Source organism: Streptomyces sp. NPDC003247 (assembly GCF_042888135.1).
GTDB lineage: Bacteria > Actinomycetota > Actinomycetes > Streptomycetales > Streptomycetaceae > Streptomyces.
Genome location: NZ_JBIAPF010000006.1, coordinates 442266 through 499453, shown reverse-complemented (window position 1 = coordinate 499453; position 57188 = coordinate 442266). Strand labels below are relative to the sequence as shown.

Here is a 57188-nt window from a genome sequence, read left to right as displayed (position 1 = left end):
GAACACGTCGTGCGCCAGCGTGCCCGCGCAGGCCAGGATCATCCCGGCGACGGAGGCGAGCAGCGTCAGGAACAGCGCCGTCGTCACGCCGGTGAGGAGCAGGGCCTCCACCAGCGTGCCGCCCTGGCCCAGCGCCGCACGGGCGGCCAGCAGATAGGCGGTGTCGCCCTGGGGATCGGCGGCCCGGATCGCCGGGCCGCCCACGAGCGCCGCGGCGCCGAACGCGAACACCACGATGATCAGGACCGACAGGGCGACCAGGGAGACCGCCCACGCCATGGACCGGCGGACCTGGCGCGCGCTGCGGGCGCCGTACAGCCGCATGGTGATGTGGGGCAGGCAGGCCGAGCCGAGCGCGAGCGTCACGGTGGTCGCGACCATGTCCAGGCGGGGGTGGGTCCCCGTGGCGAACTGGAGCCCGGGCCGCAGGTACGCCTCCGGGGCGACGGAACGCCTCGCCGCGGCGTCCAGCAGGGCGCCGGCGTCGTAGTCGAAGCGGCGCAGCAGCAGCACGCTCACGACCAGACCGGAGCCGATCAGCGTGACCATCTTGAGGACCTGCACGAAGGCGGTGCCCTGCATGCCCCCGATGGCCGCGTAGCTGATCATCAGCAGACCGAGGGCGACGATGCACCCGGTGCCGGCCACGGACCCCTCTAACCCGAGCAGGAAGGCCACCAGATCTCCGCAGGCGGCCAACTGGACCAGCATCAGGGGCATGAGGGCGACGACGGTGACGACGGCCGTCGTGACGCGCGGGGAACGGCCCGGCATGCGGCGGGTGAGGGCGTCCCCCATCGTGAAGCGTCCGCTGCCGCGCAGGGGTTCGGCCAGGACGGCCATCAGCAGGGCGAGGGAGACCGAGGTGGCCAGGGCCAGGACGATGCCGTCGTACCCGGCGAGGGCGATGACGCCCCCCGTGCCGAGGACCGTGGCCGCCGAGATGTAGTCACCGGCGATCGCCAGGCCGTTGCGCAGGGGGGAGAACCGTCCGTAACCGGTGTAGAACTCCTCCAGGCTCTCGCTGTCCGGGCCGGAGATCACGCACAGCATGAGCGTGACGGTGACGATCGCGGTGAACGCCATCAGCGCGAGGCTCTGGAGGGAGGTTCCGCCGCTGTTCACCGCGGTTCACCGCCGCGGACCGCGTCGTCCGCCGGCGCCGGCGGGGCATCGCCCCCGCGACGGGCGGCGCGCTCGAACCACCACAGGACGCCCGCCATGAAGGGCAGTTGCGCCAGCCCCGCCGGCACGCCCACGGGCGGCCCGTCACCGGTGACGGGCCGGGACATCGGACCGGGCGCCCAGGCCGACAGCAGCAGGAACGCGAGGAACGTCCCGCCCGTCAGCACGGCCGCCGTACGACGGGGTCCGCGCAAGGCGGCGTACGGCGGTCCCGCGGGACGCCGGCCGGCATCCGTGGACCGTCCGGTGGGGCTGCTCTCCAGACCATGCTCGACTCTCTCGTGGCGTCGTTCGGGAGTGTCCGGCCCGCGCGGAAAGCCTGGGCAGGGGAAGCCGCGCTCCCTCGGGCGTCCTGGCCGACGACAGCGTCACCGGACGGTGACCGCTGGTGAGTCTGGGGCACGGGGGAGGGCGACGGCGCCCCGAACACGGCACCACGTGCCCCGGGAACAGTCCCGCGTGGGCAGATCTGTGCCCTCGCACAACGGCATCCCACCGGGCGGGGCGGGGGACCGGGCATCCCACCGGGCGGGGCGGGGGACCGGGCGGGCCGCCGCACTGCGCCATCCGTGTACAGCAATCACCTCAGTGGCGGTGTGTCGCTGCCGTGCGACGTCACCTCCGGCTGCGGGCAGCCAGGATGGCGGCGGACGCACGCACGGCGCGGACGAGCCGCGATCACGGGAGAAGCACGCTTTGAGCATCGTCAACGAACCTCAGGGTGCCGCGGCACCAGGGTCCCACTACGAGGACGAGCTGCCGGTCCGGCGCCAACGCCGCGGCGAGGTCGTCATCAAGTGGCTCAGCACCACGGACCACAAGACGATCGGCACGCTGTACCTCTCGACGTCGTTCGTGTTCTTCCTCATCGGCGGCGTGATGGCGCTGGTCATCCGCGCCGAACTGGCCCGGCCGGGCATCCAGATCGTCTCCAACGAGCAGTACAACCAGGCGTTCACGATGCACGGCACCGTGATGCTGCTGATGTTCGCCACCCCGCTGTTCGCCGGATTCACCAACTGGATCATGCCGTTGCAGATCGGCGCGCCCGACGTGGCGTTCCCGCGGCTGAACATCTTCGCCTACTGGCTCTACCTGTTCGGCTCGCTGGTCGCCGTCGCCGGCTTCCTCACCCCGTCGGGCGCGGCCGACTTCGGCTGGTTCGCCTACTCCCCGCTGTCGGACGCGGTCCGCACCCCCAACGTCGGCGCCGATCTGTGGATCATGGGCCTGGCCTTCTCCGGCTTCGGCACGATCCTCGGCGCGGTCAACTTCATCACCACGATCATCTGCATGCGCGCCCCCGGCATGACCATGTTCCGCATGCCGATCTTCGTGTGGAACGTCCTGCTGACCAGTGTCCTGGTCCTGCTGGCCTTCCCGGTCCTCGCGGCCGCGCTGTTCGCCCTGGAGGCGGACCGCAAGTTCGGCGCCCACGTCTTCGACGCGGCCAACGGCGGCCCGCTGCTGTGGCAGCACCTCTTCTGGTTCTTCGGACACCCGGAGGTGTACATCATCGCCCTGCCGTTCTTCGGCATCATCACGGAAGTCATCCCGGTCTTCGCCCGCAAGCCGATCTTCGGCTACATGGGCCTGGTCGCCGCGACGATCGCGATCGCCGGCCTCTCCGTGACGGTGTGGGCGCACCACATGTACGTCACCGGCGGTGTGCTGCTGCCGTTCTTCGCCTTCATGACGTTCCTCATCGCCGTCCCGACCGGGGTGAAGTTCTTCAACTGGATCGGCACGATGTGGAAGGGCTCGCTGTCCTTCGAGACCCCGATGCTGTGGGCCGCGGGCTTCCTGGTGACGTTCCTCTTCGGCGGTCTGACCGGGGTGATCCTGGCGTCGCCGCCGATGGACTTCCACGTCTCCGACTCGTACTTCGTGGTGGCGCACTTCCACTACGTCGTCTTCGGCACCGTCGTCTTCGCGATGTTCTCCGGCTTCCACTTCTGGTGGCCGAAGTTCACCGGCAAGCTCCTCGACGAGCGCCTCGGCAAGATCACCTTCTGGACGCTGTTCGTCGGCTTCCACGGCACCTTCCTGGTCCAGCACTGGCTGGGTGCCGAGGGCATGCCCCGCCGGTACGCCGACTACCTGGCCGCCGACGGCTTCACCGCCCTGAACACGATCTCCTCGATCGGCTCCTTCCTGCTCGGCCTGTCGATGCTCCCGTTCCTCTACAACGTCTGGAAGACGGCCAAGTACGGCAAGCCGGTCGGCGTCGACGACCCGTGGGGCTACGGCCGCTCCCTGGAGTGGGCGACCTCCTGCCCGCCGCCGCGGCACAACTTCCACGCCCTGCCGCGCATCCGCAGCGAATCCCCGGCGTTCGACCTGCACCACCCCGACATGGCGCTGGCCGAGGCCGAGGCCCAGCAGGTCCACTGACGAACGACGAGGGGACGCAGGTGAGCGAGCCGTCGTACCGGCAGGCCGGGAGCACCGGTCTCGGCGAAGAGGTCGAGGGGTATCTCCTGTGGCAGGCCACGATCGCGGAGGCGGAACGACGAGCGCGCGAGTTCGTCCGCCCCCTGGAGTGGACCACCACCGCACAGCGCATCGAGATCGAGCAGCACTACGTCACCGACCGGCTCGACCGCGCCCGCGAGGACCTGGAGAGGATCGCGAACCGGTGCGTGTCCCTGCGCGGTGAGTACGAGCGGCGCTACCGGACGCTGCGGCTGCGCTGCGTGGGCTGGACGGTCGCCGCGAGCGCCTGCTGCGCCGCCACCGGCGCCCTGTCCCTGCTGTGGCCCCACTGACGCGTGCGCGGGCCGCCGCCGGGCCCTCGGCGCCCGGCGTACAGCGGAGCCGCGTCGACGCCGACGCCGACGCGTACGCAGGGACGGTGAGTTGACCGGTCCTCGCTCGACCGCCGCCGCGGGAAGCGTCGTCGGTGGGGCCTGCCAGGATGTGCCGCATGCCGAACCGCCAGGAGTTCGTGGAAGCAGCGCGCGCCCGTGACGTCCCGCGGGAGGCCGTCGACGAGATCCTGCGGTGCCTGCGGCCGTGCGTCATCGTGAACAGGGACGGGAAGGGCGAGCCCGTGGGCGGGTGGCACGGGAAGGACGAGACGGCGATCGTCCTCGACTGCACCGCTCTGCCGACCTGTGCCTGCAACTCGGCGGATCACTGCTCCGTATGCCGCAGGACCCCCCGGAACTCGCCCTGATCGACCTCGACGACGACTGGAACTGGGAGTTCACCGAAGAGGTGCGGCGGAAGGCGTCCGTCTGGAAGCTCTTCGCCCAGCTGCGCCTGCCCTGCGTGCTGTAGCGGGCGGTTCCGGCCTTCCGGTACTGGAGCTTGACCGTCTGCCCGGCGAACCCGTGGTACTTCAGGTCCTCCCAGTCGGCTCGCGACAGCTTGCCGGTGACCGTGAGCTTCGCGCCCTTGGCGACCGGCTCGGGGGTCGCGTCCGTGGTGAGCTTCGAGGCTCGCTCGACCCTGTACAGGGCGAGTGAGCCGGAGATCCGGTAGTCGCCGTCGTGCGCCTTGACGGTGGCGTTCACGGTCCAGACACCGGCGACCTTGTTCGTGTCGATGTCGTCACCGGCCGCGATCCAGGCCGGGTCGGCCGACATGGTCGCCGTACACACCGACGTGGTCGAGGACTTCTTCCGGCACGTGGTGCCGGTCCAGCTGTGAGCCGACCGGCGGGCTGGTGGGCGCGCCGAATCGGTGAGTCGATCGGTGAGTCGGTCGGTGACCCGAACAGCCGGGTCGATCAACGCTCGCCGAGGCTGCACACGAGAGCGCACGGGACGCCCCTGATATGCGCCGCGAGCGCCCCGAGACGCACGGCCGGGCAGGGGCCGCCCTCGCCGGGTCCCCGAGGGTGGTCCTGCAACCGTGTCATGCCTCGAAGCGACAGCACCCGACCGCGCCCCGCGTGGTCGTTCAGCGAGTACGAGCCCGTCGGCACCGACCTGGGCAGTCCCGCCGCGGTCGCCGCCTACGACCGCGACCAGGGCACCGACGCGGACGCCGACGACGCGCTGCTCGACCGTCTCGGCGTCACCGCGGGCACCCGCCTGGTCGACCTGGCCTGCGGCACCGGCTCCCTGGTCGTCCAGGCCGCCCGCCGCGGCGCGGACGCCCACGGTGTGCGCGCCCACCGCTGCAACGGCACCAGGTGCCGGGCGGTCAGCGTCCGGTGGAAGTCCTGGCGGACGCGGTCCCCCGCCCCGTCCGGCAGGTCGAAGTCGGGGCGGGGGAGGGGGCCGGGCGCCCAGTAGGTGTCGGGGCCCGTGTCGCGGCCCTGCACGAACAGCAGTGGCAGGTGCACCACCAGGTCGTATCCGCGGCGTTCCCGGAACTCGGCGAGCATCTCCCAGGTCCAGAACAGGGACGTCTCGCATGCGAGGGAGTCCTCGAAGAAGTGGTTGCCGACCGTGCGGAGGAGGTCCTGGTTCTCCGGTCCGATCTGCTCGCGCTCGATGTACTCGGTCACCGGGTGCCCCTGTCGTCGGCGGCCTCGGAGTGCCGGACGGCGTCCGGCGGGCATCGCACCGCGAGCGCGCCCGGGGCTTCGGGACTGGTGGTTCACGCGGTCCCCGGCGCCCGGTGGCCGAGCAGACTCCGACGACCGTTGTCATCCATCCCCCCCGGAGGTGCCGATGTCCGGCCCCGTCAGAAGAAAAGCGGCCCCATGCCGCCGCACATGGTCGTCGATCCGACGGTCGGTGGTGCGGTCGGTGGTCGTCGCGGGCGTTCTGCTGCTGTCAGCCGCCGGCCTGGCCGTCACACCGGCCGCGGCCGCCGACGCGCCCGTCGTCACGACCCGGTACGGGCAGGTGCAGGGGGAGGCGGACGCGACCGCCACCTCCTACCTCGGCATCCCGTACGCCGCTCCACCGGTCGGCCCCCTGCGCTGGAAGCCGCCCGCCCCTCCCGCGCGCTGGTGGGGAGTCCGGGACGCCACCACCCCGGGCGACCCCTGCGTGCAGCGCATCCAGTCCAGCCCCTGGGGCAACCTCGCGGGACCCGGCACACCCAGTGAGGACTGCCTGTACCTGAACGTCCACACCCCCACCCAGCGGTCCCTCCACGAGCGACCGGTGATGGTGTGGATCCACGGGGGCGGCTTCACCGTCGGCTCCGGCACGTTCTACGACGGCGGCAACCTGGCCGCCCGGGGCGACGTGGTCGTCGTCACCCTCAACTACCGGCTGGGCGCCTTCGGCTACTTGGCCCACCCGGACCTGGCCCAGGAGTCACCGCAGGGAACGTCCGGCAACTACGGACTGCTCGACCAGCAGGCCGCCCTGCGCTGGGTGCGGGACAACATCGCGGCGTTCGGCGGCGACCCCGGCAACGTGACGATCTTCGGCGAGTCCGCGGGAGGCGGCAGCGTCTGCCACCACCTGGTCTCGCCCCGCACGACCGGCCTGTTCGACCGGGCCATCGCCCAGTCCGGCTGCGGTTTCCCCCTGCCCACCCAGGAGTCGCAGCAGAACAACGGCCAGGCCTGGGCGGACTCCCTGGGCTGCGCGGACGCCGCCTGCCTGCGCGCCAAGAGCGCGGACGAACTGCTCACCGCCTCGGCCGCGCCCACCGCCCGCTGGGTGCCCAACGTCGACGGCACGGTTCTTCCCCTCCAGGTGCCGGACGCCCTGGAGAGCGGACGCTTCCACCACGTTCCCGTCCTCCAGGGCACCACCGCCGACGAGGGCCGGCTCACGGTGGCGACCACCTACGACCTGGCCGGCCGGCAGCTCACCGCCGCGGGCTACCCGGTCGCGGTCCGCGCCCTCCACGGCGAACGAGCCGACGAGATCCTGGCCCGCTATCCGCTGTCGGACCACGGCACGCCCGCCGAGGCCCTGGGCGCGGTCCTCACGGACTCCCAGTTCGCCTGTCTCCAGTCCCGCACCGCACGCCTGATGGCCGATCACACCCGTTCCTACCAGTACGAGTTCGCCGACCGCCACGCCATGGACTACCTGAACCTGCCGATCAGCTTCCCGATCGGCGCTCCCCACGGCTCGGAGATCCGGTACGTCTTCGGCGGCGTCTCCGGCACCCCGGCCCAGAACGCCCTGTCGGACAGCATGCTCACCTACTGGACCACCTTCGCCAGGACCGGCATCCCGTACGCCGTGAACGCGCCACGCTGGGACCTCTTCCCGCGGGTGCAGGTCCTCGCCCCGGAGGCGATCACCTCGGTGGACACCTTCCCGGAGGACCACCAGTGCGACCTGTGGAACCGGGCCACCTCCTGACGGCCCGTACGACGGCCAATACGACGGCCCGTACGAGCGCGCCCCCACGACGGCCCGTACGACGGTCCCCACGACGGCCCGTCCGGCTGCCTGCACCATCGTCCGTACGACGGATCTGCTGAGGCAGGCGCACTTGCGCGGCGGGTGCTGAGGCCGACCGCCGCCGCACAAGCCGGGGCCGTGCAGGTGGAACCGTCCTGCACGGCCCCACCCTCGCGGGTGCGGACGAGGAACTCCCTGTGGGCTTCGCGACCAGCGGCCCGGCGCCCGCCGATGCCGACCGGTGCCGCCTGGTGCAGCCCGGTGCCGCCCGGTTCAGAAGAGCAGGCTCACCGCCTGTCCCACCGTCATGAAGAGCCCGAGCAGCAGGACGGGCACCCCGAACAGGACGATCCTCGAAGTGCCGGGCGCGCAGGAGGACATCACCGTCGAGGACGTGACGGCCACCGTCGTCCACACGGCCGTACCCCGCGACGGCCGGGCCACGTTCGCCAGTGACGACACCACGCTGAACGCGGTCTTCGACCTGATGCAGCGCTCTGCGCTGTACTCGGTGCAGGAGACCTTCGTGGACACCCCCACCCGCGAACAGGGCCAGTTCCTGCACGACACGGTCAACATCTCCTACGCGCTGATGGCGACGTCGGGCGACCGGGCGGCCTCCCGCCAGGCGATGCGGGAGTTCGTCCAGAGCCAGGCGCGGTACTGGACGAGCGGCAACGACGCCGGCCGGTACAACGCCGTCTACCCCGACGGCGACGGCAAGCGGGACATCCCCGACTTCACGGAGACGATGCCCAACTGGATCCTGCGGTACTACCAGGAGACCGGCGACCGGGCCCTGCTCGACGCGTACTCCCCGGCCGTCGCCGCGACCGCCGGCTACGTACGCCGCCACATCGCGACCACCGGCGCCACCGAGGGCCTGGTCACCCGGCTCGGCGGAGGAACGGGCCAGTACCAGTACGGCATCGTCGACTGGCCGGCGGCCGGCCGTTTCGGCTACGACATGAGCACCGCCGCACGCACCACCGTCAACGCGCTCGGCGTGGACGTGCTGCGCACGACGGGAGCCGTCGCACGCATCGTGGGCCGCCCCGAGGCCGAGGCGGCGGGCTGCACCGCGGACGCCGACGCCCTCGTCGCGCGGATGAACGCCACGCTGCGCACAGCAGACGGAACGTACGTCGACGGCCTGCTGGCCGACGGCACCCAGAGCGGTCACGCCGGGCAGCACGCCTCGTCGTACGCCCTCGCCTTCGGGGTCGTGCCCGCTGCCGAACGCGCGGACCTGGCGGCCAGGGTGGGGGACCTGGGCATGCGGCAGGGACCGATGACGGCCCACTGGCTGCTGCGCGGCCTCGCCGACGGGGGCGACTACGCGGCCGTCCGCGCCCTGCTGACCGACGCCGAGGACAACGGCTGGGCCCGTATCGTGGCCCGCGGCGGCACCTTCACCTGGGAATCCTGGAACGACGACGGGGACAGCCTCTCCCACGGCTGGGGCGCGCAGGCGGCCGTCGACGTCCAGGAGTCGGTGCTGGGCATCGAGACCACGGCCCCCGGCGGCAAGGAGGTGCGCCTGAGCATCCCCGACACGGGCCTGTCGCACGCGGCGGGCACCCGGCCCACCCAGTACGGCACCGTCGGTTCGGACTGGACGGCCGACGGTGACGACGTCTCCCTGACGGCCACCGTCCCGGTGAACACCTCAGCCGTGGTGGAGCTGCCGGCCACCGGGGCAGTCCGGTACGCCGTGCACGGCCCCGGCGGCGCGACGGCCGAACCGCTCGGCACCGGCGACGGACTCGTGCGCTACCGCGTCGGCTCCGGCCGGTGGACCTTCAGCACCTCCGCCACCGGTCTCTGACCGAGCCCGCGCGCCCCGGCACCGAGCCGCCCGACGGCTCGGTGCCGGGACCACCGTCACTCAGGGGGCCGGCTCGCGCCGCATGAAGACGTCCACCGGATCCTCGGCCTCGACGGTGAACCCGTGCCGCTCGTACAGCCGTCGGGCCGGACTGCCCCGCAGCACGTTCAGCCGGACGGGGACACCGTCGCGGTCGCACCGCTCCAGCAGCCCGCGCAGCACACCCGAACCGATACCGCCGCCCTGGAGACGGGGGGCCAGGTAGAAGTGCTCCAGCCAGTGGGAATCCGCGGCCGGTCGCAGCGCCACGCAGCCGGCGAACGCGCCGCCGACCTCGATCACCCAGGTGTGGGCCGGGTCGAACCCGTCGCGCAGCCGCTGCCGCACCCGCCGCGCGTCGTACCGCCCGAGCCGCTCCAGATCCGCCCGCAGCACCGTCGCCCGCAACTCGGCCACCGCCTCGACGTCCGACGCCGACGCGGGCCGGACACCCCACGCCACCATGATCGTCACACTACCCGCGCCGCCCGGCGTTCCGGCGTGCTGCCCGTCAGCCGGTTCAGAGGCCCGCGACCTTGGAGGTGGCCGTCAGTTCGTAGACCAGGGTGACGGTGCGGTGGCCGCCGGGCGGGAGGGGGAGGTCCCAGCGGGCGATGCCGTCGGCGTCGACGGTGTCGGGTGCGGGGGAGCAGGCCTCCTTGCGGAGGCGTACCTGCACCGCCGCGACCTCGGAGACCGGGATCCGCTCCCGCAGGGTGATCACCCGGTCGTCGTGCTCGTCCGGGCCGGAGAAGCGGGACAGGTCCAGCCGGACCGTGCGGGTGAGCACGGTCCGCTGGGTGAGGCCGGTGGTGTCGCGGGTCTCCTCGGTGTGGCGGACCACCCGGTGGTCGTCGCAGCTGCCGAAGGCGAGTTCGACGGGGGCGCCGGGGGCGGTGAAGGCCAGCGTGCCGCGTCCGCTGAAGCCGCTGCCCCGGACGAGGTCCACGGGCCCGGCGAGCAGGGCGTGACCGGACCGGTTGTCGAACCGCGCAGTCCGCGTGACCAGCGGGGACAGCTCGGGCGAGCAGGCGTACTCGCTGCGCGCGGCCGTGGTGAAGGAGGAGAGCGGCACACGGTGGGCGCGGCCGTCCGCGGGCACGGAGACCGGCGCGGGGGAGTGCAGCACCCGTACCTCGCCGCCGTCGTCCACGCCCGGCAGGCCGAGCACCGGGGCCGGGCCCAGGTCCGCGATCTCCTCCTCGCGCAGCTCGACGTCGACCGTGCGGCGCTCCTCGGGGGACCGGTCCTCCAGCGTCAGCCGGTCCTGGTCCAGCCGCGGCGGATCGGTGGCCAGCGACGAGCGGGCCGTCGACAGCGTCAGCCGTACGTCCGACCAGTCCTCGCCGGTGCGCTGCCAGAGCATCGCGTCGGTCTCCAGCGTCAGGGAGTCCCCGTCGAGGACGGCCCGGTAGGCGGGCCGCCACAGCGCACAGGGCGTGAGGTGGGTCAGACGCAGCCCGACCGGTCCGGCGGCCGCGGTCTCCACGGTCAGCTCGACGTGGCCGACCAGCTCGGCGGGCTCCTGCTCACTGAGGGCGATGGCCCGCTGCACCTCGGCGAGTTCGACGGCGACGGCGGCCGACCGGGCCTCCACGGCGCGCAGTCGCTCCCCGTGGGCGTCGCGCTCGGCGTCCACCCGGTCCAGTTCGCGGGCCCAGCGGGCCCCGTCGCTCTCACCGGAGCCGGCGCCCTCGCCGATCTCCCGCAGCAGATCGGCGGCGAGCCGGCCCAGCGCGTCGAGGCGGGCGCGCAGCCGGTCCCGCCGCTGTTCCAGGGCGGTCCGCTCCTCTTCGAGCGCCGCCACCCGGTGGCGCAGTGCGGAGTCGACCTCGGTGGGCGGCTGCGGCCCGCGCGGCGTCCAGGCACGGACGATCCGCACGTCGAGCACGGTCGCCGGGTGGTCGGCGGTCAGCTCGGCGTGGACGGTGCGGTCGACGGCCAGCGCGCTGACCGGTCCGAGGCGCAGCCGCTGCACGCCGGCCGCGAGGTCGAGCACGACGGCGCGCTCGACGTGGGCGCGGTCCTCCAGGCAGGTGACGGCGGTGACGGGGAGGGCGATCGGCTTCGGGGCCGTGGACATGGGGTGCGTCAGCTCCTGCGGTTGCCGCCGACCAGGGCCTTGCCGGCCGGGATGCGGATCTCGTAGCCGCCGTCGAGGGCGGCGGTGCCGCCGGCGGGCAGGTCCACCCGCCAGACACGGGTGCCCGGCGCGTGGTGCTCCGGCCCGGGGGCGTCCCCGGGTGCCGTCCAGTCGGACCGTTCCTCGATCCGCACGTCCGGTTCCGAGGTGACCGGCGCCCGTTCGCGGACCTCGACGGTGACGGGCCCGGCGAGCCGGTTGGCCAGCTCCACGTGGACCCGGTGGTCCAGCACGGTGGTGTTGTTGCGCAGGCCCGAGGTCGACTCGTGCAGGTTCGTGCGGCGGGTGACCCGGATGCCCTCGGCCGGCCCGAGCCCCACCCGGCACACACCGCCGGGGGCCAGCGTGGGCAGTGCGGCGGTCAGCAGGAAGTCGTCGTCGACGGTGACCTCCACCGGGCCGGCCAGCAGGGCCTGGCCGGTGGCGTTGGAGAGCACCAGCGTCGCGTACACGGTCTGCTCCACGGACGGCACGCAGAGGTACTCGGTGCGCAGACCGACCGGGATCTCGCCGACGGTGACGGTGTGCCAGGTGCCGTCCGACGGGATGTCGGCGCGCGCGACGGCGTCGAAGCGGTGGTCGAAGGAACCCGCCGACTCGCGGGGCCGCACGGCGTGCCCGGGCAGCGGCAGCGCGGCCACCGACGCGGCGCGGCGGCGGTGCTCGGCCGCCACCGGGTCGAAGGGGGAGTCGGGGAACAGCCGGCCCCGGCGACCGCCCTGCTCGTCGGGGCCGCTCAGGACGAGGGTGGTGTAGTCGAGTTCGGCGCCGCTCGGCTGCGGCGGACCGGCCACCGGTGCCGGAGCCGGTGCGGCAGGCGGGGGCGGCGCGGCTCCGAAGGGAGCCGCGGGTGCCATCGCGGCGGGAGCCGCGAACGGGCCGCCGCCGGCGCGCGCCTTGCCGGCCCGCTGGGGCCGGAGCGGCGGCGGGGGCGCCGCGAGGTCGGGCGCCTCCCCGGCGAAGGGCGCCGGCGGGGCGCCGAGCACGCCGCCGGGCACCGGGAGCACGCCGGCCGGGCCGCCGTAGCCCTGCGGTGCCGACGGCGCGGGCGGTGGCGGCGGCGGAACGGGAGCGGACGCGGGGCCGCCCGCGGCGGCCACGGGCACGGGAGCCGCACCGGCCACGACGGCGTCGCGCGCGGGGGCCGTCACGGGGCGGGGGCCCGCCGCGTCGTACCCGGCGAACAGGTCGGCGAGCCCCGCCGGCGGCTCGCGCCAGCCGGAAGAGGCGGGGGCGGGCTGGCGGCGCCCGATCCGGACCGAGCGGAGCCTCGGCAGGTCGGTGGCGCGCCGCAGGTCGGCGGTGGCCAGGGCGACGCGGACGCCGGTCCAGTCCTCGCCGGTGCGCTGGGCGACCGAGGCGCGCAGCACCAGACGGCCGCCGCTGTCGCCCCGGCGGTGGAAGAGGCGGTAGGCCGGGACCCAGACGGCACCCGGCACCCCGTACTCCAGCTCCAGCTCCACCTCCGTGCCCTCGGCGCCGTCGAGGGCCACGACCGCGGAGACCGTGGTCTCCACCTGTGCCGACGGCGCGTCGGTGGAGGCGCGGGCCAGCCGGTCCAGGGCGACGGTCAGCTCGTGCTCGACGCGGCGCAGTGCCTCCTCCAGTCCGACGAGCCGGCTGTGGAGTCCCGTCAGCCGCTCGTCGACGAAGTCGGCCAGCTCCAGCCACGCGTCGACGGGGGTGCGGCGGTGCGGGTCGTCCTTGCGGCGGGGCGGCGGCACCGGACGGAGGGCCCTGACCTCCTCGATCAGGCTCAGCTGTCGGTCCCGGCGGCCCCGCGCCGCCGCGCACTCGTCCCGCAGCCGCTCCACCTCGCGCCGCAGCCCGTCGGGCGCGCCGGTGTCGTACGGTTCGGCCTCGACCTCGATGCGGGCCTCGGTGACGCGCACCCCGGGGGCGCCCAGGGCACGGGCCCGCAGGGAGCCCGGGTCCAGTGAGCGGGGCAGTCCCGTCACGCGCACCCGGCCGTCCGCGGGCACGCTGCCGCGGGCCAGGCGGCGGCAGAGCGCGCCCTGCGCGTACACCACGACCGCATCGAGGACCGACCCCCACCGCTGTGCCGCCTCGGCCGTCGCCATGTGCTCCACCCCCGCCGTGTCCGTGCTGACCGAAGCCTACGCCCGGACGGCCCGCGCGTCCGCGCCGATTCCCGATCTTCCCGCCACGGACGGCTGCGAGGGTGTTTTGCGGGGCGGGCGGCGGTGACCAGGGCATCGGACCGCTCCGACGCCCGGGCGTCCACGCCGTGTCGTCAGCCGAGCAGGAAGACGTCCAGTTCCACGCTGTCGGGCCGGCGTTCCCCCGTCGCGACGAAGAGGCGCTCGTTGATCCAGGTCAGCCTGGGGGCGGCGGTGGTCAGGCGCGGGAAGCTGCGGAAGTAGATCCGCTCCGGCGCCACCTCCTCGCCCCGCACGACGGCCGCGATGTCCTCGGCGCTGCCCGAGCGGATGCCGGTGTTGTGCACCGCGATCCGCTCGCCCCGGTCCGTCTCCAGGGCGTACTGGGCGTCGAGTTCGGTCAGGGTGGCGGTGCGCAGGACCTGGTGGTCGGCCCCGCCCCGCAGGACCGTGCCGCGCACGTCCGGCCCGTCGAAGCGGCCGCCGGTCAGGGGCACCAGCCGGCGGTGGCCGTCGGGCGCCGCGCCGAGGTCGTGCGGGGCGTCGACGCGCACCGACAGGTGGGCGAAGAAGGTGAGGGGCGGGGCCGCGGGGGTCTCGGGTGCCATGGCGTCGCCGTCTGGGCCGCTGCGGCGCGCCGTCCTGCGCGCCACCCGCAACGCCGAGGGGCTGCCGGACCTGCCGGAGGCACAGATCGAGCTGTTGCGGGCGCTGTCCTCCTCCGCCGAGGGCCTCAGTCCCGGCGCGGCCGCCGCACGGCTGCGGGTGGCGCCGTCCACCGTCAGCAACCTCGTCCGGACGATGTCCGCCGCGCGGCTGGTGGAACGGGTCCGGCCCGAGCACGACCAGCGGACCGTGGTGCTCACCGCGTCGAGCCGGGCGCTGGAGCTGCTGGAGCGCTACGACCGTGCCAGCACCGCGGCCCTCGTCCGGGTCGTCCGGGAACTGCCCGACGCCGACCGGCTGGCGCTGGACCGGGCGCTGCCCGCCCTCGACCGGCTGGTCGCCGCGCTGGAGACCGCGGACGGCACCGGGGGTGACGTGTCCGCGGGGTGAGCGGGGTGGGTGGGGTGGGTGGGGTGAGCGGGGATGACGGCCTGCCGCGGCCCGTCCGGCCCTGGTGAAGCGGCCCGTCCGGCTCCGGCGGAGCGGCCCGGTCGCTCCTGGTGAAGCGGCCCGTCCGGCTCCGGCGGAGCGGTCCGGTCGGTCCTGGTGAAGCGGCCCGTCCGGCCTCGGCGGAGCGGTCCGGTCGGTCTCGGTGAAGCGGCCCGTCCAGCCCGGGCGGAGCGGCCCGGTCGGTCCTGGTGAAGCGGCCCGTCCGGCCCCGGCGGCGCCGCCCGGCCGGTCCCGCGTGCGTGCCGAGCACCGGCGAGGCGACGGCCCGCTCGTCGGGGCGTCCACGTCGAGGGGGCCGAAAATCCGGTGAACCTGCACACGGCCCTCCCACGGTCCGGGGGAACTTCCGGCAGACGGTACGAAGGGGGCACGGCCGGCGCGGCGGGCCGACGATCGGGGGCCCGCCGGCCGCGCGAGGGGAGCGTGGAGGGCGGCGGGACGGGAGACCGTGTGAAGAACACGGCCTCCGCGGGCACCGCGGAACCACACGCGTGAAGCCCGCCGCCGGGAGCGGCCGGTCCGGCGTGCCGGCCGCTGGCCCCTCGCTCCGCGGGCGTGCTTTGATCCGCGTCGTGCAGGGCGCCGCGAACGGTTCCGGACCGTGGGACCGGGCGCACCTGGCACGGGTCAAGCCGTCTGAAGGGAAAACACGCGTGGAAAACCTCGCCTCTCGCATCGAATCCGCCGAGCTGTCCGACTCCGCCCTGGACAACGTCTCCGGGGGCCTCGGGCTCGGCGCGTTCGCTGGAGTGCACCTGGAGACGCCCGTCGCGGACGTCTGCGCCGACGTCCTGGCCGTCGCCTCGGCGGACGGCGTCGTGTCGGCCGCGAGCGTGCACGTCGCCGCTCTGTGACGACAGCGGGCAGGTAGCCAGGAGCCCCGGATCAGGCGATCCGGGGCTCCCGGCCGTCCGGCCCGCGTTCGGTCGGGCACGACGCCCTGCACTCGGGCCCGGCCACCTTCCCGGAGGCGCTCGGCGCCGGCGGCGCCCTCGCCTTCCGCGCCGGTTTCCTGACCCTGGCCGCGCTGTGCCTGGGCGCCTCGCTCCTGGCGCTGAGCGTCAGCGACCGCCGGGTCCGGGACGGGTACCGCGCCGCCGGCCCGCACCCCGCTCCCGAGGAGTCCGCGCGCCTGGGACCGGCAGGCGGCCCATGCCCCCCGCCCGGCCCGCGGCCCTGAACACCCGGCCCCCGGCGGGGCGTTCAGGACACTCAGCCGCTCAGGCAATCCGGCAATCCGGCAATCAGGCCGCTCAGGGCGACCAGGGCGCCGCGAGCACCCAACTGCTGTCGGCGGTCAGGGTCTGTGGGCGGTCGAAGCCGCCCAGCGCACCGTTCCCGGAGGCGATGTACACCTCCGCCGCGTGGTGCCGCAGGTAGGAGCCGGGGAAGTTGAGCGACTCGAAGGTGACGCCGGTCCCGCCGAGTCCGGGACGGGCGCAGAACGTGGCGTCCTCGCGGAACAGCGCCGATCCGTCGTCGGAGGCGAGGCGCACCCGGCTGTCGGCGTGCCGCAGGTACCGGCCGGGGTAGTTCACGGACTCGAACGAGTAGCAGGACGAGTCGGCAAGCCCGCGCCGCAGCGTGTACGTCGCGTCCTGCTTGAGCAGATCGCCGCTGCCCGCGTCGACGACCTCGGTGAAGGCCAGGCTGTCGGCGTGCCGAAGGTAGCGGTCCGTGTACCCCCAGGTGGTGACCCGCAACGACTGCCGCACATCCGTGGGCAGCAGCACGGAGCTGCGCCACAGCGCCGGCTCGCCGACGTTCCACGTGGCGTCGGCTGCGAAGGACGACGCGGTGTCCCAGGCGTTCGGGCCGCCGCTGCGGGCGAGGTACACGGCGTCGGCGTAGTGCCGCAGGTAGTGGCCGGGGTGGTTCAGCGACTCGAACGACGTGCCGCCCGCGGCGAGGCCGGGCCGGCTGCACCAGGTGGCGTCCGCGGCGAACGAGCCGCCGGTGTCCGTGTCGATGCGCACCCGGCTGTCGGCGTGCCGCAGGTACCGGCCGGGGTAGTTCACCGACTCGAACGAGTAGCAGCGCGGGTCGGCCAGCCCGGTGACGGTGCGGAAGGACGCGTCCTGGCGGGCCACGTCGCCGGAGGAGGCGCTCAGTACGTCGGTGCGGGCGGCGGAGTTCGCGTGCCGCAGGTAGTGGTCGGTGTGGCCGGGGGTGGTCACCTTGAACGACCGGACGTGCCCGAGGGTGAGGGGGACCGGGGCGTTGAGGTTGCGCGAGGCGGCGATGAGCGCGCCGTGCGCGGCGCGCAGTTGCCCGGTGTCGACCTTCTGCACGCGCCGGTCGTAGGTGAGCAGGCCGTTGTACTCGCCCTCGACGTCGGTGATCTCGGTGTAGACGTAGGCGGACAGGCCCTTGGTGGTCATGAGCCGCTGCACGTCGCGGACCATGCCGGTGTAGCGGTCGTTGAGCTGCTCCGGGCCGGCGACCTGCTCGTAGGCGAAGAACCGGCCGTCGGGGCTGTACTCGTGGCCGGGCGTGCGCAGTCCGATGCCGCCGAACTCGCCGAGGACGGAGATCCGGGTGGCCGAGGGGCGGGGTGCGTCGGGCCCGGTGTAGACGTGCCAGTCGATGATGTCGCCGGTGCCCGGATCCCCCTTCGAGGCACAGCAGTTGTAGCCGCTGTGCGGGTTCATCAGCCGGGTCGGGTCGCGGTTCTCCAGGTCGGTGGTGATACGGCGGGTGGCGGCGAGGTCCCACTCGCCCCAGCCCTCGTTGAACGGGACGTAGGCGACGACGGCCGGGGAGAACCGGTGCTCGTCGACGATCTCCCGGGCCTCGGCCTCCAGTTGGGCGGTCTGTGCCGGGGTGCGGTCGGAGTCCGACGTGGGTGTGGAGGGGATGTCCTGCCACACCAGCAGTCCGAGCCGGTCGGCGTGGTAGTACCAGCGCGCGGGCTCGACCTTGATGTGCTTGCGCACCATGTTGAAGCCGAGTTCCTTGTGCTTCTGGAGGTCGGACGCGAGGGCCGCGTCGGTGGGCGCGGTGTACAGGCCGTCCGGCCAGAAACCCTGGTCGAGGGTGCCGATCTGGAAGACGAACTCACCGTTCAGGGTGGGGCGCAGCACCCCGTCGACCACCTTCGTGCCGATCTCCCGCATGCCGAAGTAGCTGGTGACGGTGTCGACGGCGGCGCCGGAGGCGTCGCGCAGCGTGACGCGCAGGTCGTACAGGAACGGGTCGTCCGGCGACCAGAGGCGGGCGTTCGGCACCGGGACGGAGAACTCGGTGGAGCCGCCGGTGGCCCGGCCCACCACCTGGGAGCCGGACATCGCCTCGGCCAGGACGGTGTGGCCGCCGACGTCGCCGCGGGTGAGGACCCGTACCCGTGCCGTGCCGGCCGACAGGTCCGGCGTGATGTCGACGGAGGAGACCGAGGACGCGGCGGTGGGCTCCATCCAGACGGTCTGCCAGATGCCCGAGGTCGGCGTGTAGAAGATGCCGCCGGGAGTGTTCACCTGCTTGCCGACGGGCTGCTTCTCGCCGCGCCCGTCGGTCGGGTCGTAGACGCGCACGACCAGCTCGTTCGTCCCGCCGTTCAGCTGGGGGGTGATGTCGGCCTCGAACCGGTCGTAGCCGCCCCGGTGGGTGGCGACCTGGGTGCCGTTGACCCAGACCGTGGCCTCGTGGTCGACGGCCCCGAAGTGCAGCTGCACCCGTCTGCCGCTCCAGCTCTGCGGGACGGTGAAGGAGCGCTTGTAGAACATCAGGTCCCGGTTGTCGTTGCGCATGATGCCGGAGAGCGCCGACTCCACCGGGTAGGGCACCAGGATGCGCTCGGGCAGGGTCTGGCCGAGTGGCGGCGCCGCGTAGCGGTCGACGCCGCCCGCGCTGTCGGCCGGCGGGTTGAGGAACTCCCACTCCCCGTTGAGCGACTGCCATTCCGGCCGTGTCATCTGCGGCCGTGGGTACTCCGGCAGGGGGTCGACGGTGGACACCTGGTCGGTCCACGGAGTGGTCAACGGCGGTGTCTTGGGCACGACAGCGGCGGAGGCGGTGCCGGTGAGGGCGAGGCCTCCCGCCAGGGTCAGCAGGATCGCCAGACAGGCGATGATCCGTCGCATCCATCTCCTCCAGGGCGGGACGGTGCGCGGAACCCGGCGCGCCGCGCGGTCGGCGGCCCTGGCGGCGTGCGGGAGTCCGTGCGGGATCGGGGCGAGCGGCGCGCGACGCGGGGTCACCGACCCCGCACCTCGGTCCCGCCCATTTGGCCTGGACCAAGGCGTGGGGGAACCTAGCACGGAACACACTCCGACGGAATCACTCAGTAACCCCCAACTCCCCAAGCCGACCGGGGTCCTGGCGGGCGGGTCGAGTGCCCGGCCGCCGGGACCGCTTCCCGCCGGGTGCGCCCGCGGCGAGGACGCGGGCGCCGAGTCGTCAGGCGGGCTGGACGGTGAGGGTGCAGAGGCGCTTGGTGGCCCGGGTCAGGGCTACGTACAAGTCCCTTTCCCCACCGGGGCGGGCCGTGATGATTTCCTCGGGGTTCATGACGACGACCCCGTCGAATTCCAGGCCGCGTGCTTCGGACGCCGGCACGATGCGTGCGTGGCGAGCGACGCCCTGGGCCGTCAGCTCACCCACCCTGGTGTCCGCGCAGATCACTCCCAGCAGCTCGCCCGGGTGCGCGGCGCTCTGGGCGCGGAGTTCCCGGACGACGGCGGTGACCCATCCGTCCGGAGGTGTGGTCACGGTGCGAGGGCTCTCACCGCTTCGCAGTGACCGTGTGGGCTTCTGGTCCGGAGCGATCCGCGTGAGCAGGGTCCGGACGCTCTCCAGGATCTCCTGCGTGGTGCGGTAGCTGACGGTCAGATGGTGCAGTCTGAACCGCGGTCCGACGTGGGGGCTCAGTGCTTCCTTCCAGTCGCGTGCTGTCGCGACCGGGCCCGCCTGGGCGAAGTCACCCACCAGCGTCATCGCCCGTGCCGGGCAGCGGCGGACGATCATCCGCCACTGCATGGCGGTCAGTTCCTGCGCCTCGTCGACGACGACGTGCCCGTACGTCCGCTCGGGTGGGCCGTCGACCAGGCTCGCCGCCTCGTCGAGCAACGGCACGTCGGCATCGGTCCACGGGTCGTCCGGACCGCGCAGCAGAAGGGACCGTTCCCGCGGGGTCAGGCGGGGCAGGTGCTCGGCTAGAGCGCCGGCGTCCGTCAGGAGTGCCTTCACGAGGTCACCGGGTACCAGCCGCGGCCACAACGCCTCGACCGCCCGGTCGACGCCGGCGTCGTCGAGGAGATCGGCTCGGACGGCGTCCAGGTCCAGTTCGTGGACCGGTCCTGAGCCGGCCGCGCCTTCGGCACGGCGCCGGGCGACTCCCGTGAACCGGTCGAGGTCGATGCCCGTCATCCTTTCGGCATCGGCGTCGATCTGCTCCAGGAGGTCGCCCATGTCCCGTTGCATCGCGTCGGTGACGGCGTCGACCAAGAGTTCCTTGAACACCTGGCGCGCGGGGTTGTGCCCCGGTGCGGCCGCCACGGCGGCGTCGCGTGCCATGGCGACCTCGTCGCCGGACAGGTGAACCGGTTCCTGTCCGATCCGCACGGTGAAGTCACCGGCGGGGGCCTGGTGGACGCGCAGCAGGCCGGCCAGGGCGTCGGCGAGGTCCAGGCCGCCCTTGAGACGCGCCGTATCGAACGGATCCACCGTGCCCGTGCCCGTGTCTGTGCCCGTGCCCGTGTCCGTGTCCGTGTCCGTGGGCACTCCGGCCAGTTCCCGGCAGGTCGCCAGAACGACGTCGTTCTCCCCGAGCGAGGGAAGGACCTGGGAGATGTAGTCGAGGAACCGGGCGTTCGGGCCCACCACCAGCACACCCTCCTCCGCGGCGCGCGGGAACGCGTACAGGACGTAGGCCGCCCGGTGCAGGGCGACCACCGTCTTGCCGGTGCCGGGCCCGCCCTGCACCACGGTCACCCCGCGGTGGGCGGAGCGGACGATCGCGTCCTGCTCGGCCCGCAGCGTCGCGACGGCCGCGTGCATCCTGCCCGTACGCCGTGCCGACAGAGCCTCGGTCAACGGGCCGTCCCCCACGACGTCCTCGTCGGTCGGGGCGGTCCCGTCCAGCAGTTCGTCGCTCACCGAGACGACCATGCGCTCCTCGAGGCGCAGGTGCCGGCGCCGCCGCAGGCCCATCGGGTGGACCGGTGTCGCCTCGTAGAAGGGCCTTGCCGCGTTCGCGCGCCAGTCCACGAGCAGAGGCAGGTCGTCCTCCTCCCTGTGCAGTCCGATCCGCCCGATGCGCAGGACCGTGCCGTCCGTCCGGTCGATGCGCCCGAAGACCAGCCCCTTTTCGGCGCCTTCCAGCCGGCCGATCTCCTTGGTCAGACGCTCGGCCGCGATTTCTCTCTCGTATGCCTCGCCGACGCTGTCCGCCGGGGCCTTCAGCACATTCGCTCGGTGTACTTGCGCCTCGGAAATCCGCTCGGTGAGCAACTCGTACAAGGAGGACACATAATCCCGCTCCGATTCAACCGCGCGCACAGCGGGATCATTCATGTTCGACAACAGGGGGCTCCTTCGATTCGAGCCACACCGTACGGTCGAAGTCCCCCAAAGGTAAGTCTTGACTTACTTGGTGAAGTCATGGCCCTGCGACTGAATCCATGACGGCCGGCCGTATGGCGTATTACGCATTCCGCCGTTCCGTATATCGCTGAATGCGCTCCCGATGCCCGCCTGCCTTAGGGGTGATCCCGCCCTTGGATACCGGCGATTTTTTGCCGCGCTCGGGAAAAGGGGGAAGGGTCCTGGCCGGACCTCACGCATCCCACGCCTGATGCCCCGTCACCCGCATCCGGCCACGGGGAAGCCGGGATGGGACCGACGGGTGCAGTGCGGCCCGGTCTCGGGCCGGCGCGTGCGACGAAACGAGCATTGAACGGTTTCAACTCTCACCCTCACCTTTAGCGTGAGGGTGGCGCCACGTCCGCGATGCGAGGGGAACGGTGCCTGCTGAAAGTGTGGACAGCCCCTCCTGTCGTCGCTAACTTCGTCCGCCAGTCGGACTGAATCGATACAACTCCAAGCGGCCGGAGGGACAACGGCATGAACCATGGAGCAGATCGCGCGAGAAGCGGGGACGTGCGCCGCAGGAGCGTGCTCACCACAGCGCTCGGAGCCGCCTCGGTCACCCTGGCCGGTGGTCTCGGCGGCGCCACCCCGGCGGCCGCGGTCCCGGCGTCCGCCGCCCCGGCCGCCGGCACGGCGTCCGCCGCCTCACGCACGTCCGTCACCGGCCTGACCGTGGAGCACCGCACCGAGCCGCTCGGCGTGGACGCCGCCCGCCCGCGATTCGGCTGGCGCATGGAGTCCCCGGTCCGCGGCCGGCGCCAGACGGCGTACCGGATCCTGGTCGCCTCCTCGGCCGAACGGCTCGCCCGCGGCCGCGCCGACGTCTGGGACAGCGGCCGCGTCACCTCCGCCGACTCGGTGGCGGTGCCCTACGGCGGCGAACCGCTGGGGCGCTCGACGCGCTACCACTGGACGGTCCGCGCCTGGGACGAGAAGGGCCGCCCCGTCACCGGCGCCCCGACCGCGTCCTTCGAGACCGGTCTGCTCGGCACCGACGGTGTGACCGGCTGGGACGGTGCCCGCTGGATCACCATGGCGGGCAAGGAACCGAACAGCGCCGGCGCCCCGCTGCTGCGCGGACAGGCGTCGCTCGGGCGCGGCCGGATCGAGGCGGCCCGGCTGTACGTGTCCGCCCTCGGCGTCTACGAGGCGTACGTCAACGGACACCGCGTCACCGTGCCGCACGGCGACGGCACCACGCTCGAACTGCTCACGCCGGGCTGGACCAACTACGACCGGACCGTCGACTACATGGCCTACGACGTGACCGACCTGGTCGCGGGGGAGCGGCAGGTCACCCTGGCGGCGGTGCTCGGCAACGGCTGGTACAACGGCCGCGTCTCCGAGGGCAGCACCTACCTCGCCGAGGACGGCAACCGGCTCGCCCTCAAGGCCAAGCTCCTGGTCCGCTACGCCGACGGCTCGACGCGGACCCTGGTGACCGCGCCCGGCGCCGGCTGGCGGGCGACCGACACGGGCCCCTACCGCGCGGACGACATCTACGACGGGCAGACCTACGACGCCCGCAAGGAGATCCCGGGCTGGACGGCGAACGGCTTCGACGCCTCCGCCTGGAACGCCGTCGAGGAGCACGACCACGCCACCCGCTTCCCCGGCGTCCGGCTCGTCGCCCACCAGGGCGAGACCGCCCGGCTGATACCCGAGTGGGACCGCACCGCGCGGTCGGTCACGGTGTACACCGGCGTCACCGGCGAAGCGGGCAGCGCCAACGGCAAGGGCCGGATCGTCGTCGACGCCGCCCGCACGGTCACCGACCCGGCCGCGGCGGCCGCCGCCGTCACCACCCTGCGCCCCGGCGAGACGGCCGTCCTCGACCTCGGCCAGAACATGGTCGGCGTCCCCCGCTACACCCTGAAGGGTCCCGCGGGCGCCGAGGTCTCCTTCCAGTTCGGCGAGATGCTCAACGACGACGGTGCCGGCGCCGACGGCCCCGCGGGCTCCGTCTACCGGGAGAACCTGCGCACCGCCAAGGCCACCAGCACCTACGTCCTGCGGGGCGACGAGCGGGGCGAGACCCACCAGGACTCCCTCACCTTCTACGGCTTCCGCTACGTGTCGGTCACCGCGACCCAGGAGGTCACCCTCACCGGCCTGACCGGCCGGGTCGCCACCTCCGCCACCCGCGACACCGGCTCCGTCACCACCGACGACGACCAGGTCAACCAGCTGATCAGCAACGTGCGGTGGGGACAGCGCGGCAACTACCTCTGGATACCGACCGACTGCCCGCAGCGCGACGAACGCCTGGGCTGGACCGGAGACACCCAGGTCTTCGCGGGCACCGGCCTGTACAACGCCGACGCGACGGCCTTCCTGTCGCACTTCCAGGACACCCTGATCGACTCACAGCAGATCTACGGCCTCGACGGCGCCCAGTTCACCGCCGTCGCACCCGGCAACCGGTACAACGCCAAGGCCCCGGTCAGCGGCTGGGCGGACTGCGGTGTCGTCGTCCCCTGGACGGTGTGGCAGATGAGCGGCGACACCACCGTCGTCGACCGCAGCTGGGACGCGATGACCCGCTACCTGGACTGGATCCGCGCCAGGACCGGTGACACCTACGCCGGGCAGGGCGCCCTGTTCGCCGACTGGCTGGCCCCCCAGAGCACCGGCACCCAGCTGATGAGCGACGTCTACTACGGCCACAGCACCCGCCTGATGGCCCAGATGGCCCGCGCCACCGGACGCACCGCCGAGGCCGCCGCCTACGACGACCTCTTCGCCCGCATCAAGCGCGCCTTCACCGCCAAGTACCTCACCACCCGGGACGGACAGCTCACCGTCCGCTCCAGCCTCGGCGGCAAGCCGCTCATCGGCGAGGCACCCGAGGACAACAGCCAGACCGCGCTGCTGTGGGTCCTCAAGCTCGGCCTGTACGACACAGAGGCCCAGCGCCGCCAACTGGTCGCGCTGCTCGCCGAGAACATCGGCAACGACGCCGCCTACAAGGCCGCCCACCCCGACAGCACCCGGGTGCGGTACGCCGAGGACACCCTCTCCGTGGGCTTCCTCGGGGTGAACGTCCTGGCTCCCGTCCTCACCGACGAGGGCCGCGCCGACCTCGCCTACCGGCTCCTCCACCAGAACGCCATGCCGTCCTGGCTGTACTCCGTGCGCAACGGCGCCACCACCGTCTGGGAGCGCTGGAACTCGTACTCCGAGGAGGACGGGTTCGGCCCGGTGGAGATGAACTCGTTCAACCACTACTCCTACGGCGCGATCATGGAGTGGATGTACGAGGGCATGGCCGGCATCGCCAAGGACCCCGACCACCCGGGCTTCCGGCACTTCTTCCTCCGGCCGCACCCCGACCCCACCGGGAAGATCACCCGGGTGACCGGTTCCCACCTGTCGCCCTACGGCACGATCGAGAGCGCGTGGACGGTACGGAACCGCGTGCTGACCTACCGCGCGACGGTCCCCGCGAACAGCACGGCGACCCTGAGCCTGCCCACCTCCGACCCCGACACCGTGCGCGAGGGCCGGACCCCCCTGTCCCGGGCCGACGGCGTCACCTACCTCGGCCACGCGGACGGCACTGCCTCCTACCGGCTGCCGTCGGGCCGCTACGAGGTGACGGCCACGCTGACCTGACCCCCACCTCGGGGCGCGCCCACCGCGCGCCCCGGCACGGAGGCGGCCCCGGCCGACGGAACCGGCTGACGGACACCCGTCCGGCGGACGCGCTTACCATCGTCGGGTGACCGCCCGCCCGCAGGTAGCCCGACGTTCGCTGCTCGCCCTGGCGACCGCCGTCGCCGCGGCCGGCCCCGCCGCCGGGCCGGCGAGGATACGGCAGCGGCCGCTCGTCCTGGCCACAGGGCTGGCGGGAGCGCCGTACGGCATCTTCGGCAGACGGCTGGCCCGGGAGATCAACCGGCGGGAACCCTCCCTGTCGCTGCGCGTCCGCAACACGTCGGCGAGCGTCCGCAACCTGCGTCTGCTCGGTGCGGGCGACGCCGATCTGGCCCTGGCCCTCGGCGACAGCGCCGCCGACGCGTTCGAGGGCGCCGGTGCGTTCGCCGCTCCCGAGCCGGTGTCCGCCCTCGCCCGGATCTACCTCAACTACACCCACCTGGTGACGCACGCCGGGACGGAGGTCACCTCCGTGCCGGACCTCGCCGGACTGCGGGTGTCCCTCGGGGCGCGGGAGTCGGGGACCGTCACGGTCGCGCAGCGCGTCCTGGCCGCCGCGGGCGTCGGGACCCGGATCAGCCCCCGCTACCTCGGACTCGACGACTCGGTCCAGGCCCTGCGGCGGCGCGAGATCGACGCGTTCTTCGCGTCCAGCGGAGTACCGGCCGGCGCCGTCCGCGCCCTGGCGGACGACCGGCGCATCACGCTGGTGCCGCTGGACGGGCTGGCCGAGATCCTGCGCCGCGCCCACGGACCGGCCTACGTGGACGTGTCGATCCCCGCGGGCACCTACGGACAGGCCGCGGAAGTACCCACGGTCGGGGTCCCCACCTACCTGATGGCCCGCGCCGGCCTGCCCGACGAGGCGGCCTACCAGGTGACCCGGACGATGTTCGCGGCCCGGCTGACCCTGCCCGGGCCCGAGGTGCCGGGCGCCTACCTCGACGAGCGGTACGCCATCGGCACCGGTCCGGTGCCGCTGCACACCGGCGCCGTGCGCTACTACCGCAGCGTCTACGGCTGACGGCCCGGCCGCCGCGGGCCGGCCCGGGGCAGCCTGAACTCCACCAGGAGTCCCCGCGGCCGGCCCGCCCGCAGCACCAGCGTGCCGCCCGCCGCACGGGCCAGTTCGTCGGCGATGGCCAGGCCGAGGCCGCTGCCGTCGACGCCGCCGTGCCGCGGCGAACGCCAGAAGCGGCCCCGGGCCGCGTCGAGTTCCTCCGCGTCGAGCCCCGGCCCGTCGTCCTCCACCCTCAGCAGGACGTCACCGTCCTCCTCGGCGCCGTCCGCCAGCGTGACGGTGATGTGCCCGCCGCGCGGGACGAACTTGACGGCGTTGTCGACGGCGATGTCGGTGACGCGGCCCACGGTGTCGGGCGGGCAGAGCGCCACCAGGGTGCCGGGCAGCACGGTGCGCAGGGTCAGCCCGGCGGCGTCGGCCACCTCCGTCCAGACCCGCAGCCGGCGTTCGAGCTCGGCGACGAGGTCGACCCTGCGGGCCTGCGCCGGCCCCTTCGTCTCGATGCGCCCGAGGGTGAGGAGGTCCTCCAGGAGAGCGCCGATCCGGTCCATCTCCTCCATCACCCGGGCGTACCGCTCGGCGCCCGACTCCGTGAGGTGGCCGCGCAGGTTCTCCAGCCGGAGCGAGAGCACCGCGAGCGGGGTCCGCAGCTCGTGGGAGGCGTCGGAGACGAAGGCGCGCTGCCTGTCCAGCGCGGAGGCCACGGCATCGGCCATGGCGTTGAACCGGTCCTCCAGCCGCCGCAGTTCGGACGGCCCGCCGCCCGTGTCGGCGATGCGTGCGCTCATCCGGCCCTGGGCGATGGCCTCGGTGACCGCGTCCAGCTCGGCCACCGGGCGCAGGGTCCAGCGCGCGAGCCGGCGTGCGGCCTCGACGGCCAGGAGGAAGGCGCACATGGCGGCCGCCGCCAGGGCCAGCCACACCAGCACGGCGTCGCCACGGGCCTCGGAGGTCGGCGCGGCCAGCAGCACGACACCGATCACCTGGGCGTCACTGCCCACCGGCTCGGCGATCACCACACGGTCCGGGCCGAACGGCGTGACCAGCGGGAGGTGTTCGGTGGTCCGGCCGGCCAGCGCCCGCCGCAGCGGGACGGCACTGCGGGGCACCCCGCCCCCGGCCTCGACCAGCACCCCGCCGGTGCCCCGGCGGATCTCGACGGGAGCACCGTAGAGCGAGGCGTAGCGGGTGACCTCGGCCCGCAGTACGGTCACGTCGCTCTCCTGGATGGCCTGCTCGGCGAGGTCCGCGAGGCGCGTGGCGTCCGCCCGCCGGGCCAGCAGCAGCTCGGCGGTGCGCTCCTGGGCGTACGCCAGCCCCAGGGGGACGGCCAGGGCGAGCAGCACCCCGCCGATGAGGGCGAGGTAGGTGGCCAGGAGCCGGCGGCGCATCAGCTCCCCAGCCGGTAGCCGACGCCGCGCAGCGTACGGACCAGGTCGGGCCGGCCCGTCTTCGTACGGATGCCCCACACATGGACGTCGAGGGAGCGCGAGGCCGCGAGGAAGGCGTCACCCCACACCGCGTCCATGATCTCCGCACGGCTCCTGACCACGCCCGGGGCGCGGGCCAGCAGACCGAGGACGTCGAACTCGCGGGCCGTCAGACAGACGGCCCGCCCCGCCACGGTGACGGTCCGCGAAGCCAGGTCGATGACGACGTCCCCGACCTCGACTTCCTGCCGCTCCGGCTCCCGTACGGCGGCCGCGGGACCCTGCCCGACACGGCGGCGCACCGCGTCCATCCGGGCCAGCAGCTCCTTCACCCGGAACGGTTTGGTGAGGTAGTCGTCGGCCCCGACGCTCAGGCCCTGAAGCACGGTCCGCTCGTCCCCCCGCGCGGTCAGCACGATCACGGGAACGGACGAGACACGGCGCAGCCGGCGGAGCATGTCCAGGCCGTCCATGTCGGGCAGCCCGAGGTCGAGGAGCACGAAGTCGGCACGGTCCTTGCGGCGCAGGCCCTCGTCGGCGCGGGACACCCGCTCGACGAAGTGCCCGCGCTCGCGGAGGGCCAGGGCGAGGGCGTCGGCGAGCCGCTCGTCGTCCTCGATCAGCAGCACGTGCATGGTGCCCCAGACTAGGCCGTGACCTCGGCCGTCCGGGGTGCGGGCCGCTCGGTCCCGGAGCCGCCCCCGGAGAACGACACGTCCTTCGTCTCGCGCATGGTGAGGTACACGACCAGCGAGACCGCCGCGCACGCCGTCACGTACCACGAGAAGCCCGACTCCATCCCGGCGTCCTTGAACCACAGCGCCACGTACTCCGCGGTGCCGCCGAACAGGGCGTTGGCGAGGGCGTAGGGCAGGGCGACGCCCAGCGCGCGGATGCGGGCGGGGAACAGCTCGGTCTTCACCAGGGCGCTCATCGAGGTGTAGCCGGTGATGATCAGCAGCCCCGCCACCATCAGCAGCAGCGCGCTGCCGAACGTCGAGACGTGCCCCAGCGCCGTCATCAGCGGGACGGTGAACAGCATCGCGCCGACACCGAAGGTGATCAGCAGCGGGCGGCGGCCGATCCGGTCCGACAGCGCGCCGGCCAGGGGCTGCACGCAGATGAAGACCAGGATCGCGACGAAGCTGACGAGCGTGGCGTCGGTCTTGCTCAGCCCGGCGGTGTTGGACAGGTACTTGGTCATGTACGTCGAGTACGTGTAGTCGGCCAGCGTGCCGCCCATGCTGAAGCCGACGACGAGGGCCACGGTGCGCCGGTACTGCCACAGGCCGCGCAGGGTGCCGCGCTCCTTCTCCCGCGCCGCCTCCTCGACGGCCTTCTCGTACGCCTCGGTCTCGACCAGGCTGCGGCGCAGGTAGAACACGACCGCGCAGCCCAGGGCGCCGACGATGAACGGGACGCGCCAGCCCCAGGAGGACAGCGTCTCCTCCGACATGGTCCGCTGGAGCAGGATCTGGAGGCTGAGCCCGATCAGCTGGCCGACCTTCATCGACACCATCTGGAAGCTGCAGAAGAAGCCGCGCCGTCCGGGCGGCGCCGCCTCGCTCAGGTACGTCGCACTGGCCGCGTACTCGCCTCCCACCGACATGCCCTGCAACATGCGCGCCAGCAGCAGCACGACCGCCCCCCAGTAGCCGACCTGGGCGTGGGTGGGCGCGGCGGCGATGAGGAACGCGCTGAGCGACATCAGCATGACGGTGACGTTGAGGGCGGTCTTGCGGCCCTTGCGGTCGCCGAGCCGGCCCAGCAGCCAGCCGCCGACGGGCCGCATGAAGAAGCCGACCGCGAAGATGCCCGCGGTGTGCAGGAGCTGGGACGTGGCGTCGCCCTCGGGGAAGAAGGCCGAGGCGAAATAGACGGAGAAGGTGGAGTAGACGAACCAGTCGTACCACTCGATCATGTTGCCGACCGAGCCGCCGATGATCGCCTTCCATGGGCCGCGCGCAGCGGCCCGTGCATCCGTCGTGGACACGGGTGTCTCCTGTCTGTCCGAGGTGTCTGTCCGGGGGCGTTTCCGCGGCGATCCCGCATCACCGCAGGTCGCAGCAGCGTGACCGATCACCGAGGGGACAGCCAGGGGGGTGCGGCCAGATCTAACGTCCGCTTAAGACTTTCGGAGCCCAGGAACCCAGGAGCTCAGGAGCCCGTCGGGGACCATGGAGTCACCAGTGCCCCGAGTGAAGGAGCCCCACGGACGATGCCCCGCCCCGACGACCTCCGCTTCCGCGCGACCACCGCCTTCCAGCGGTACGTCGCCAACCCGCTCACGCGCCGGCTGCCGTTCCACACGGTCCTGGAGACCACCGGCCGCGTCTCCGGCCTGCCCCGCCGCACCCCGCTGGGCGGCCGGCGCGTCGGCGACTCCTTCTGGCTGGTGTCGGAGTTCGGGGAGCGCTCGCAGTACGTCCGCAACATCGCGGCCGATCCACGGGTACGGGTGCGCATCCGGGGGCGCTGGCACACCGGCACGGCGTACCTGATGCCCGACGACGACCCGGTCGCCCGTCTGCGCACCCTGCCCCGGTTCAACAGCGCGGCGGTACGGGCGCTGGGGACGGGGCTGCTCACTGTGCGGGTGGACCTGACCGGCTGACGTGCGAGGAGCCGCCCGGCGGCCGTCGAGGGACCGCCGGGCGGCTGCCGTCACGCCGGGATCATCCGGCGATTCCCGCGGCGCGTACGACGGTCTGCGTCACGGTGTTGCCGCGACTGTCACCGGCGTGCACGCGCAGGGTGAGGAACTGGGCCGGGGCGGGGGCGTGCAGGCGCACGCTCACCGTGCCGTCGCCCCTGCCCGTGAGGCGTGCCGTCGTCCAGGTGGCACCGTCGTCGTAGGACAGCTCCACCTGGCGGGTGCGCAGGGCCGCGTTCGGGCCGCCCTCCAGGTGCACCGGCGTGACGAGCAGCGAGGCGTCCGCGGCCGCCTTGCCGTCGGCGGACGTCGGCAGGGTGTAGTCGACCTGCACGAGCGGGAGTTGCTCGCCGGCGTCCGCGGTGCGGGGCGTCGCCGAGGTGAAGGTCCACTCGGTGCGGGTGGCGGTCGAGTAGGGGAAGGCGGCCGTGGCGGTACGGGTCGCCTCGTGCACCAGGCGGTAGGCGCCCTTCTCCGCGGGCACGGCCGCGGTCACCCCGGCGCCGCCCTCGGCGACCAGGGAGCCGTCCCGGTACAGCGAGGTCTTCTGGGTGGTGGACGTGCTGCCGAACGCCGCGTAGTTGACGTGGTCGCCGCCGGAGTCGCCCCACGACGGCAGGGTCACGTCGATCTCGTCACCGGTCCGCACGGGCGCCGCCACACCGCCGTTGACGCGGGGCCGCACCACGGGCCCGAACCACTCCACGTCCGTGGTCCGGCCGGCCGGGTACCTGACGGCTCCGGAGGCGCTGTAGGACAGGGACTGGAGCTCGCCCTCCTCGGTCCAGGTGAAGGAGTTGTCGGTGCTGACGTAGTCGGTGCGGTGCGCGCCGGCCGTGCTGAGCCGGTTGGTGCCGACCCGGTAGGCGGTCCAGGGGTGGACGTCGTAGCGGTTCTCGTAGACCTCGCGGCCGGTGGGGTTGCTGAACGAGGTCTCCACGCGGGCCAGTTGCCGGGTGCCGGGCGCGTAGACGAGATGCGCCGGTATGCGGTCCTTCCAGGTGCGGACCAGGTCGTACAGGTAGTCGGTGTCGGGCCGGGACACGGCCCGCAGGGGCACGCTGCCGGTGGCGCTCGCGTCGACGCGGGCGAGGAGCTTCTCGCCCTCGGTGCGGGACAGGCCCACCACCTCGATGGACGACTTGATGATCGCCTCGCGCAGCCGCCCGTCCAGGTCGTTGACGAACAGCAGCAGCTTCACGCCGGCCTTCTGCGCGGCCCTGATCTGGTCGTCCGCGGTGTCCTCGTCGTCGGAGTCCCAGGGCACGACGGCGGCCTTGCCGGCGGCGTCGACGCCCTCGTAGTCCTCCGCGAGGCCGTCACCGGGGTGGATCAGGTCGAGGTCGTAGTCGTCCTCGGGGAGCTTCGCCGAACCGGGCATGATCCACAGGTCGTCGAACTCCTGCCCGCCGGAGGTCACCGTCAGCAGCGGCTCCTGGTTGCGCCAGCGGGCGGTCACGTACTGCTCGCCGTCGCCGGGCTTCTTGGCCGGAGCCGTCCACATGCTGTCCCAGCCGTCCCCGATCAGGGTGCTGTCGACGACCGAGGAGCCGTCGTCGAACGCGCGGTAGTAGTCCAGGCGCCGGGAGAAGTTCTCGGTCTTCTGCGGGGTGACCGCGGAGATCTCCCGCAGCGTCGTGCCGTCGAACACCAGGTCGGTGGTGCCGGTGATCTCCACCTGCGGGAGGACCAGGCGCGCGTAACCGGCCGAGGCCGCGCCGTGGTCGCCCTCCACCCGGAAGTCCGCGTAGACGGTGTAGCGGCCGGGCGGCAGCATCTCGTCGGACCGACCGTCCCCGAAGATGTAGGCGCCGGCGTACTCGTCGCCCTTGCGGTAGAAGGTGAGGGAGCCGTAGGTGGGCTCGCCGGAGCGGCCGGTGACCGTGCTGCGGACGTGGAAGAGCTGCTGCCGGGTGCTGACGCCGAGCAGGGTCCGGGTGAGCACGGTGCCGCCGGAGGACGCCGTCAGCCGGCCCGTCCGGCGCTGGAGTTCGCCCGCCTTGTCCGGGTCGGTGGTGACGGTGACGCTCGCGGTGCCGTGCGCGGGGACCTCCAGACGGTCCTCGGACACGGTGAAGACGCCGGCGGGCACGCCGGGCGCGTCCACGGCGAGGTCCACGGTGACGGCCCGGTCGCCGGTGTTGGTCCAGGTCGCCGTCTTCGCCACGGTGCCCGCGGCCTCGCCGGGGGAGTGGATGCCGGCGTCCACCGTGCCGGTGGCGGTGAGGGAGGCCGTCGCGGCCGCCGCGGCGTCCACCCGGCCGTTGCCGCCGTCGTCCGCCGGGATGTCCGGCGTGGCCTTCACGGTGCTGACCAGGGCGTCCTTGATACGGCTGCCGGTCCAGTCGGGGTGGGCGGCGGCGACGAGCGCCGCCACGCCGGCCACGTGCGGGGTCGCCATGGAGGTGCCGCTGAGGCTGATGTAGGAGCCGGAGCCCTCGCTGAAGTACTGCGAGCGCGCGGCCAGGACGCCGACGCCGGGCGCGGTGATCTCGGGCTTGAGGGCGTCGTCGCCGTAGCGGGGGCCGCGGCTGGAGAAGTCGGCGAGGGCGTCGGAGGAGTCGACCGCGCCGACGGTCAGCGCCGCGTCCGCGGTGCCGGGCGACCGGACGGTCCGGTCGCCGGGGCCGTCGTTGCCGGCGGCGATGGTGAACAGGGCGCCGGTCTCGGCGCTGAGCTCGTTCACCGCCCGGGCGAGGACGGTGTCGCCGTCGGCGTTCACCCCGCTGCCCAGGCTCATGCTGATGACCCGGGCGTGGACGTCGCGGGCCGCCCACTCCATGCCGGCGAGGATCCAGGAGTCGTAGCCGTACCCCTCGTCGGACAGGACCTTGCCGACGTGCAGGTCGACGCCGGGGGCCACGCCCTTCTCCTTGCCGTCGGAGGCGGCGCCGCTGCCCGCGATGGTGGAGGCGACGTGCGTGCCGTGGCCGTTGCGGTCGGTGACGTCCTCCCCGGGGACGAAGCTGTCGCTGTCCTCGACCGCGTCCTTCAGGTCGGGGTGGCCCTGGTCGTAGCCGGTGTCCAGGACGGCCATGTCGACACCCTCGCCGGTGTCGCCGCCCTCCCACACCTCGGGCGCGCCGATCTGGGCGACCGAGTCGCTGAGGGTGGCCTCGGCCCGGCCGTCGAGCCACACCTTGACGACGCCGCCGTCGAAGGCCGCGTCCCCGTCCGGTACGTCCTCGGTGCCCTCGGTGCCGGAGGGCGTTCCGGTGAGCCCGGTCCACAGCGCGCCGGTGTCCTCGCGGTCGGCGGCGAGGGCCACGCCGTTGACACTCGTGAGGGGGCGTACGCCCGTGACGTCGCCGGGCAGGGCGACGGCGCGCTTGCGCAGGGTGGACGCGGAGGCGTCCTTGCCGCCGTAGGTGACGATGAGCGGCAGGTGCGCGAGCGAGGCGTCGTCGTAGCCGTCGGCCACGAGCCGGGTGACGTTGAACAGCTGGTCGTCCAGGGCGCCGGACGCCATGTAGGGGCGGGCCGAGTCGGGATAGACGTAGGTGTCGCCGCCCACGGTCAGCACACGGGCCGCGGCGGGCTCACCGTCGGGCCCCTGCACCGTGAGGGTGCCGGGGCCGCCGCCCGCGGCCGGGACGATGGTGACCTTGTCGCCGGTGATCAGGGTGACGACCGAGGTGGCAACGTTGTCAGCGGCGCGTGCCGTGCCGGCCGTGCCACGGGACTGCGCGGTGTCTGCGGAGGCGGCCACGTGCGGGGTCGCCGCCGTGACCAGGAGGGCGGCCGCGAGCACGAGCAGGCGGCGCCTTCTTCCGGACGGATGAAGTGTCAAAGGATTCCCTCGACTTGAATGGATGTTCAGGCCGACGGGAATCTATGCCGACGAAGACGATCTAGGGAAGGGGCCGTGAGTATTGGCATCCCATTGGCAACAGCTATGAAACACGGGTGAGTTGAGTGGGAGGAGGGTGTGCGTCCGGTTAGGCGCCGACTTGGCGGCTCGGGCCGTCCAGGGAGGCACCCGGCGCCCGCGAGGGTGTGCCCGCCCGTGCCTCGCGCCCCTCGCCCGCGAGGTGCGACTGGAGCCGTACGTGGCGGAACTCGAAGGACGCGCCGGACTGCCGCAGCAGACCGCGGCGATGGGCGTCCTCCAGGAACGTCATCAGCCGCCACGGCATCCGCCCGGTCGCCGCGAGCCAGAACCGGGCGACGGTGAAGCGCCCCCAGGCGCTCAGCGCGAGCGCCGCCGCGCCCAGCGGCAGCCACAGCTGGGTGCCGATGTGCACCAGCCCGCCCCGGTCACCCGGCAGCGCCAGCACCGGCACGCACACGAACGCCACGAGCAGCGCGACGACCGCCCCCGGGTGGACGCCGCCGTCCGGTCGGTGCGCAGCGAGGAGCCGGGGCTCGTGGCCCGCATGACGTCCGAGGGCACGCTCAGGGCGCGGTAGACCCCGCACACGCACCCGCCCACCACACCGATCACCACCCCGGCGGCCACGAAGGTCGGCAGGAACCGCGTGAGCAGACCCGTGGCCGTGCCCGCGGTGAGCCAGGCCCGGGCCCGTTCCGGCAGCACGGACCGCAGGTTCGCCGCGTAGGCCACCCTCGTCGTGGCACCCGCCGGTGTCCGTGCGCCCGTCGCCGTTCGTCCGGCGGTCGGCGGGTCCCCCGTCCGCTGGTCCACCGTCCGCTGGTCCACCGTCCGTGTGTCTGTCGTCGCCGGCCCGTCGACGCGCGGGCCCGCGAGGGTGAGACGTACGGCGACCGCGCCGTCCCGGGACTCGAAGACCGTGTGGCGGGACACGAACGCGACGCACCGGCGGTCCCGCAGCAGGGGCACCACGCAGTCCGGCGGCTTCGCCCCCTCGGGATAGGCCACCGGCCGTGCCCCGCCGCCGGGGAACAGCACCGTGCCGCGCACCGGCCGTCGGGTGGCCGCCGTGCGGACGCCGTGCCGCTCGGCGTAGCTCCAGCCGTCCACGCCGGCGGTGGGGCCGGCGGTCGGGCCGGCGGACTTCAACAGGGTCACGCCCGCCGCGGTGAGCCCCGCCGCCGTGCAGGTGGTGACGCCGATCAGCAGGGCGGCGGCGGTGCCCCGGACGGCGCCCGCCGCGAAGCGGCCCGCGACCCGCCCGGCCCACGGCGGCCGTCCGCCCTCCTCCCCGGCGCGGCGGCCACCGCTCACCAGCAGGACCACCCCCGCACCCGCGCAGGTGATGCCGACCAGCGGGGCCCAGGGACCGCCGGACCGGCCGAGCAGCGCGGCGCCGGCCGTCGCGGTCCCGCCCAGCAGCAGGGCCGACCCGCACACCCGGGCCGCCGCCCGCCCCGCCGCACCGCTCCAGGGGAGCCCGAGCGGCACCGGCCGCCGCGACAGCCCCGCGATGCCGAAGAACAGGGTGAACAGCAGCGAGAACAGACAGCCGCCGAGGAGGTCGGGCAGCCAGCCGTCGGTCACCCCGCCGAACCGGAACCCGAACCGCAGATCGTCGGCGGCCGCGAAGCCCGCCCACAGCACGGCGCTCACCGACGCGGTCACCAGCGTCTGCCGGACCAGGAACCGCCGGGCCGGCCGGCTCCCGCCGGACGGCAGCAGGAACATCACCCCGAACGCGAACCCCAGAGTCTGCCCCACCAGCGCGGCGGCCAGCGACACGGCGTCCTCGACGCCCGACAGGTCACGGGTGGCCCGGGCCAGGGCGACGGGCAGGGCCAGCGCCGACAGCAGCCCCATCGACAGCAGCCCCGGCGCGTACACCCGCAGGGCGCGCGGCAGCAGCGACTCCAGTTCCCACCACGCCAGCCGGGTCGTGCCACGCCGGTGCAGCTCGCCCGCCAGCAGGGTGAGCCGGCGCACCGCCTCCGACCTCGCATGCGGTCCCGCGTCCGCGAACGCGGCGGGCAGGAACGCGCCGAGCAGGTGGCGCTCGATCGCGTCGGCGGTGGGGAAGAAGCGCCCGGGTCGAGCAGCTCCGAGGGGTCCCGGCACGTGGGCACGCGCGCACTGCCGGCGCGTTCCGCCGCCGCCTTGAGCCGGCGCGTTCCGCCGACGTCCGCACACGGCCGTCGTGGCGAGGTGCTCGGCCGTCATGGCGACGTGCTCGGCTGTCGCGGCGAGGTGTTTCGGTCATCGTGGCGACGTGCTCGGCTGTCGCGGTGAGGTGTTTAGGCCGTCGTGGCGACGTGCTCGGCAGTCGCGGTGAGGTGCTCGGTCATCATGGCGAGGTGCTCGACCCCACGGTTCCTCCGCTCGCCGTCGACGACCGCGGCAACACCCTCGTCGTGTTCCTCCGCGGGGCCGAGGGCACGCCGCCCGGTGACGCGCCGCTGCCGGCGGCGCTGGTCGCCCTCTGGCACGCCGACCGCGTCCTCATGGTCTTCGACCGGTTCCGCCAGGGCTGGGAGCTGCCCGGCGGGCGTGTCGAAGAGGGCGAGACCCCGCGCCGGGCGGCCACGCGCGAGCTGCTGGAGGAGAGCGGCCAGCGGCCGGACGGGCCGTTGCGGTTCGTCGGCTACGCCGGCTTCGTCCTCGCGCCCGACCGGCGGGCCGAGTACGCGGCGCTGTTCGCGGGACGCACCACCCGCCTCCGGGACTTCCGGGCCACCGAGGAGATCGCGGCCGTCCGCTGGTGGGACCTCCGGGAGGTCCTCCCGGCGCGGGTCCAGCCCCTGGACGCCCACCTCGCCCGGCTCACGCGCGAGCCGCCCTCCGGTCCCTCCCGCCGTCCGCGAGGCTGAGCGGCCGGTACGGTGACCGGCCGGGACCACGCACGCCCGCTGCCCGCGGGCGGCTGTCCGGGTGCCGCGTCCGGCGTGCGGACGTGTCGGCTCCTATCGTGGAACCTCACACGTGAGACCGGACGCCGAGGCAGGCAGGACATGCGGGAAGCGCAGATCGACTATGCGGCGGTCTTCCAGGCCCTGCCCGGCATGGTGGCGCTGCTCACCCCCGACCTGGTCTACGCCGACGCCAACGACGACTTCCTGCGGCTGGCCGGCCGCAGCCGTGAACAACTGCTGGGCCACTACATCTTCGACGTCTTCCCCGAGAACCCCAACGACCCGGCCGCGGCCGGCATGAGGGAGACCCGGGAGTCGATGCTGCGCGTCGTGGCCACCGGCGAACGCGACACCATGGCGCTGCTGCGCTACGACATCGAGGACCCGATGCGGCCGGGCCGCTGGCAGGAGCACTACTGGAGCCCGATCAACGCCCCCGTCCCCGGCCCCGACGGGCAGGTCGCGCTGATCGTGCACCGGGTGGAGGAGGTCACCGAACTCATCCGCGCCCGCGGCGGCCGGGGCGGTGACGGCCGGACCGGCGTGCTGGAGGCCGAGCTGTACACCCGGGCCCGGGAACTCCAGGAGATCAACGAACGGCTGCGCCGCGCGCATGCCCGCGAACGCGAGGTCGCCCTGGCCCTGCAAGCGGCGATGCTGCCCGCACCCGGCCCGGCCGGCCCCCTGGGCGCGGCCGTGCGCTACCGGCCCGCCGTCGGCGCCCTGAACGTCTGCGGCGACTGGTACGACCTGGTCGACCTGCCCGGCGGGAACCTCGCGATCGCCGTCGGCGACGTCGTCGGCCACGGCCTGGCCGCCGCCTGCGCCATGGGCCAGCTGCGCAGCGCGCTGAGCGCCGCCTGCCGCGTCACCGACGGTCCCGCCCAGGCCCTGGAGGCCCTCGGCCTGTACGCACGCTCCGTCGAGGGCGCCGAGGCGACCACCGTCGTGACCGCGTTCGTCGACCGGGACCGGCACACCATCACCTACAGCTGCGCCGGCCATCCGCCGCCCGCCCTGCTCGACCCCGACGGCACGGTCACCTTCCTCGACCGGGCCACCGACCCCCCGCTCGCCGCCCGCCCCGAACACATGGCCCGCCCCCAGGCCGACGTCCGCTTCTCCACGGGCGCCACGCTGGTCCTGTACACGGACGGTCTGATCGAACGCCGCAGCGAGGACATCGACGCCGGTCTGGTCCGTCTCGGCCGCTCCCTCACCCGCCACCGGAAGGCCGCCCCGGAACTCCTGGCCGACGCCCTGCTGGCGGACCTCCTCCCCCCGTCCGGCAACACCGACGACACCGCCCTGGTGGTCGTCCGGCTGTGACGACGGTCCGCCGGTGCGCACCGCACGCTCCGCGCCGACCAGGTGCCGGCGGACCCGCCGCGGCCGCCGACCGGCGCTCACCGTGCCCGTCACGGGCGCCGGTCGCGGCCTCCCGGCGACCGATCTAGCGTGGATACAGGCATCCAGGAGGTCCGGCCATGACGGGTTCGCACGTCCCGGACGGGGCGCGGGCCGGCGCCGGCCGGTACGGGAGGGACCTGTTCGAGCCGCAGGACCCGCACGAGGCCGGGCGGATCGACGCCGGTGCGCTGGTCTACGACCCCGTCACCACACGCCGTCTGCGGGCGCTGGGCGCAGGACCGGGCTGGCGCTGCCTGGAGGTGGGCGCCGGGACCGGGACGGTGGCGCGCTGGCTGCTGGAGGAGGCGGGTGCGGGGGAGGTGGTCGCCCTGGACCGGGACACCGGCGCGCTGGCCGCCCTCGAGAGCCCTCGACTGCGGGTGCTCACCGCCGATCTGACGGACGACAGCCTGCGACCGGGCGGCTTCGACCTGGTCCACGCCCGGTTCGTCCTGATGCACCTGCCCGAACGCCGCCGACTGGTCTCGCGGCTCGCCGGGTGGCTGAACCCCGGCGGCTGGCTGGTCCTCGGCGATGCCGTGGAGCTGCCCGACGTCCTCGACACCTCCTCCGCCTACCGGCGGACCATGGACGCCATGTGGCAGGCGCTCAGGACGACGATCGGCACCGACACCTCCTCCGTGCCGGCGTACCCGCGCTTCCTGAGGGAGGAAGGCCTGCGGAACGTCGCGGCCGAGCTGGTCTGCCCACCCCTGGTCGCGGGCAGCCCCCTGGCCCGCTTCTGGTCGGAGACCTGGCGCCGGATGCGGCCCGCGCTGGAGGCGACCGGACACGTCGACGCCGAAGCCGTCGACGAGGCCCTGGCGTACCTGGACTCACCGCGACTCGCCGAACTCGGACCGGGCATGGCGATGGCATGGGGGCAGCGGCACTGAGGCGGCGGCCGGAGTCGCCCGAGACGGGGCCGGTCGGAAGCGGGGCCGGTCGGAAGCGGGGCCGGTCGGAAGCCGGGCCGGTCGGAAGCCGGGCCGGCCGGACACCGGGCCGGTTGGACATCAGGCGGGCCGGACATCAGGCGGGCCGGACACCGGACCGTCGGACTTCGGGCGCCCGGTCGGTCACCGGACCCGACACCAGACCCGACACCAGACCGGACACCAGACCGGACACCGCACCGGTCACCGGCCCGGACACCGGACCGGTCGGACACCCGCCTGGTCAGAAGCAGTCCTCGAAGTCCTGGGAGACGCCGGGGATCGGCTGCATGTCCCTGCCGCCCCGGACGTACACCGCGCTGATCCAGCCGCGCGGGCCGCCCGCGTCCACCTGCACCCACCAGTCGTTGACGTAGCCGGAGTCCCGCACCACGTCGCCCTGGCTCTGGCAGTACGCGGTGACGTGCATCCGGCTGATCCGCACGCGGTCGTACGGCTCGCACTCGAAGCCGGCGCAGTTCCGCATGTTCACGTTCGTGGCCCACACGTACACCTGAGTGGTGTCCGGCGCGGCCTGCGCCGGGGCCACGGTCAGCAGGGACAGGGCGGCCCCCGTCGCCGCCGCGCCGGCCAGGACGGCCCGGCGCAGCCGGGCCCGGGAGGAGGGGCTGGTGATCGTCATGACTTTCCTCGGCTTTCCGTGCATGGCGAACGGTGTCGCGCGGAGGACGGCGACGGCGGCGCTCCCGTATGAGCGGGCAGGAGGCGCGGACGGGGGAAGGAGTCCGTCCGGTTTTCTCCGTGCCTGTCCCACCCCGCCGGTAGGGTGGCCCCGTCGCTGACCTGTCAGGACGGGAAATCATGCTGGACGTGCGCCTTCTCGGTCCGGCCGAGGTGTGGTTCGAGGACCGGCGCCTCCCCCTGGGCGGCCCCAAACCGACCGCCATCCTCGCCGCGCTCGTCATCCATCCGGGTGAAGTCGTCTCCACCGAGCGATTGGTGGACCTCGTGTGGGAGGAGCACGCGCCCGCGACCGCCGGCGCCCTCGTGGCCTCGCACATCGCCGCCCTGCGCAGGGCGCTCACCCCGGTGGGCGCCGCCCGCGCGATCCAGACCCGTTCACCGGGCTACCTGGCCGCCTTCCCCGCCGAGCGGATCGACGCCCGCCGCTTCGAGGCCGGTCTCGCGCTGGGGCGCCGTACGGCCGCGGAGGGCCGCACCGCCGAGGCGGCGGACATCCTCCGGCAGGCGCTGGGACTGTGGCGCGGCCGGGACGCGCTGGAAGGGCTCGGGCAGTTCTTCGCGCGCACCGAGGCGTCCCGGCTCGTCGAGCTGCGGCTCGTCGCCCGGGAGGAGACGTACGCCCTCGACCTGGCGCTGAACCGCGCCGACGACGTCATCCCGGAGCTGCTGGCGCACGTCCGCGCCCACCCGCTGCGCGAACGGCCGCGCGGACAGCTGATGACCGCGCTGTTCCGCGCCGGCCGCCTCCCGGACGCCCTCCGCGTCTTCCGGGAGGGGCGCGAGCTCCTCCGCACCGAACTGGGTATCGACCCGGGGCCCGAGCTGCGCGCCCTGCATCAGGCGCTGCTGACCGGTGACACCGAGGTGCTCGGCCCCCCACGGACCACGCCCGCCGCCACCCGCCCGCCCCGCACCGCCGCAGCCGCGACCGCCACCGGCCCCGCGTCCGCGTCCCCGACCGCTCCCGCGTCCGCCGCCGTGCCCGTGCCCGCCGACGCCCCCCGCGCCGCCGGTCCGCCCCCGCGCATCCCCTCCCAACTCCCGCCCGACGTCGCCGACTTCGTCGGGCGGGAGGAGCAGATCGCCTGGACGGTCGCCGTCCTGGCCGGCAGCGGCACCCCGGAGCGGACCGCCCCGCCGATCGGTGTCATCACCGGCCGCTCGGGCACCGGCAAGACGGCCCTCGCCGTGCACGCGGGCCACCGGATGGCCGACCGGTTCCCCGACGGACGGCTCTTCCTCGACCTGAGGGCCGCCGACTCCGCGCCGCTGCGCACCACCGACGCACTGGCCCGGCTGCTGCGCGCCGTCGGCGTCGACCCCGACGCCCTGCCCGCCGACGCCGAGGACCTGGTCGCCCTCTACCGCACGCACCTCACCGGCCGCCGCATCCTGATCGTCCTGGACAACGCCGCCGGCGAGGCACAACTACGGCCCCTGCTGCCGCCCGGACCCGGCTCCGGCGTCCTCATCACCAGCCGCCGCCGGCTCGTCGCCCTGGAGGGCGCGGTCCGCCTGAACCTGACGGAGCTCGCCGAGGAGGAGGCGATGGCGCTGTTCGGCCGGGTCGCCGGAGTCGAGCGCACCGAAGCCGAGCCCGACACGGTCGCCGAGATCGTCCGGCTGTGCGGACGGCTGCCGCTCGCCGTGCGGATCGCCGGCGCCCGGCTCGCCGCCCGTCCGCACTGGGCGCCCGCCCGGCTCGCCGCCCGGCTGCGCGACGGACGCCGCCGGCTCGACGAACTCCGGGCCGGCGACCTCGAACTGCGCACCAGCCTGGAACTCGGCTACGCCGAACTGGGCCCGCAGGAACGGCGGGTGCTGCGCCGGCTCGCCCTGATGGAACTGCCCGACTTCGCCGCCTGGATCGCCGCCCCGCTGCTGGACGTGAGCGTGGAGGACGCGGAGGACGCCGTCGAACGGCTCGTGGACTGCCACCTCATCGAACTCGTCGGCGTCGACGGCGTCGGCCAGATCCGCTACCGCATCCACGACCTGGCCCGCGAACACGCCCGCGAACGCTGCCTGGCGGAGGAGACCGCCGAGGAACGCGAGGCCGCCGTGGCACGGCTGGTCGCCTGCTGGCTGTCGCTGGCCCGCGGGGCCGCCGCCCGCGCCCCCGGCGGCGCCTCCCGCCTCGTCCCCGAGCCGCACGCCGAACGGCCCCTCGACGCCGCCGTCGAGGAGGCGCTGCTCGCCCGCCCCGCCGACTGGTTCGCCTCCGAGCAGGCCTGTCTGACCGCCGGCGTGGTGCACTGCGCCGCCCACGGCCGGACACGGGCCGCCCGGGACCTGGCCGGCGTGTTGATAGCGAGTTCGGCGGCCCTCTACAACCGGTTCGACGCCTGGTCCCGCTCCCACACCGTCGCCCTCGAGGCCGTACGCCGCTGCGGGGACACCGAGGACGAGGCCTGGCTGCTGAACGGACTGGGCCAACTCCGTTACGAACAAGACCGGTTCGACGATTCGTACGCGTACTTCGCTGACGCGCTGCGGCTGTTCGAGCGGATCGCACCCGATCCGGACGGTGCCGGCGCGGTCCGTGGACGGGCCGCCGCGCTCGCCGGCATGGGCTCCGCCCGCCGTGAACAGGCCCGCTACGCCGAGGCACTGGAACTGCTGCGGCCCGCGCTCGCCGCGTACGAGCGGCTCGGCGACCAGGTCGCCTGCGCCCACGTCCTCTACGGCATCGGCTACGTCCACCGCGAGCAGGGCCGGCACGACGAGGCGTGGCGCGAACTCACCCGCGCCCTGGAGCTGTACCGGAAGGCCGCGGACCGGCACGGCGAGGCACTCACCCTGCGCTCGCTCGGCCTGTGCCACCGGGCACTGGGCCGGCTCGCCGAGGCGGAGGACCTCTTCACCCAGGCGTTGCGCCGTTTCGAGGAGGACGACGACGTGTTCGGCGCCATGTACGCCGGGCAGTCACTGGCCAAGGTGCACGTCCGTCAGGGCCGGCTCGCCGAGGCCCGGGAGCGGCTCGCCGCCTGCCTGGAGGTCACCCGGCAACAGCAGGACACCTTCGGGGAGGCACTCGTGCTGCGCACCCTGGGCGAGTGCCGGCTGGCCGCCGGTGACCTCGACGCCGCCGAGGAGGCGCTGCGCCGGGCGCTCGCCCTGTGGGACGGGCTCGGCCTGCCGCTGTGGCGGGCCCGCACCCTGCGCGACCTGGCCACCGTCGCCCGCGGCCGCGGCGACGACGCGTCCGCCGAGGCGGCCCGCGCCGAGGCCCAGGAGGTCTTCCGCCGCCTGGACAGCCGGGAGGCGGCGGAGACCGGCCGACCCGGCGAGGGCTGACCCCGACGACCGGCCCACGGCGACGGACCGGCTCATGACAGCAGACCGGTCCACGAGGGCCGGCCGGCCCGCGACGATCTGCCTGCACAGGGCTCTGCAGAAGATGTGCATCACTTCTGCAGGCCCCTCGGCCACCGTTGACGGCATGACAGACATCATCCTGCTCTCGGACCCCCGGGTGGCGCGCACTCCCGTCGAGGAGTGCGGTGAACCCCTGGCCGACCTGCGCGCGGACGGCCGGCTGCGCATGGACGCACGGCAGGCCGACGGCGACGGCTCCTACGCCCATCTGCGCACCGGCGTGCTGGAGCGCCTGCTCCAGGCGCAGCGCCGGCTGCCCGACGGCGTCCGCTTCCTGGTGGTGGAGGGATTCCGGCCGCCCGGACTGCAACGTCGCTACTACGAGGAGTACGAGGCCGTCATGCGGACCGCTCACCCGGACGCCTCGGAGGCGCGGATACGCGAGGTCACCAGCGCGTACATCGCGCCGCCCGACGTGGCACCGCACGTCAGCGGGGGAGCGGTGGACCTGACCCTGTGCACCGACGACGGCACCGAACTGCCGCTCGGCACCGAGGTCAACGCCACCCCCGAGGAGAGCGCGGGCGCCTGCCGCACGGCGGCGCCCGGCATCGACGCCGAGGCCCGTGCCCACCGGGAGCTGATGGACCGGGCCCTCACCGCGGCCGGGTTCGTCAACTACCCGACCGAGTGGTGGCACTGGTCGTTCGGCGACCGTTACTGGGCCCTCGTCACCGGGCGGCCGGCCGCCCGGTACGGGCCCACCGACCTGGGTTGACCGACCCACGGACGCCTGCGCGGAGTGACCGCCCGCGCAGACGGGGGATCCCATGAACAGCACGCACACCGACACCAGCACGCGCGCCGCCGACCCGGCCGGCGCGGACGTCGAGGCACCGGCCTCCGGCGACTGGATGACACCGGAGGAGTTCGACACGGCGTTCACCGCCGCCATGCCGCGGCTGCGGCGCCGGCTGCTCGCCCTGACCGGCGACCCGCACGACGCCGACGACCTGCTCCAGGACACCTATCTGCGCCTCGCCCGGCGGGCGCACGCCCGCAGACTCGCCCGCCAGCGGCACGCCTACGCCTACACCTGCGTCGCCGCGCTCAACCTGCTGCGCGACTCCTGGCAGCAGGCCTCCCGCCGCGAAGTGTGCTGCGAACGGCTGCCCGACCCGGGCTGGGACGGCGGTCTCGCCCTGCGCGAGGCGGAGTCGGCCGTCGTCGACCTGCTGCGCGGCCTGTCCGCCAAGGAGGCGGCGGCCGTCATCCTCGTCGACATCGAAGGGCTCAGCCACGACACCGCCGGGGACCGGCTCGGCACGCACCGCGGCACCGTCCAGCGCAACCGGCAGCGAGCACTGGCCAAGATCCGTGCCGCACTCCAGGCATACGGACCGCTCCCGGACACCGTCTCGTCCCCGAAGGCCCGCCGAGACCCGGACCAGGCCGACCCGGACCAGGCCGACCCGGACCAGGCCGACCCGGACCAGACCGACCCGGACCAGGCCGGCAGGAACCAGGCCGCCGCGGACCCGACGGCGCCGGACCGGACCACCCACCCGGCCCGCCCGCACCACCCGCCCGCACCCCACCCGCCCGCACCCCACCCACCCACACACCGACCACCCGCACCCCACCCACTCACACCCCACTCACCCGCACACCGAGAGCAAAGGAAACCGGGGGACAGCACATGCGCAGCATGAACCGGACGATGACCGCGGCAGGGGGCATCCTGCTCGCCGCGATGCTCGGCACGACGAGCGCGATGACCGCCACCGCGGCACCGGCCGCACCGGCGGCACCGCAGCGCCCGGCGGCGGCGGCCGACTGCCGGCCGCTCGCCGAGGCCTCCGCGCAGGCCCGGGCCGTCGTCGACGCCGCGTGCAGCCAACTGGGAGTCCCGTACTCCTGGGGCGGCGGCTCCATCCACGGACCCACGTACGGGAAGGACTACCCCGGCGGCGGTCCCGGATCGCACGACAGCCAGGTGAAGGGCTTCGACTGCTCGCACCTGGTGCAGTACGCGGCCTGGCAGGGCGCGGGCATCCTGCTCCCCGAAGGCTCCTGGAACCAGGCGCAGTGGCAGGGCGCCACCGCCCGCTTCGGCCGCGGTCAGGGCACCGCCCCGCTCCAGCCGGGCGACCTGGTCTTCTGGGCGAAGAACCCCGGCAACCTGGGCACCGTGCACCACATCGCCGTCTACCTGGGCGGCGGCAAGATGGTCGAGGCCCGCGAGTCCGGGACGCGCGTGATGGTCAGCACCGTCCGCCTCAACGCGGAGTACGCGGGCGCCATCCGCATCACCGGCGGCGGTGGACAGCCGGCCCCGGGCACCAAGCGGTACGTGACGTGGGGCACGGGCGTCAACCTGCGGGCCCAGCCCAGCACACGGGCCGAGGTCAAGGCCCGGCTGAACGGGCCCACGCCGGTCGACGTGCAGTGCCAGAAGCACGCCGAGCCGGTGGAGGCCGAGGGGCACCGCAACGACGCCTGGTCGTACCTGCCGGCGTACGGCGCCTGGATCTCCAACATCTTCATCGACGACCCGAAGGCGTGGCTCGACGTCCCGACCTGCGACTTCTGACCGACCCTCGGCCGCCCGGCCCCCCACACGCACACGTCCACCGGTTCGTGTGCCCGCACGAAGGACACCACTTCCATGTCGACGACACGCTCGCCCCAGTCACCGTCCCAGTCCCAGTCACCGTCCCGGCCCCGGCCCCGGCCCGAGTTCACGGCCCGCATCGCGGCCGCGCTGGCCGCCGTCGTGTCGGCCGCCGCGCTGATCCCGCTGTCCGCGGCCGGCGCCGGCGCCGCGCCCGCCGCGTCCGCCCCCACGGCCGTCGCCGCCTACAGCGGTTCGTGCCCCGCCGCCGGGCGGGTCACCCAGGGCTACCACTCCGGCCACGACGGCGTGGACATCGCCAACAACCGGGGCACGCCGATCTACGCGACCGGCCCCGGCACCGTCATCGCCTCGGGCCCCGCGAGCGGCTACGGCCAGTGGATCCGCATCCGCCACGACGACGGCACCGTCACCGAGTACGGCCACATGTACGAGCGGCTGGTCTCGGTCAACCAGCGGGTCAACGGCGGCCAGCACATCGCCCGGATGGGCTCCGAGGGCCAGTCCACCGGCCCCCACCTGCACTTCGAGGCGCACACCTCGACGTCCAGCACCCGGGGCACCGACCCGATCGCCTACCTCGGCGCGCGCGGGGTGAGCCTGCCCTGCACGCCGGGCGGCGGCGGTGGGAACCCCGGCACGAACTTCACCACCTGGGGCTCCGGCGTCCGGGTCCGTGAGGACGTCCGGCTGAACTCCCGCGTCGTCACCACGCTGTCCGGGCCGACGCCGGTGTACGTCGACTGCCAGAAGCGCGGCGACCTGGTGGAGGCCGAGGGCCTCCGCAACGACGCCTGGGCCCATGTCCCGGCCCTCGGCGGCTACCTGTCCAACATCTACATCGACCACAGGGACGCCTGGCTGCCGGGCGTACCCGAGTGCCGCTGACCCGCACACCACGACCGTGCCCCGGGCCCTCGTCGGAGGGCCCGGGGCACGGTCGTGTGCGCGGGGGTTCAGCAGTGGGGAAGGCCGCCGACGACGACGTTGCCGGCCCAGGCCCAGACCTCGTAGTACTGGACGCCGCCGAAGTCGACGTTCAGCAGGTACCACTCGTTGCTGCCCCAGCCGCCGGACGAGACGTACTCGCCGCGGACGTAGCACTGGGCCACGCCACTGCCCCACTCGGAGCCGGTGTTCGCCACGATCCGGTACGACCTGCCGGGCCCGGTGCGGACATTGCTGTGCGGCTGGAGGATCCTGTCGCTCGCTGCGACGCGGGTGGACGACGTGGACGACGTGGACGACGCGGACGGCCGGGCGGCGTCCACGGCCTGGGCCGGTACGGCGGCCCCGAACAGGGCGACGACCGCGCCGGCCACCACGGCGGTGGAGAGACGGAAGCTGCGCTGGGACATGGTGAACTCCTTCGGAGACGGACGGACTGGGTGGAACGGCGACGTGCTGCGTGGAGCGGGCGGAACGCGCGGGACGGTCCCTCGGTGCCGGTCGGGTCCCGTCCCGGTCAGCAGGGGCGGACGGAGTCGGCGGGGTCCCGGCCGATGTCGACGTTGCCGCCCCACACCCACACGTTGTTGTACGGGCCCACGGTGAGGTCGACGCTGTCGTGGACGCTGCCGTGGTACCAGACGTCGGTGCCGTAGCCGCCGGACTTGATGTACTGGCCGCGCGTGTAGCAGACACCGTCCAGGTAGAACCGTTCCTTGATCGAACCGGTGTTGACGACGACGCCGCCGCCGGTGTTCGGCGCGGAGCGGACATTGCTGTAGGTCTGCAGCGAGACGTAGAAATGGGCGTGGGCGGTGCCCGCCGCGCAGAGGACGGCGAGGGCGGCGCCGGCCGCGACGCCGACGGCGGCCGTCCGGCCGCGCCCCCTGGCCGGCGTTGTGGTGGTCATGAGTGCTCCTTCGGCTTCGGTCGCGGCGCAGGACGGGAGTGGTGAACGCCCGCGCGCTGCTGGGACGGGTCACGCGGACCCGGCGTATGAGTGCGGGCGGTGTTGTCGTGCGCCTCGGGGACCTCGGGGACCTCGGGGACCTCGGAGAACTCGGAGAGGGGAGCCGGCCGGCCCTCGGCGGGCGGGGCGCGGGCCTGCGGCACGGCACGGCACGGCGGGGAGGCCGGGCTCCTTCACAGGGACCGCCTATAGCATCCCCCCGCCCTCACGCGGATTCCGTGCGGGCCCGGAGAGCGGGGGAGTGGCGATGGACGACGGGATCGAGCGCGAGTACCGCAGACGGCGGTGGGTACCCTTGGCGCAGCTCGCCCTGGCGGCGGTGGCGGCGCTGGTCGCCGTCAACGCACTGCAGTCGATGACGTTGTCGGGGCCGACGTCCGTGGACGTGCTGGTGCTGGCGGCCTGGCTGTGCCTCGGTGGCGGGGTGGCGCTGGAGCAGTGGCGGGCACGGACGTCCGTCTCGGCCCACGGGATCACCGTACGGGGGCCGTTGCGCACCCGCACCGTGGCCTGGTCCGACGTCTACGGCATCCGCGTCGAGGACAGCAGGCAGCGCAGCCCGCGCTGGCAGGCGTACCTCTACCGCACCGACGGGCGCCGGGTCCGCCTTCCCCACCTGGACGAGGTTCAGCTGGCCGACCCGATCGCCGAGGTCGCCGACCTGTGCGCCACCGCCGCACGTCTCGAACTCGCGACCTTCGAGGCGCGGCCGGAGCAGGAGGAGCGCATCCTCCGTGGGACGCGACGGCGCACGGCGTGGCGGCGGGCGGGGATCGGCGGCTTGGTCGTCGCGGCCACCCTGTTCGCCGTCGACTTCTGGGCGATCCTCACCGACCGGCCGACGCACTCGTCCCTGCTGCTCGTGGGCGTCCCCCTGCTCTGCGTCCCCCTCTTCTTCCTCCTCCTGGACCGCCTCGGCGAGGCACTCGCCGCCCGGCGCCCCGCCGGTCCCGCCTGATACCCCGTTCCGCCGGTGCGGATCCGCCGTTCCTGCGCAACCGTCGGGCGGTCCCGACGGTCACATGATCATGTCGCAGATTCTCAACGGCCGAGGCGTCTCCGCGAGGTTCGACCCCGACGGCGTGCACATCACCCGTTCCGGCCGGCAGGTCGACATCCCGCTCGAGGCGGTCCTGGAGGTCCGGGCCGCCGAGGCGCGTACCGTCGAGATCGTGCTCACCGACGGTACGGCCCACCGGGTCGAGGGCGGCAACCCGACGGCCACCGCCGCCTTCGCCGCCGCCCTGACCGCCGTACTCCCCGAGGAACGGGACCCGGCGGGCGGCGCCGTGGTCACCGACACGCGGATACCGCGCGACCGGGGCCTGTACGCGATCCTGACCCTGGGCGCCGTCCTGGCGCTCGCCTACGTCGGATACGCCGTGTGGGTGACCCTGACGCATGGCGCGCGCGTCCTCGGGGTGATCGTCGGCGTCCTGCCGCTCCTGGCCGGCGTCGCCATGCTCGCCTCGGGTCTCGCGGAGGCCGTTCGCCGGGTCGTGCTGAGCCGGCGCGGTATCACCGTCCTCGCCGAAGCCGTCGGCAAGGACGGCAAGAAGACGGTGTACGGCTACACGGACGCCGACGGCGGAGTCCACCGGTACACCTGCAAGCGCACCCTCCAGCGCATCCAGCTCGCCTACGACCCGGAGCGACGGGTGGGGGCCGCCCACGCGGACTGGCTGCCCTTCGTGGTGGGCAGACTGGTCGTGAAGATCGTCGGGGCCCCGTTCTGGCTGTTCGTCGGCGGGGTGATGATCTTCGGGGTGCTGTGGTGACCGACGTCCCGCGCCGTCCGGCTCCGGTCGTGAGCGCCACGGCCGGTCCACGCCCCCTTCACACCCGGCCGCCGGTCGCGGTGCCGGCGGACAGCCGCTGGGCGACGTAGATCGGGACCACGGACAGCAGGACGAGCACCGCCGCCACCACGCTCACCACCGGCGCCTGCTGAGGGCGCGTCATGTTCTCGTAGATCCACAGGGGCAGGGTCTCCACGCCCGGACCGGCGGTGAAGGTCGTCACCACGATCTCGTCGAAGGAGAGCGCGAACGCGAGCAGTCCGCCCGCCAGCAACGCCGAGCGTATCGCCGGGAAGGTGACGTCGGCGAAGACGCGCACGCCGTGCGCGCCGAGGTCCGCCGCCGCCTCCTCGGACGAGCCGGAGGAGCGCCGGAGCCGGGCGACGACGTTGTTGAAGACGATGACGATGCAGAAGGTGGCGTGCCCCACGACCACGGTGAACAGCCCCAGACCGACACCGAGCGGTTCCAGCACGGTACCGAACGCCGAGTTGAGCGCGATGCCCGTGACGATGCCGGGCAGGGCGATCGGCAGGACGACCACGAAGGAGAGGGCGTCCCGTCCGAAGAAGCGGTGCCGGGCGACGGCGAAGGCGATCAGCGTGCCGAGGACCAGCGCCACGGCCGTGGCACCGAGGCCGGCCTTGACCGACACCCACAGCGCCTGCCGGGCACCGGAGTTGTGCCAGGCGGCCGACCACCAGTGGAGGGTGAGGCCGGACGGCGGCCAGCCCGCGCTGCGGTCCGGGTTCAGGGAGTTGACGAGGACGAGCAGGAGCGGACCGTAGATCACCGCGAAGCCGAGCCCGGCGGCGGCACGCAGCGCGATGCGCGCGGAGCGGGAGAGTCGCATGACACACGTCCCTAGAGACTGCTCAGGGCGCCGGTGCGGCGCATCGCCAGCAGATACAGCACGATGACGGCCACGGGGACCGTTCCGAGCGCGGCCGCCATGGGCAGGTCGAGCTCGAAGTGGGAGTAGACGAGGTTGCCGATCAGCTGGCTCTTGCCGCCGACGATCTGCACGGTGATGTAGTCGCCCAGGCTGAGCGAGAAGGTGAAGACCGACCCCGCGGCGACCGAGGGCAGCACCAGGGGCAGGACGACCGAACGGACGGTGCGCCCGGCCCGCGCGCCCAGGTCCGCCGACGCGTCGAGCAGGGTGTCGGGCAGCTGCTCCAGCGCGGTGTGGACCGGCAGGATCATGTACGGCAGCCAGAGGTACGTCAGTGTGAGGACCGTGGCGGGGAGCCCGTACCCCGGTCCGTCGAGCCCGAACGGCCGCAGCGTCCAGTCGGCGAGCCCGCCCTCGGACAGGATCAGCCGCCAGGCGTACACCTTGACCAGGTAACTGGCCCACAGCGGGGTGAGGACGGCGACCACGAGCAGCGGACGCCACCGGGGCTTCGCCACCCGGGCGGTGTAGAAGGCGAGGGGGAAGGCGATCACCGCGCACAGGACGGTGACCGCCAGTGCCACGCCGATGCTGCGCAGGACCACCTGCCGGTAGACCGGCGTGGTGAACAGCGCCCGGAAGTTGTCCGTGGACCAGACCCGCACGACCTCGGAGGTGAACGAGTCGGTCGTCCAGAACGCGGAGACGAACAGCACGGCCAGCGAACCGAGGTAGAGCACGGCCAGCCACAGCAGGGGGGCGGCCAGCAGCAGGGACAGACGGAGCCGGGGACGGCGGTGCAGCGCTCCGGCGAGCCGCCGGACGGGGGAGCGCCCGGCGGTCCGCACGGCGGTGGCCATCGCGGTCAGCCCTTGATCTCGGTCCATGCCCGGACCCACTCGGCGTACGGCACGCACCGGACGTCCGTGCGGCCGTCCAGGCACTGCTCGATGGGCGTGTTCCAGAACGCGATCCTCTTCCAGTAGCTCTCGTCGGCGGCGTGGTAGGTGTCGCACCACGTCGGGTCGCCGGTCTCGTCGCACGCCTTCGCGTTGGCGGGTGCCTCGCCGAAGTACTCGGCGACCTGGGCGTTGACCTCGGGGGAGACGATCCAGTCCAGCCACCGGTAGGCGCAGTTCGGGTGCTCGGCCTCGGCCGACAGCATCCAGGTGTCGGACCAGCCGGTGGACCCCTCCTCGGGCACGACGGCCTCGACCGGGCCTCCCTCGGCGCGGGTCAGGTTGGTGATGACCTGCCAGGTGGTGCCGATGACGGAGTCCCCGCTCTTGAACGCGGAGATCTCCTTCAGATAGTCGCTCCAGTACTCGCCGATGTTCGCGTTCTGCCGCTTCAGCAGGTCCACGGCGGCGTCGAACTGCTTCCGGTCGAGGGCGTAGGGGTCCTCGATCTTCAGCTCGGGCCGGGTGGCCTTCAGGTACAGGGCCGCGTCGGCGATGTAGATCGGCGAGTCGTACGCCGTGACCTTGCCCCGGTACGTCGCGGCGTCGTCGAACACCGCGGACCAGGAGGTCGGGGCGGGCTCGACCACCTCCGTGTTGTACATCAGCAGGTTGGCGCCGCGCCCGTGCGGGATGCCGTAGGCCACGCCGTCCACGGAGTTCCACGCCTGGTTCTTCAGACCGGCGAAGACGTTCTGGTAGTTCGGTACGAGGTCGGTGTTGACCGGGGCCGCGTCACCGGAGGCGATCAGGCGCAGGGAGGCGTCTCCGGAGGCGGAGACGGCGTCGTACCGGCCGGTCTTCATCAGCTTGACCATCTCGTCCGAGCTGGCGGCGGTCTTGGCGTTGACCTGACAGCCGGTGCGCTTCTCGAAGTCGCTGACCCAGTCGGTCTTCGGGTCGTTGGAGCCGTCCTCGACGTATCCGGCCCAGGCGATGAGGTTGACCTCGCCCTCGCCCTTGCCGAGTGCGGACCGCGCCTTCAGGTCGGGCGGGTCGAATCCGGCGGCGGAGGAGGAACCGCCGGAGTCGGAGCACCCGCAGGCGACGGCCGCGAGGAGCGCCGCCGTCACGGCGGCCGTGAGGACGCGGTGGGGACGCACGACGCGTGTGCGGTGGGGACGTACGACGGACATGAGGCCGGTGCGGACGACGGGCATGCGGGCGGGGCGTACGGCGGACGTGCGGTCGGGATGTACGACGGGCATGCGGGCGGGGCGTACGGCGGACGTGCGGGCTGGGCGCATGACGAGTAGGCGGTGAAGGCGCACGACTTCTCCCTGTGTGAAGGGACCGGGCGGGGCGGGGCCAGGGCTTCGGATCAGTGCGTGTCCGGGACCCGGACGGCGTGGCGGCGGTGCCACCGGAGCCTGACGCGGCTGCCGCGGTAGGCGGCGACGTCCTCGGAGGAGGTCTCCAGGTTCTGCTGGAGCGCGGTGAGACGGCCACCGGCGTCGAGGTCGACCAGGAAGCGGGTCGCGTCCCCCAGGTAGACGACCTCGGCGACGGTGCCGGTGACGGTGGAGTGCTCGGCGTCGTCGGCGACGGCGGACTCCTCCAGGACCCGGATCTTCTCGGGCCTGACGCTGTAGGTGCCCGCGGCGCCGGCCACCCGGCGGGCCGTCTCGCCCTCCAGCAGGTTCGAGGCGCCGACGAAGGAGGCGACGAACCGGGTGGCCGGGCGTTCGTAGATCTCGGCGGGGGTGCCGACCTGTTCGATGCGGCCCCGGTGGAAGACGGCGACGCGGTCGCTCATCGTCAGGGCCTCCTGCTGGTCGTGGGTGACGAAGACGAAGGTGATGCCGACCTCGCGCTGAAGGGCCTTGAGCTCGACCTGCATCTGCTCACGCAGCTTCAGGTCGAGGGCGCCGAGCGGTTCGTCGAGCAGCAGGACGCGCGGGCGGCCGACGAGGGCGCGGGCGAGGGCGACGCGCTGGCGCTGGCCTCCGGAGAGCTGGGCGGGCCGCCGGTCGCCGAGCCCTTCGAGGCGCACGCCGGCCAGCGCCCGGCGTGCCTGTGCCAGACGCTCGGCTTTGGGGACCCGCCGGACCTTCAGGGCGTAGGCCACGTTCTGCTCGACCGTCATATGGGGGAACAGCGCGTAGTCCTGGAACACGGTGTGCACGTCCCGCTCGAAGGGCGCGAGCCGGGTGACGTCGCGTCCCGCGAGCTCGACGAGACCGCCGGTGGGCACCTCGAAGCCGGCGATCAGGCGCAGGACCGTGGTCTTGCCCGAGCCCGATGGGCCCAGCATCGAGAAGAACTCTCCGTCCGGGATCTCCAGGTCGACTCCACGGACGGCCTCCGTCCTGCCGAAGGTCTTCCGGAGGCCCTGGAGCCGGATGGCGCTTCCTCCCATACGGAACCTTTCTGAGCGGTCGTCCGTTGGTCGTCCGTCGGACATGAAAGATATGAAGTCATAGTTCAAATCTCAAGATCCAGGTAGGGTAAAACCTCGACAAAGAAGGAGGGGTCCGACCCGTGAACCTTGAAGCGCACGCGGCTCGCCGGGCCGTCTTCGTGCCCCTCGAGTCCGCGGCGCGGGTGGACGTCGTCGTACGCCGTCTGACCAACGCCATCGAACTGGGGCTGCTGGAGGACGGGGAGCAGCTGCCCGGCGAACTCGAACTGGCCTCCCTGCTCGGCGTCTCCACCGTCACCCTGCGGGAGGCGCTGGTCACCCTCAGGGCCCGGGGGCTGGTCGCCACGCGCAGGGGCCGCGGCGGCGGCAGCTTCGTGACCCTGCCGGCCACGCCCGCCACCGAGCGGCTGCACGCGCAGCTGGCGGAGTGGAGCACCGAGGGACTGCGCGACCTCGGTGACCACTGGGCCGCCGTGTCGGGAGCCGCCGGCCGCCTGGCGGCCCAGCGCACCGAGCCCGAGGACCTCACCCCGCTGGAGCGTTCGGCGGCGGAGCTGGAGCGGTCCCGGCAGCCGTCGGAACGGGCGCGGGTCTACGGCAGGTTCCATGTGGAGGCGGCCGCCGCGGCACAGTCGGCGCGCCTGACCCGGTCCGCGATCTCCCTCCAGGCCGAAGCCGGCGCCCTGGTGTGCCTCGCCCTCGCCGACGATTCCCACACCCGGGATGTCGTTGACCGTCATCGTGCCGTAATCTCCGCGCTGCACGATGGTGCGGGCGACGTGGCGGGGACGGTGCTGGAGGAGTGCGTCCGGGCCACCGTGGCGCATCTGGTGCGGATCCGCCTCCAGTTGCTCTGAGCGAGACGAGGCGCGGCTTGTGAGGAGGCTCCCATGGCCACCGGTCTTCCCGCCACGCCCCCGGGTCCGGGCACGGTCGACTCCGCCGCGGTGGCGGCCCTCTCCGACGCGGTCCAGGACGTCGTCGAGCGGGTCTTCGGCACGGTCGAACGGACGGCGGCCGCCTGCACGGCCCGGCTGAGCGCGGTCGCCTCCGAGAACCGGCGCCCCCTCTCCGCGGACCTCGCGGTCCTCAGGCCGGACCTGCACCGCCGCCTGGTCCGTGACGACCTGGTGTCGGGGCTCGGGTTCGTCGCCGCCCCCGGCCTCCTGTCCGACACGGCCACCTGTCTGGAGTGGTGGCAGACCACCGGCGACGGGACCGTACGGCCCCTCCTCCTCGACCTGGACGGCGTCCACTCGTCCTTCGTCGACTACACCCACTGGGACTGGTACGCCCGGCCCCGTGACACCGGCGGACGCGTCATCGCGGGGCCCTACGTCGACTACCTCTGCTCCGAGGAGTACAGCCTGACGTTCTCCCTCCCCGTCACCGTGGAGGGCCGCTTCGCCGGGGTCGCCGCGGCGGACGTGTACCTGCGCCACTTCGAGGGGACGATCGCCCCGCTGCTGCGACGCCTGCCCGTCCCGGCCCGACTGGTCAACGCACGGGGCAGGGTGGCGGTGTCCACCGACCCCCACCACCTGGTGGGCTCCCTCACCAAGGGCCTCGACTTCACCGCGCCCCCGGCCCAGCCGTCCCGTCCGGCGGTGCGGGGCGGACTCGCGCTGTTCCCCTGCGAAGGAACCTCACTCGCCCTGGTCACACCGGCCGGCTGACCCGCAGGGGGTCACATGGGGAGGGAGAACAGCCGCACCGGCTCGGCGGGCGGGCGCGCGTCGTCGCGCAGGGGCGTCACCATGGTCCGCAGCGGCATGGTCACCAGCCGGTTCCCGGGCTGTTCGACGAGTACGTCCTGGTCGAGCGGGTGCCATCCGAGGCGCCGGTAGAGCGGTACGAGGGGAGGCCGGCAGAACAGGAGCGCGTGCCGCGGACCCATCGTGCGGGCGTGGTCGAGGGCCGCCGCGACCACCAGCCGGGCCAGCCCCCGGCCCCGCATGCCGGGTGCGACGGCCACTCCGCCGACGCCCACCACCTCTGTCCGGGCGTCGCCGAGCGCGACGGGCAGTCGGAGCAGGCCGGCGTGCGCCACGAGCCGCCCGCCCTGTCGGACGGCGAAGTGCTCTTCTTTGGGCAGCCAGACGAGACCGGCCGCGGCGACGCCGAAGGGATCGTCGCCGTCACCGAGGATCTCGTCCTGCTCCGCTCTCGTGTAGTGGGGGAGCCGTACTACGGCGGGTGCCACGGCGGGCTGGTCGTCTGACATCTCTCCATGATGGTTCCTCGGGGGTCCCGGAGTCAGCTCCGCACCGACTGATGCTCGGTCGACCGGTCCCGCCCGGTCGTCAGTCGCGCTCCTCGACGGCGACGGACTCGATGACGACGTCGTTCACGGGGCGGTCCGTACGGGGGTTGGTCGGGGTCGTGGCGATGGCGTCGACGACCTGCTTGCTCGCGTCGTCGGTCACCTCGCCGAAGATGGTGTGCTTGCCGGTCAGCCAGGTGGTGGGCGACACGGTGATGAAGAACTGGGACCCGTTGGTGCCGGGGCCGGCGTTGGCCATGGCCAACAGGTAGGGCTTGGTGAAGGCGAGGTCGGGGTGGAACTCGTCGGCGAACCTGTAGCCGGGGCCGCCGGTGCCGTTGCCCAGCGGGTCGCCTCCCTGGATCATGAAGCCTTCGATGACGCGATGGAAGACCGTGCCGTCGTAGAGCTTGCCGGTCGTCCTGTCGCCGGTCTCCGGATCGATCCACTCGCGCCGGCCCTGGGCGAGTTCGACGAAGTTCGCGACCGTCTTCGGCGCGTGGTCCGGCAGCAGGCGGAGTTCGATGTCGCCCTTGTTCGTCCGCAGCGTGGCGTACAACCCGGTCACAGGCAGCACCCTTTCGGTGAGTGACGTGTTCGGTACGCAAAGTTATCGCGGAGGGTGTCCGGCGCCGGGCAACGCCGGACACCGCGCACCGGACTCGCCGTCCATGGCGCAACGAAGCCACCCGACCGGTCGGCCGACAGTGGCGGCCGCCGCATGGCGAGGAAGGTGCGGTCGATCGGACCGACGGTCTGCGCGGCACTGCGACGACCCGGTCCGCGCGGGCGCCGGCGGTGCCCGGTGCCGTAGGTCAACGCGACATCCGCGCGTCACCCACACGAGCGACGACAGTTCGCGTCGTCCGGCCGGCCGGCGGGCCGGCATCCGACCAGCACCGAGGGGTGGCCGCCTCCGCAAACGTGCCTTGACGGCCAATAAGTCCGATCGTCCTTCACATCCACCCATGAGGTGAATCGTTCCGCTTGGGGAGCGTCACCGTGCACCACTTCCGAGCGGAGAGGAGTCGGCAGCATGGCCGACTGGAAGCAGATCAGCGGGGCGCTGGTCCGGATCGACGCGGGGTCCCGGACCAACGTGTGGGGCGTCAACGCCGCCGGGAACATCTACCGTTACACCAACAACGACGCCAGTCCGTGGGTGCAGATCCCCGGTGCGCTGACCGACATCGGTGCGG

At 73.5% G+C, this 57188-nt stretch carries 47 protein-coding genes and 2 pseudogenes (1 of these 49 only partly in view); 24 read left to right on the top strand and 25 right to left on the bottom strand.

The window, feature by feature from the left end:
- A protein-coding gene (locus tag ACFYWQ_RS23020; RefSeq protein ID WP_389518831.1) for a cation acetate symporter crosses the window boundary here: on the bottom strand, window positions 1-1086 show its 5' portion. It extends 729 nt beyond the left edge of the window; 1086 of the gene's 1815 nt are visible here — the first part of the coding sequence; its start codon is at window positions 1084-1086; its stop codon lies beyond the left edge, outside the window.
- Window positions 1087-1121: 35 nt separating this feature from the next.
- Window positions 1122-1379 (bottom strand): DUF485 domain-containing protein, encoded by a 258-nt coding sequence (locus tag ACFYWQ_RS23015; RefSeq protein WP_389518736.1) that lies wholly within the window; start codon window positions 1377-1379, stop codon window positions 1122-1124.
- 502 nt (window positions 1380-1881) lie between these two features.
- Between ACFYWQ_RS23015 and ctaD the strand changes: the two genes are divergently transcribed.
- The 4 genes from ctaD (at window position 1882) to ACFYWQ_RS22995 (ending at window position 4467) form a co-directional block, all read left to right on the top strand.
- Window positions 1882-3579, top strand: a complete 1698-nt coding sequence (ctaD, locus tag ACFYWQ_RS23010) for a cytochrome c oxidase subunit I (protein WP_389518735.1) — start codon at window positions 1882-1884, stop codon at window positions 3577-3579.
- Between the two features lie 20 nt (window positions 3580-3599).
- On the top strand, window positions 3600-3953 hold the full coding sequence (locus ACFYWQ_RS23005; protein ID WP_389518734.1) for a cytochrome C oxidase subunit I: 354 nt from the start codon (window positions 3600-3602) through the stop codon (window positions 3951-3953).
- A gap of 158 nt (window positions 3954-4111) precedes the next feature.
- Entirely contained in the window at window positions 4112-4363 is a 252-nt protein-coding gene (locus ACFYWQ_RS23000; protein ID WP_389518733.1) for a hypothetical protein, read from the top strand.
- Window positions 4333-4467 carry a hypothetical protein gene (locus ACFYWQ_RS22995; RefSeq protein WP_389518732.1) on the top strand — a complete coding sequence of 45 codons (135 nt, stop codon included), beginning with the start codon at window positions 4333-4335 and terminating at the stop codon, window positions 4465-4467. Before ACFYWQ_RS23000 ends, ACFYWQ_RS22995 begins: the two co-directional genes overlap by 31 nt.
- Window positions 4468-5146: 679 nt before the next feature.
- On the opposite strand, the gene ACFYWQ_RS22990 is transcribed toward ACFYWQ_RS22995, so the two are convergent.
- Window positions 5147-5644: a hypothetical protein gene (locus ACFYWQ_RS22990; RefSeq protein ID WP_389518731.1), complete on the bottom strand. Its 498-nt coding sequence runs from the start codon at window positions 5642-5644 to the stop codon at window positions 5147-5149.
- A 232-nt stretch (window positions 5645-5876) separates the two neighbouring features.
- Here ACFYWQ_RS22990 and ACFYWQ_RS22985 point away from each other — a divergent pair, with 232 nt between their 5' ends.
- Complete coding sequence (locus tag ACFYWQ_RS22985; protein ID WP_389518730.1) at window positions 5877-7415, top strand: carboxylesterase/lipase family protein; 1539 nt, start codon at window positions 5877-5879, stop codon at window positions 7413-7415.
- 349 nt (window positions 7416-7764) lie between these two features.
- On the top strand, window positions 7765-9285 hold the full coding sequence (locus tag ACFYWQ_RS22980; RefSeq protein WP_389518729.1) for an alpha-L-rhamnosidase C-terminal domain-containing protein: 1521 nt from the start codon (window positions 7765-7767) through the stop codon (window positions 9283-9285).
- Between the two features lie 60 nt (window positions 9286-9345).
- On the opposite strand, the gene ACFYWQ_RS22975 is transcribed toward ACFYWQ_RS22980, so the two are convergent.
- The 4 genes from ACFYWQ_RS22975 to ACFYWQ_RS22960 form a co-directional block, all read right to left on the bottom strand.
- Window positions 9346-9789, bottom strand: coding sequence for a GNAT family N-acetyltransferase (locus tag ACFYWQ_RS22975; RefSeq protein ID WP_389518728.1), 444 nt, complete (start codon window positions 9787-9789; stop codon window positions 9346-9348).
- Between the two features lie 55 nt (window positions 9790-9844).
- Window positions 9845-11407, bottom strand: coding sequence for a mucoidy inhibitor MuiA family protein (locus ACFYWQ_RS22970; protein WP_389518727.1), 1563 nt, complete (start codon window positions 11405-11407; stop codon window positions 9845-9847).
- Between the two features lie 8 nt (window positions 11408-11415).
- Complete coding sequence (locus ACFYWQ_RS22965; RefSeq protein ID WP_389518726.1) at window positions 11416-13548, bottom strand: DUF4139 domain-containing protein; 2133 nt, start codon at window positions 13546-13548, stop codon at window positions 11416-11418.
- Between the two features lie 173 nt (window positions 13549-13721).
- A complete protein-coding gene (locus ACFYWQ_RS22960; protein ID WP_389518725.1) occupies window positions 13722-14195 on the bottom strand; it encodes a DUF3237 domain-containing protein in 474 nt (157 codons plus the stop codon).
- Between ACFYWQ_RS22960 and ACFYWQ_RS22955 the strand changes: the two genes are divergently transcribed.
- On the top strand, window positions 14194-14643 hold the full coding sequence (locus tag ACFYWQ_RS22955; RefSeq protein ID WP_389518724.1) for a MarR family winged helix-turn-helix transcriptional regulator: 450 nt from the start codon (window positions 14194-14196) through the stop codon (window positions 14641-14643). The two genes, ACFYWQ_RS22960 and ACFYWQ_RS22955, sit on opposite strands and share 2 nt — an antisense overlap.
- 713 nt (window positions 14644-15356) lie before the next feature.
- Window positions 15357-15557, top strand: a complete 201-nt coding sequence (locus ACFYWQ_RS22950; RefSeq protein ID WP_389518723.1) for a hypothetical protein — start codon at window positions 15357-15359, stop codon at window positions 15555-15557.
- 399 nt (window positions 15558-15956) lie between these two features.
- On the opposite strand, the pseudogene ACFYWQ_RS22945 reads toward ACFYWQ_RS22950, so the two are convergent.
- From ACFYWQ_RS22945 to ACFYWQ_RS22935, 3 genes and pseudogenes are all read right to left on the bottom strand, one after another.
- Window positions 15957-16394: pseudogene (locus ACFYWQ_RS22945) on the bottom strand (AbfB domain-containing protein); the annotation flags it as partial.
- 60 nt (window positions 16395-16454) lie between these two features.
- Window positions 16455-18782, bottom strand: a pseudogene (locus ACFYWQ_RS22940) (AbfB domain-containing protein); the annotation flags it as partial.
- Between the two features lie 316 nt (window positions 18783-19098).
- Entirely contained in the window at window positions 19099-21105 is a 2007-nt protein-coding gene (locus ACFYWQ_RS22935) for a HelD family protein (RefSeq protein ID WP_389518722.1), read from the bottom strand.
- A 657-nt stretch (window positions 21106-21762) separates the two neighbouring features.
- Here ACFYWQ_RS22935 and ACFYWQ_RS22930 point away from each other — a divergent pair.
- A complete protein-coding gene (locus ACFYWQ_RS22930; protein WP_389518721.1) occupies window positions 21763-24903 on the top strand; it encodes a family 78 glycoside hydrolase catalytic domain in 3141 nt (1046 codons plus the stop codon).
- A 106-nt stretch (window positions 24904-25009) separates the two neighbouring features.
- Window positions 25010-25969: a TAXI family TRAP transporter solute-binding subunit gene (locus ACFYWQ_RS22925; RefSeq protein WP_389518720.1), complete on the top strand. Its 960-nt coding sequence runs from the start codon at window positions 25010-25012 to the stop codon at window positions 25967-25969.
- On the opposite strand, the gene ACFYWQ_RS22920 is transcribed toward ACFYWQ_RS22925, so the two are convergent.
- Genes ACFYWQ_RS22920 through ACFYWQ_RS22910 form a run of 3 tightly spaced genes read right to left on the bottom strand, consistent with a single transcriptional unit; the run spans window position 25960 to window position 29317 of the window.
- Window positions 25960-27357, bottom strand: a complete 1398-nt coding sequence (locus tag ACFYWQ_RS22920) for a sensor histidine kinase (RefSeq protein WP_389518719.1) — start codon at window positions 27355-27357, stop codon at window positions 25960-25962. The genes ACFYWQ_RS22925 and ACFYWQ_RS22920 overlap by 10 nt on opposite strands.
- The gene (locus ACFYWQ_RS22915) at window positions 27357-28031 is read right to left on the bottom strand and encodes a response regulator transcription factor (RefSeq protein WP_389518718.1); all 675 of its coding nucleotides are present in this window, start codon (window positions 28029-28031) and stop codon (window positions 27357-27359) included. Before ACFYWQ_RS22915 ends, ACFYWQ_RS22920 begins: the two co-directional genes overlap by 1 nt.
- Window positions 28032-28042: 11 nt before the next feature.
- Window positions 28043-29317 carry an MFS transporter gene (locus ACFYWQ_RS22910; protein ID WP_389518830.1) on the bottom strand — a complete coding sequence of 425 codons (1275 nt, stop codon included), beginning with the start codon at window positions 29315-29317 and terminating at the stop codon, window positions 28043-28045.
- 297 nt (window positions 29318-29614) lie between these two features.
- On the opposite strand from ACFYWQ_RS22910, the gene ACFYWQ_RS22905 reads away from it, so the two are divergent.
- The gene (locus tag ACFYWQ_RS22905; protein WP_389518717.1) at window positions 29615-30010 is read left to right on the top strand and encodes a nitroreductase/quinone reductase family protein; all 396 of its coding nucleotides are present in this window, start codon (window positions 29615-29617) and stop codon (window positions 30008-30010) included.
- Window positions 30011-30071: 61 nt separating this feature from the next.
- Here ACFYWQ_RS22905 and ACFYWQ_RS22900 read toward each other — a convergent pair whose 3' ends face one another.
- The 3 genes from ACFYWQ_RS22900 to ACFYWQ_RS22890 form a co-directional block, all read right to left on the bottom strand.
- The gene (locus ACFYWQ_RS22900) at window positions 30072-33839 is read right to left on the bottom strand and encodes a S8 family serine peptidase (protein ID WP_389518716.1); all 3768 of its coding nucleotides are present in this window, start codon (window positions 33837-33839) and stop codon (window positions 30072-30074) included.
- 148 nt (window positions 33840-33987) lie between these two features.
- On the bottom strand, window positions 33988-34293 hold the full coding sequence (locus ACFYWQ_RS22895) for a hypothetical protein (RefSeq protein ID WP_389518715.1): 306 nt from the start codon (window positions 34291-34293) through the stop codon (window positions 33988-33990).
- The gene (locus ACFYWQ_RS22890) at window positions 34239-35999 is read right to left on the bottom strand and encodes a hypothetical protein (protein WP_389518714.1); all 1761 of its coding nucleotides are present in this window, start codon (window positions 35997-35999) and stop codon (window positions 34239-34241) included. The genes ACFYWQ_RS22895 and ACFYWQ_RS22890 overlap by 55 nt, the downstream gene beginning before the upstream one ends.
- A gap of 236 nt (window positions 36000-36235) precedes the next feature.
- On the opposite strand from ACFYWQ_RS22890, the gene ACFYWQ_RS22885 reads away from it, so the two are divergent.
- The 3 genes from ACFYWQ_RS22885 to ACFYWQ_RS22875 all read left to right on the top strand — a co-directional run bounded on the left by ACFYWQ_RS22885 (window position 36236) and on the right by ACFYWQ_RS22875 (window position 39096).
- Window positions 36236-36748, top strand: coding sequence for an NUDIX hydrolase (locus ACFYWQ_RS22885; RefSeq protein ID WP_389518713.1), 513 nt, complete (start codon window positions 36236-36238; stop codon window positions 36746-36748).
- Window positions 36749-36889: 141 nt separating this feature from the next.
- A complete protein-coding gene (locus ACFYWQ_RS22880; RefSeq protein WP_389518712.1) occupies window positions 36890-38119 on the top strand; it encodes a PP2C family protein-serine/threonine phosphatase in 1230 nt (409 codons plus the stop codon).
- 158 nt (window positions 38120-38277) lie between these two features.
- Window positions 38278-39096, top strand: coding sequence for a class I SAM-dependent methyltransferase (locus ACFYWQ_RS22875; RefSeq protein WP_389518711.1), 819 nt, complete (start codon window positions 38278-38280; stop codon window positions 39094-39096).
- 283 nt (window positions 39097-39379) lie between these two features.
- Here ACFYWQ_RS22875 and ACFYWQ_RS22870 read toward each other — a convergent pair whose 3' ends face one another.
- A complete protein-coding gene (locus ACFYWQ_RS22870) occupies window positions 39380-39778 on the bottom strand; it encodes a hypothetical protein (protein ID WP_389518710.1) in 399 nt (132 codons plus the stop codon).
- A gap of 179 nt (window positions 39779-39957) precedes the next feature.
- Between ACFYWQ_RS22870 and ACFYWQ_RS22865 the strand changes: the two genes are divergently transcribed.
- From ACFYWQ_RS22865 to ACFYWQ_RS22845, 5 genes are all read left to right on the top strand, one after another.
- Entirely contained in the window at window positions 39958-43137 is a 3180-nt protein-coding gene (locus tag ACFYWQ_RS22865; protein WP_389518709.1) for a BTAD domain-containing putative transcriptional regulator, read from the top strand.
- A gap of 145 nt (window positions 43138-43282) precedes the next feature.
- Window positions 43283-43936 carry a M15 family metallopeptidase gene (locus ACFYWQ_RS22860; RefSeq protein WP_389518708.1) on the top strand — a complete coding sequence of 218 codons (654 nt, stop codon included), beginning with the start codon at window positions 43283-43285 and terminating at the stop codon, window positions 43934-43936.
- Window positions 43937-43988: 52 nt separating this feature from the next.
- A complete protein-coding gene (locus ACFYWQ_RS22855; protein ID WP_389518707.1) occupies window positions 43989-44870 on the top strand; it encodes an RNA polymerase sigma factor in 882 nt (293 codons plus the stop codon).
- On the top strand, window positions 44858-45751 hold the full coding sequence (locus ACFYWQ_RS22850; RefSeq protein WP_389518706.1) for a C40 family peptidase: 894 nt from the start codon (window positions 44858-44860) through the stop codon (window positions 45749-45751). The genes ACFYWQ_RS22855 and ACFYWQ_RS22850 overlap by 13 nt, the downstream gene beginning before the upstream one ends.
- A 75-nt stretch (window positions 45752-45826) precedes the next feature.
- Window positions 45827-46681 carry a M23 family metallopeptidase gene (locus ACFYWQ_RS22845; RefSeq protein ID WP_389518705.1) on the top strand — a complete coding sequence of 285 codons (855 nt, stop codon included), beginning with the start codon at window positions 45827-45829 and terminating at the stop codon, window positions 46679-46681.
- A 68-nt stretch (window positions 46682-46749) separates the two neighbouring features.
- On the opposite strand, the gene ACFYWQ_RS22840 is transcribed toward ACFYWQ_RS22845, so the two are convergent.
- A complete protein-coding gene (locus ACFYWQ_RS22840) occupies window positions 46750-47151 on the bottom strand; it encodes a hypothetical protein (protein ID WP_389518704.1) in 402 nt (133 codons plus the stop codon).
- Window positions 47152-47258: 107 nt separating this feature from the next.
- Entirely contained in the window at window positions 47259-47651 is a 393-nt protein-coding gene (locus ACFYWQ_RS22835) for a hypothetical protein (protein ID WP_389518703.1), read from the bottom strand.
- 307 nt (window positions 47652-47958) lie between these two features.
- Between ACFYWQ_RS22835 and ACFYWQ_RS22830 the strand changes: the two genes are divergently transcribed.
- Window positions 47959-48669 (top strand): PH domain-containing protein, encoded by a 711-nt coding sequence (locus ACFYWQ_RS22830; protein WP_389518702.1) that lies wholly within the window; start codon window positions 47959-47961, stop codon window positions 48667-48669.
- Between the two features lie 70 nt (window positions 48670-48739).
- Window positions 48740-49489, top strand: a complete 750-nt coding sequence (locus tag ACFYWQ_RS22825) for a hypothetical protein (protein WP_389518701.1) — start codon at window positions 48740-48742, stop codon at window positions 49487-49489.
- Window positions 49490-49547: 58 nt separating this feature from the next.
- Here ACFYWQ_RS22825 and ACFYWQ_RS22820 read toward each other — a convergent pair whose 3' ends face one another.
- The 4 genes from ACFYWQ_RS22820 to ACFYWQ_RS22805 form a co-directional block, all read right to left on the bottom strand.
- Window positions 49548-50363 carry an ABC transporter permease gene (locus ACFYWQ_RS22820; RefSeq protein ID WP_389518700.1) on the bottom strand — a complete coding sequence of 272 codons (816 nt, stop codon included), beginning with the start codon at window positions 50361-50363 and terminating at the stop codon, window positions 49548-49550.
- An 11-nt stretch (window positions 50364-50374) separates the two neighbouring features.
- On the bottom strand, window positions 50375-51265 hold the full coding sequence (locus ACFYWQ_RS22815) for an ABC transporter permease (RefSeq protein ID WP_389518829.1): 891 nt from the start codon (window positions 51263-51265) through the stop codon (window positions 50375-50377).
- 5 nt (window positions 51266-51270) lie between these two features.
- Window positions 51271-52467 (bottom strand): ABC transporter substrate-binding protein, encoded by a 1197-nt coding sequence (locus tag ACFYWQ_RS22810; RefSeq protein WP_389518828.1) that lies wholly within the window; start codon window positions 52465-52467, stop codon window positions 51271-51273.
- A gap of 218 nt (window positions 52468-52685) precedes the next feature.
- Window positions 52686-53723, bottom strand: a complete 1038-nt coding sequence (locus ACFYWQ_RS22805; protein ID WP_389518699.1) for an ABC transporter ATP-binding protein — start codon at window positions 53721-53723, stop codon at window positions 52686-52688.
- A gap of 122 nt (window positions 53724-53845) precedes the next feature.
- On the opposite strand from ACFYWQ_RS22805, the gene ACFYWQ_RS22800 reads away from it, so the two are divergent.
- Both ACFYWQ_RS22800 and ACFYWQ_RS22795 read left to right on the top strand, forming a co-directional pair.
- Window positions 53846-54583, top strand: coding sequence for a FadR/GntR family transcriptional regulator (locus ACFYWQ_RS22800; protein WP_389518698.1), 738 nt, complete (start codon window positions 53846-53848; stop codon window positions 54581-54583).
- Between the two features lie 33 nt (window positions 54584-54616).
- Window positions 54617-55402: a cache domain-containing protein gene (locus ACFYWQ_RS22795; protein ID WP_389518697.1), complete on the top strand. Its 786-nt coding sequence runs from the start codon at window positions 54617-54619 to the stop codon at window positions 55400-55402.
- Window positions 55403-55413: 11 nt separating this feature from the next.
- Here ACFYWQ_RS22795 and ACFYWQ_RS22790 read toward each other — a convergent pair whose 3' ends face one another.
- Both ACFYWQ_RS22790 and ACFYWQ_RS22785 read right to left on the bottom strand, forming a co-directional pair.
- The gene (locus ACFYWQ_RS22790; protein WP_389518696.1) at window positions 55414-55950 is read right to left on the bottom strand and encodes a GNAT family N-acetyltransferase; all 537 of its coding nucleotides are present in this window, start codon (window positions 55948-55950) and stop codon (window positions 55414-55416) included.
- A 79-nt stretch (window positions 55951-56029) separates the two neighbouring features.
- Window positions 56030-56557 carry a peptidylprolyl isomerase gene (locus ACFYWQ_RS22785; RefSeq protein WP_389518695.1) on the bottom strand — a complete coding sequence of 176 codons (528 nt, stop codon included), beginning with the start codon at window positions 56555-56557 and terminating at the stop codon, window positions 56030-56032.
- 468 nt (window positions 56558-57025) lie between these two features.
- Between ACFYWQ_RS22785 and ACFYWQ_RS22780 the strand changes: the two genes are divergently transcribed.
- Window positions 57026-57188 (top strand): tectonin domain-containing protein (locus tag ACFYWQ_RS22780; RefSeq protein WP_389518827.1); only part of this gene is annotated, 163 nt, incomplete at its 3' end.

Excerpts from the sequence above, each read along its gene's own strand:
- ACFYWQ_RS22870 (WP_389518710.1), bottom strand. The coding sequence starts at position 39,778 with ATGACGATCACCAGCCCCTCCTCCCGGGCCCGGCTGCGCCGGGCCGTC.
- ACFYWQ_RS22855 (WP_389518707.1), top strand. The coding sequence starts at position 43,989 with ATGAACAGCACGCACACCGACACCAGCACGCGCGCCGCCGACCCGGCC.
- ACFYWQ_RS22980 (WP_389518729.1), top strand. The coding sequence starts at position 7,765 with ATGAAGAGCCCGAGCAGCAGGACGGGCACCCCGAACAGGACGATCCTC.
- ACFYWQ_RS22805 (WP_389518699.1), bottom strand. The coding sequence starts at position 53,723 with ATGGGAGGAAGCGCCATCCGGCTCCAGGGCCTCCGGAAGACCTTCGGC.
- ACFYWQ_RS22825 (WP_389518701.1), top strand. The coding sequence starts at position 48,740 with ATGTCGCAGATTCTCAACGGCCGAGGCGTCTCCGCGAGGTTCGACCCC.
- ACFYWQ_RS22905 (WP_389518717.1), top strand. The coding sequence starts at position 29,615 with ATGCCCCGCCCCGACGACCTCCGCTTCCGCGCGACCACCGCCTTCCAG.
- ACFYWQ_RS22920 (WP_389518719.1), bottom strand. The coding sequence starts at position 27,357 with ATGCGCCGCCGGCTCCTGGCCACCTACCTCGCCCTCATCGGCGGGGTG.
- ACFYWQ_RS22790 (WP_389518696.1), bottom strand. The coding sequence starts at position 55,950 with ATGTCAGACGACCAGCCCGCCGTGGCACCCGCCGTAGTACGGCTCCCC.
- ACFYWQ_RS22820 (WP_389518700.1), bottom strand. The coding sequence starts at position 50,363 with ATGCGACTCTCCCGCTCCGCGCGCATCGCGCTGCGTGCCGCCGCCGGG.
- ACFYWQ_RS23000 (WP_389518733.1), top strand. The coding sequence starts at position 4,112 with ATGCCGAACCGCCAGGAGTTCGTGGAAGCAGCGCGCGCCCGTGACGTC.
- ACFYWQ_RS22830 (WP_389518702.1), top strand. The coding sequence starts at position 47,959 with ATGGACGACGGGATCGAGCGCGAGTACCGCAGACGGCGGTGGGTACCC.
- ACFYWQ_RS22835 (WP_389518703.1), bottom strand. The coding sequence starts at position 47,651 with ATGACCACCACAACGCCGGCCAGGGGGCGCGGCCGGACGGCCGCCGTC.
- ACFYWQ_RS22865 (WP_389518709.1), top strand. The coding sequence starts at position 39,958 with ATGCTGGACGTGCGCCTTCTCGGTCCGGCCGAGGTGTGGTTCGAGGAC.
- ACFYWQ_RS22970 (WP_389518727.1), bottom strand. The coding sequence starts at position 11,407 with ATGTCCACGGCCCCGAAGCCGATCGCCCTCCCCGTCACCGCCGTCACC.
- ACFYWQ_RS22845 (WP_389518705.1), top strand. The coding sequence starts at position 45,827 with ATGTCGACGACACGCTCGCCCCAGTCACCGTCCCAGTCCCAGTCACCG.
- ACFYWQ_RS22955 (WP_389518724.1), top strand. The coding sequence starts at position 14,194 with ATGGCGTCGCCGTCTGGGCCGCTGCGGCGCGCCGTCCTGCGCGCCACC.
- ACFYWQ_RS22960 (WP_389518725.1), bottom strand. The coding sequence starts at position 14,195 with ATGGCACCCGAGACCCCCGCGGCCCCGCCCCTCACCTTCTTCGCCCAC.
- ACFYWQ_RS22795 (WP_389518697.1), top strand. The coding sequence starts at position 54,617 with ATGGCCACCGGTCTTCCCGCCACGCCCCCGGGTCCGGGCACGGTCGAC.
- ACFYWQ_RS22910 (WP_389518830.1), bottom strand. The coding sequence starts at position 29,317 with ATGATCGAGTGGTACGACTGGTTCGTCTACTCCACCTTCTCCGTCTAT.
- ACFYWQ_RS22860 (WP_389518708.1), top strand. The coding sequence starts at position 43,283 with ATGACAGACATCATCCTGCTCTCGGACCCCCGGGTGGCGCGCACTCCC.
- ACFYWQ_RS22880 (WP_389518712.1), top strand. The coding sequence starts at position 36,890 with ATGCGGGAAGCGCAGATCGACTATGCGGCGGTCTTCCAGGCCCTGCCC.
- ACFYWQ_RS22850 (WP_389518706.1), top strand. The coding sequence starts at position 44,858 with ATGCGCAGCATGAACCGGACGATGACCGCGGCAGGGGGCATCCTGCTC.
- ACFYWQ_RS22930 (WP_389518721.1), top strand. The coding sequence starts at position 21,763 with ATGAACCATGGAGCAGATCGCGCGAGAAGCGGGGACGTGCGCCGCAGG.
- ACFYWQ_RS22875 (WP_389518711.1), top strand. The coding sequence starts at position 38,278 with ATGACGGGTTCGCACGTCCCGGACGGGGCGCGGGCCGGCGCCGGCCGG.
- ACFYWQ_RS22995 (WP_389518732.1), top strand. The coding sequence starts at position 4,333 with ATGCCGCAGGACCCCCCGGAACTCGCCCTGATCGACCTCGACGACGAC.
- ACFYWQ_RS22965 (WP_389518726.1), bottom strand. The coding sequence starts at position 13,548 with ATGGCGACGGCCGAGGCGGCACAGCGGTGGGGGTCGGTCCTCGATGCG.
- ACFYWQ_RS22915 (WP_389518718.1), bottom strand. The coding sequence starts at position 28,031 with ATGCACGTGCTGCTGATCGAGGACGACGAGCGGCTCGCCGACGCCCTC.
- ACFYWQ_RS22840 (WP_389518704.1), bottom strand. The coding sequence starts at position 47,151 with ATGTCCCAGCGCAGCTTCCGTCTCTCCACCGCCGTGGTGGCCGGCGCG.
- ACFYWQ_RS22815 (WP_389518829.1), bottom strand. The coding sequence starts at position 51,265 with ATGGCCACCGCCGTGCGGACCGCCGGGCGCTCCCCCGTCCGGCGGCTC.
- ACFYWQ_RS22975 (WP_389518728.1), bottom strand. The coding sequence starts at position 9,789 with ATGGTGGCGTGGGGTGTCCGGCCCGCGTCGGCGTCGGACGTCGAGGCG.